Origin of the sequence: Pseudomonas sp. 7-41, from assembly GCF_021233075.1 — a bacterium.
Classification (GTDB): domain Bacteria; phylum Pseudomonadota; class Gammaproteobacteria; order Pseudomonadales; family Pseudomonadaceae; genus Aquipseudomonas; species Aquipseudomonas veronii.
This window is the reverse complement of sequence record NZ_CP089551.1, coordinates 632,989-690,659: the sequence shown is the minus strand read 5'-3', so window position 1 is coordinate 690,659 and position 57,671 is coordinate 632,989. Positions and strand designations below refer to the sequence as shown.

Here is a 57,671-nt window from a genome sequence, read left to right as displayed (position 1 = left end):
GTTTCGTTGGAGATGATCGCCACTTGCCGCCCGGCAATATGCGGTGCGAGCAACTCGGGCTGGTCGAGCAGACCTTCGCCAATATGGATCGGGTAGCTGCGCTCGCCTAGATCGACCTTAAGTGTCTGCATGTGTCCCCGCGTTGAAGATGTATTAACGACCGGCAACGTCGTGATCCGACGTCGCCTGATGGCTCTACGCCACACCCCACAGGGTGATGACGCGCCGCCGAGAATAGCGCATTTCGGGCCTGGCTTTAACGGGGTGGCAGCCGTTGCAGGCGCTCGAGAATGTCGAGCACCACCATCCGAGGTGGCCGCTCATCGGTTTCCACCACCAGATCGGCGATTTCCCGATACAGCGGATCGCGCAGCGCCAGCAGATCCCGCAGGGTCTTCGCCGGGTCGGCGGTGCGCAGCAGTGGGCGATTGCGATCACGCGCGGTGCGCCCCACCTGCTGCTCGACCGACGCATGCAGATAGACCACCCGACCACCGGCATGCAATGCCCGGCGGTTCTCCTCGCGCATCACGGCACCGCCGCCGGTCGCCAGGACCACGCCATCGCAAGCGCACAGCTCGGCAATCATCGCCTGCTCACGGTCACGAAAGCCCAGTTCGCCTTCCTTATCGAAGATCCACGGGATATTGGCACCCGAGCGCACTTCAATTTCCTTATCGGAGTCTTTGAATGGCAGGCGCAGCTCTTTGGCCAGCAAACGGCCGATGGTGCTTTTTCCAGCCCCCATCGGTCCTACAAGAATCAAATTTCGCACAGAATCAACGACTCACAGCAATCGCCTGGTTATTCATAATACGCGGAGTCAGGAATACCAGCAGCTCGGATTTTTTTTCTGCCAGCACATCGCGCCGGAAAAGGCGGCCAAGATACGGCACATCGCCCAAAAATGGCACTTTATCTAGCACTTTGCTTTGGGTATTGGAGAAAACTCCGCCGATGACGATGGTCTCGCCGTCCCTGACCAGCACCTTGGCGTTGACCTCGTTTTTCTTGATCGGCGGTACGTCGTTGAGCTTGTTCAGGTAATCCGGCTCATCCTTGGTGACTTTGACCTCCATGATCACGCGGTCGTCGGGGGTGATTTGCGGGGTGACTTCCAGGGACAGCGAAGCCTCCTTGAACGACACCGAGGTGGCGCCGCTGGAGCTGGACTCCTGGTAGGGAATCTCGGTGCCCTTGAGGATGCGCGCGGTCTCCTTGTCGGACGTGACCACCTTGGGCTGCGAGACAATCTCGCCGTTGCCGGTTTTTTCCATCGCGGTCAGTTCCAGGTCCAGCAGCAGGTTGTCGGTGATAAACGCGATCCCCAGCCCGGAGGTGTTAGTGAGCGCCCCCAAGTCGACAAAGGGCGAGCCGGACGGGTTTTCCACAGGCTCGGTGCCTGGCTCCGGAGGTTTCTCGACACCGCCGGCGCCCCAGTTACCGCGATTGATCCGCCCTCCCCAGCGCACGCCCAGGCGTTTGTCGTAGTCGACATTGGCCTCGACAATCCGCGCCTCGATCATCACCTGGCGCACCGGAATATCCAGCTGCGCCACGATGCGTCGCAGCTCTTCCAGGCGTTCGCCGGTCTGGTAGGCGATGATGTTGTTGGTGCGGTCATCCACCGCCACCGAGCCGCGTTCGTCGGTGGCGCCTTCCAGGCCGGTCACCGATTGGAACAACTTGGCCAGGTCCGCAGCCTTGGCGTAATTGACCTGCAACAGTTCGCGCCGCAATGGCGCCAGTTCAGCCATCTGCTTGCGCGACTCCAGCGTCAGCAGCTCGCGCGAGGCCAACTCGTCGGCGGGCGCCACCAACAGCACCCCGGCCTTTATCCGCTGGTCCAGCCCCTTGCTTTGCAACACCAGGTCCAGCGCCTGGTCCCAAGGCACGTCCTTAAGCCGCAGGGTGATCGAACCTTGCACATCGTCGCTGGCGACCAGATTCAGGCCCGCCACATCGGCAATCTGCTGCAACACGGCGCGCAGCTCGATGTTCTGGAAGTTGAGGTTCAGCTTGTCACCGGTATAGGTACCTGATGCCGCACCGCCGGGAGGCGGCAGCTGGATCAGATCCACACGATTGGGCACAGCAGCAGCCATCGGTGCCGTGAACGCTATCCATAGCGCCACACCGAAGGACGAGAAAGTCCTTTTCATTGTTTGATTCCGTTATGAGTTGACGTTCAGCACGAGGGTCCGCGGGCGTTCCAGCCACGCGCCCTGTTCATCGGGAAACAATTCGAGCAATTCCACATGGCCCTCATCAATAGCCGTGACCCGACCGTGGTCCGGCCCCAGGTAATCGCCGACCGCCAGCCTGTGGACGCTGGCAGCGGCACGCAGCAGAGCGAAGGTCTGCGCGCCTCGGGACAGCGTGCCGACCATTTCGAACTGGTCGACGGCGATACCTTCCAGGGCACCGCGGGCACGCCCGAGGTCCGGTGCGAGCGCGGGCCGGCCGGGTACGTGACCGACCTGCAAGGCGCGCGGCTGGAACGGATCACGCAAGGCCAGCGCGTCATAGACAAAGCGCGGCCCCGGCTCGACGGCCGGGGTCGACTGACCGCCCGACGACGGATTGCGATAGGTCTTGGCCACCAACTCCAGGCGCAACCCGGCCGCATCAGCCCGAAGCGCCACATCATGCACCGTGACGATGCGCGGTAAGCCGCCCAAAGCGCTCACAAACATCGCCAGGTCGTGATAAGCCCCGGTGACGCCCAGGCGTAACGGCTGCTCAATATAGAGTGGCCGGGGCTGCTCATCCAACACCACGATAGCGTCGACGAGCACCCCATTGACCGCCCCCAGCCGGGCGATATCTTCGAGCAATGCGGGTACCCCGAACGCACCGGGCAACTGCTGCATCAGCCCGGCAAAACGCGCCTGCATCGCCTGAAGCTGCTGGCTGCGCGCCTCCAGGCTGGCGGCAAGGCCAGCCTTCTGGGCCACCTGTCGCTGCAAGACGACGCCCTGCGCCTCGACCGCCTGCAACCGTTGCCGCGAGGGGCTCAGGTACGTCCCATCGCCCACCCACAGCACCAGGCCGGCGAGCGCGCAGCCGAGCACGACCTTGGCGGGCAAGGGCCATTTCGCAGCGTTGTGGGTGAGAGCGGAAAAGTCGAGCCTGGGCAGGCTCACGGTTGAGCCTCGGCGGACTCTCCCTGGCGCACCATCAATTGAAACTTGTTGCTGCCCTGGCCATCTTCCATCCGCACATGTTGCAGCCGAGTGGCATGGGCGCCTTCGGAGGCTTGCAGGCGGCGCATCAGTTGGGCGATGTCCTGGCTGGAATCGGCGCTGCCACGGATGCTGACCGTATCGCCCTTCGCCACGACCTCGTGCAAATGCACGCCGTCTGGCACCGCGCGGGCCAACTGATCCAAGAGCTGGGCACCGGCCGAGCGGGCTTCGTTCAAGTCCTGCACGACCTTCATGCGCTCCGCCAATTGCTGGCTTTGTTCCTGCAGGTCATCGATGGTCTTGATGCGCGAGTCGAGGACGGCAGCGTCCTTGTCCAGGTGGCTATTGCGCGTCACCTGTCGATCAATCGCCCGGTCGATCACCTGATCGGCCAACCACACGGTTGCGAACGCCACGCAGGCAAACGCCAGCAGCAACCCCAGAAAGAATTTGCGCCGCCGTTCCGCCAGCGCCTGGCGCCAGGGCAAAAGGTTGATTAGTGTCTTCAAGCGAAACTCCTCAGGGCCAACCCGCAAGCAATTCCCATCCCGCGGGCATCCGCGGCCCATTGTGCGCCATCGACTCGATGGCCCGGCGTGAAGCTGGCGAAATCCTGACTGCAAGCGCGTGCGAATGCAAATGCTTCCACATCCACCACCTTCGGCACCAGCCCAGCCAGGGTCAAAACCGCGACCCGAGCCTCTACCTGGGCCTTATGGCACGCCGCGAGCAATACATCAACCCGCGCCAGGTTCTGGGCCGATGGCCCGCGAACCTGGAAATCCAGGGCCATCTCATCCAGCGGATAAGGGATGTACTGGTCGGCCTCCATCTGGATCATCCAGGTCATTTCTTCCTCGCTGAGCCCCGCCTCCAACTCGATCACCCGGGTAATCACCGAAGCTCCCGCCACGGCCACGGCCGCGTGGCGGGCCGAGGTGCGCGAGCGGGCCAATGCCTGGGACAACGTCTGCCCCACGCCGTCGAGGTCGAGCACGCTGCTGTCGACCACCGCCTGGGGCGGTAGCGCCTGTGTGGCGTAGCTTTGCACGTTGTAGCCAGTGGGCGAGCGGCCGAGCTCGATCAACCGGATGCCGGTGTCCTGGATGTCGACGCCCAGGACGGTATCGACTTTTCGCCTGAAAAATCCCTTTTCCATAAAACTCCCTAAAACTTTCCCTGTCATACCGCCTGATTGGCGCGTGGCAGCGTGCATTCGGTCGCCTTGTTTGCGAGGCGCGAATGACGCCCCAAGCCGAAAATGCTTTAATGCCCAGCGTTTTTTCCCGCTTTTTATCTGCAGCCAGGGTCGATTCATCGTTTGCCATGCATGCCCCGGCGCCTAACCCATTCTTTTCTCTGGAAATCCAAAAGCCTTGATTCGTCTGCTGAAGTTTTTCGGGTACTCCATTGTCGCCATCGTTTGCGGGCTGCTGCTCGTCCTCAGCGGCGCCTACCTCTACCTTAGTCCGGGTTTGCCCTCCGTAGAGGCCCTGAGAAGCATCCAGTTGCAGATTCCTTTGCGGGTCTACAGCAGCGATGAAAAACTGATCGCGGAGTTCGGCGAAATGCGCCGTACCCCGATTCGTTTCGCGGATATTCCACCCAATTTCATCAACGCCCTGCTGTCGGCCGAGGACGATAATTTCGCCAACCACTACGGCGTCGACCCCAGCAGCCTGGTGCGGGCCGCCACGCAATTGGTAAAAAGCGGACACATTCAATCCGGCGGCAGCACGATCACCATGCAGGTGGCGAAGAACTTCTTCCTCACCAGCGAACGCAGCTTTTCACGCAAAGCCACCGAGATCCTGCTGGCACTGCAGATCGAGCGACAGCTGACCAAGGACGAGATCCTTGAGCTGTACGTCAATAAAATCTACCTGGGCAACCGCGCCTACGGCATCGAAGCCGCGTCCCAGGTCTACTACGGCAAGTCGATTCGCGACGCCAGCCTGGCGCAGATGGCCATGATTGCCGGCCTGCCCAAGGCACCCTCGCGCTTCAACCCGTTGGCCAACCCGGCACGCAGCAAAGAGCGGCGCGACTGGATTCTGGGGCGCATGTACAAGCTGGGCAAAATCAGCCAGAGCGCCTATGAAAGCGCAGTGGCCGAGCCGCTGAACGCCAGCTACCACGTACCGACCCCGGAAGTGAACGCCCCTTATATCGCGGAGATGGCACGGGCTGAGATGGTCGGCCGTTATGGCAGCGAGGCCTACACCGAAGGCTTCCGTGTGACCACGACCGTTCCGAGCGACTTGCAGGAAATCGCCAACAACGCGGTGCATGAAGGCCTGATCACCTACGACCAGCGCCACGGCTACCGCGGCCCCGAATCGCGCCTGCCGGGCAAGACCCTGAGCGCCTGGACCACCGAACTCGGCAAACAGCGCACGATCAGCGGCCTGGAACCGGCCATCGTCACCCAGGTGAAGAAGGACGGCGTACAGGTACTGACCCGCACCGGCGAAGCGCATGTGGCGTGGGACAGCATGAAATGGGCGCGCCCATTCCTGAACACCAACAGCATGGGGCCGATGCCCAAGCAGCCGTCGGACGTGGCGCAGGTGGGTGATTTGATCCGCGTGCAACGCCAGAAGGACGACAGCCTGAAATTCAGCCAGGTGCCGGTCGCCCAAGGCGCTCTGGTCTCCCTCGACCCGCAGAACGGCGCGATCCGTGCCCTGGTCGGCGGCTTCGCGTTCGAGCAGAGCAACTACAACCGTGCCACCCAGGCCAAGCGCCAGCCGGGTTCGAGCTTCAAGCCGTTCGTCTACAGTGCCGCCCTGGACAACGGCTACACCGCCGCCAGCCTGGTCAACGATGCACCGATCGTGTTTGTCGACGAGTACCTGGACAAGGTCTGGCGTCCGAAGAACGACACCAACACCTTCCTCGGCCCGATCCGCATCCGCGAGGCGCTGTACAAGTCGCGCAACCTGGTGTCGATCCGCTTGCTGCAGGCGATGGGCGTGGGCAAGACCATCGACTACATCACCCGCTTTGGCTTCAACAAGGCGGACCTGCCGCCGAACCTGTCCCTGGCCCTGGGGACGGCGACTCTCACGCCGATGGAAATCGCCACCGGCTGGAGCACGTTTGCCAACGGCGGCTACAAGATCACGCCGTACCTGATCGACAAGATCGAAAGCCGCAATGGCGACACCCTGTTCACCGCCAACCCGCCACGGGTGCCGGGTGATGTGGTCAACGGCGTGGCCGCCAGCGATGGGCTGGCCGCACCGAGCAACGGCGGTATCACCATCGAGCCGACCCCAGGCGTCACGCCGGCGGCGAACCCGAGCGCCGCGCCTGAACCGCAGGCGCCGGCAGTGGCCGAACGCGTGGTGGATGGCCGCACCACCTACATCCTCAACAGCATCCTGGAAGACGTGATCAAGAAAGGCACCGGCCGCCGTGCACTGGCCCTGGGCCGCGCGGACATCGCGGGCAAGACCGGTACCACCAACGAATCCAAGGACGCCTGGTTCTCCGGCTACAACGCCGACTACGTGACCACCGTATGGACCGGCTACGACCAGCCGGAAAGCCTCGGCCGCCGCGAGTTCGGCGGTACCGTCGCGCTGCCGATCTGGATGAGCTACATGGGCGCCGCCTTGAAGGACAAGCCGCTGCATACCCAGCCGGAACCGGAAGGCATCCTCAGCCTGCGGATCGACCCGGTCAGTGGCCGCGCAGCATCGCCGAGCACGCCGAATGCGTACTTCGAGCTGTTCAAGAGCGAGGACACTCCGCCGTCGATCAACGAGCTGGGCAATGGCGTGGCGCCGGGCAGCCCGCTGCCGGCGGATGAGGCGGCACCGATCGATCTGTTCTAAACCAATGCGGTCAACCCTGTGGGAGGGAGCTTGCTCCCGATGGCGGTGTGTCAGTCACCAGATTCATTGACTGACAGTCCGCCATCGGGGGCAAGCCCCCTCCCACATTTGGTTCTGCGCAGGCCTTGGGTTTATAGCCAGACAGCAAAAAGCCCCGACTCGCAAGAGCCGGGGCTTTTTGTTGGTGCGCTACAACGGCTTAGCCGTTGAACACATCATCCACGCTTTGCAGCGGGTAGTTTTTCGGATACGGCAGGGTGGCCACACCGGTCTCGATCGCAGCTTTGGCCACGGCGTCGGAGATCACGGTGATCAGGCGCTTGTCCATTGGTTTCGGAATGATGTACTCACGACCGAATTCCAGCTTGGCGCCACCGTAGGCATCGCACACGTCCTGAGGCACCGGCAGCTTGGCCAGTTCACGCAGGGCGTTGGCGGCCGCCACTTTCATTTCTTCGTTGATGCGCTTGGCACGAACGTCCAGGGCACCGCGGAAGATGAACGGGAAGCCCAGCACGTTGTTGACCTGGTTCGGGTAGTCCGAACGGCCGGTCGCCATGATCACGTCGTCGCGGGTGGCGTGTGCCAGTTCCGGCGCGATTTCTGGGTCCGGGTTGGAGCAGGCGAACACGATCGGGTTGGCTGCCATGGCCTTCAGGCCTTCAGCGCTCAGCAGGTTCGGGCCGGACAGGCCGACGAATACGTCGGCACCGTCGAGGGCCTCAGCCAGGGTGCGCTTGGAGGACGGATGCGCAAACATCGCCTTGTACTGGTTCAGGTCGGCACGCTCGGACTGGATCACGCCCTTGCTGTCGACCATGTAGATGTTTTCCAGCTTGGCGCCCATGCTGACGATCAGCTTCATGCACGAGATGGCCGCAGCGCCAGCGCCCAGGCAGACGATCTTGGCGTCAGCCAGGGTTTTGCCAGCGATTTCCAGGGCGTTGATCATGCCGGCCGCGGTAACGATCGCGGTGCCGTGCTGGTCATCGTGGAATACCGGAATGTCGCACTGTTCGATCAGAGCCTTTTCGATCTCGAAGCACTCAGGTGCCTTGATGTCTTCCAGGTTGATGCCACCGAAGGTGATGGAAATGCGCTTGACGGTGTCGATGAAAGCCTGCGGGCTCTCGGAATCGACTTCGATGTCGAACACATCGATGCCGGCAAAGCGCTTGAACAGCACGCCTTTACCTTCCATGACTGGCTTGGAAGCTAATGGGCCGAGGTTACCCAGGCCAAGAATCGCGGTGCCATCGGAAATCACTGCAACCAGGTTGCCTTTGCCGGTGTATTTGTACGCCAACTCAGGGTCACGGGCGATTTCACGGACGGGCTCGGCAACGCCAGGGCTGTAGGCCAGCGACAGGTCGCGAGCGGTGGCAGTGGCTTTGGTGAGCTCTACACTCAGCTTTCCTGGACGAGGAAGGGCATGATATTCGAGAGCGGCAGTTTTCAAATCAGACATATCGGCATTCCGCTTTTACTGTTGGTCGACGGACCGCCGAGGATACTCGTGTCGTAAAGCCCCTACAAGACTGGGCAGTCACCGGTGTCAAGCGCCGTACACTACGACTTTCGGCCAAGAGCCACGGGATACAAGGGCTCAACTGTTCACAATCTACTTGAAAAATGTCTACAATTTTTCCTCGAGTGTCGATTTCAACCACCGCAACTGCGCTGGAGTGCCTGCTTAGCCGAGCGAAGCCTGATGACCGAGGCGGGCCTGGGCCGCCGCCAGCCAAATCGCGGGCACAAAAAAGGCGCCCGCAAGGGACGCCTTTTTCAACAGCTGGCAAAAGCCCATAGGGCCTTTGAGCCTTACTCTGCTGGAGTAGCAGGCTTCTTGCCGAAAGCACCAAAGCGATCTGCGAAGCGCTGTACACGGCCGCCAGTGTCCAGAGTTTTCTGCTTACCGGTGTAGAACGGGTGGCACTCGTTGCATACGTCAGTGCCCAGTGGCTTGCACAGGTTCGAACGGGTTTCGAACTTGTTGCCGCAGCTGCAGGTGACTTCGATGGTTTCGTACGCTGGATGGATACCGGCTTTCATGGTGACTTCCTCAGGCTAGCGTGCCGCCACTCGACACCATTGTCGAATACCGCACGTAATTAGGCCGCGGATTCTACCAGACCTTTTTAAACGCGCAAGCGCCGCTCTGCATCGATTCAGCACACCAAAGCCCCTTTCATCCGAAAACCGCGGCATACCCAACGCATCCCTCGTCTGCTAGGCTCCCGCCCTTCGTCATCACCCTCCTTTATAGAGAACCCCTGCGTGCCCGACGCCATTTTGCGCCTAGCCCTGCCCTCGCCCCTGCGCCGCCTGTTCGACTACCGGGCCCCGGCCGGCGTGCTGCGGGCGCAGTTGCAGCCAGGCATGCGGGTGCGGGTGCCGTTCGGGCGCAGGGAAATGATCGGCATCCTGGTGGAGGTGGCCGATCACAGTGAAGTGCCGGCGGAAAAGCTCAAGCCGGCCGTGGCCATCCTCGACACCACGCCGCCGCTGCCGCCGGCGTTGTTCAAGCTGTGCCTGTGGACCGCCCAGTATTACCAGCACAGCCTGGGCGACACCTTGAGCTGGGCGCTGCCGGTGCTGCTGCGCCAGGGCGAGCTGGCCGAAGCGCGCCAGGAACGCTTCTGGTCGACGGTGCCCGGCGCGCGCCTCGACGACCCGCGCATCGCCCGCGCCCCGCGTCAGCGTGACGCCCTGGCGACACTGGCGCAGCATCCCCATGGCGTGGCCCACCAGCTCTTGAGCAAGCTGATGCTGAGCAAAGACAGCCTCGACCTGCTGCTCGCCAAAGGCCTGGTGCAGGTCGAGATCCGCAAGCACGCCCCGGACCCGCGCCATGAACACTGGCTGGCCCAACCGGAATTGCCGCTGAACCCCGAGCAACGTGCGGCCTATGAAGCCATTCGCGCAGGTTTTGACTGCTTTCACGCGTTCCTGCTGGCCGGCGTGACCGGCAGCGGCAAGACCGAAGTCTATCTGCAGTTGATCCGCGAAACCCTGCAAGCGGGCAAACAGGCGCTGGTGCTGATCCCCGAGATCAACCTCGGCCCGCAGACCCTGGCGCGTTTCGAGCAGCGTTTCAACGCACGCATCGCCCTGGTGCATTCGGCGGTCAACGACCGTGAACGCCTGGAATCGTGGCTGGCGGCGCGGGACGGCGAGGCCGACATTATTATCGGCACCCGCTCGGCGCTGTTCACCCCGATGAAAAACCCCGGGCTGATCATCATCGACGAAGAACACGACGGTTCGTACAAACAGCAGGAAGGCCTGCGCTACCACGCCCGCGACCTAGCCCTGGTGCGGGCGCGTCAGGAAGACATTCCGATCGTGCTGGGTTCGGCCACGCCGTCCCTGGAAAGCCTGCATAACGCCTACACCGGCCGCTATGGCCTGCTGCGCCTGAATGAGCGCGCAGGCGGCGCCAAGCAACCGCGCTTCCTACGCCTGGATGTAAAAAGCCGGCCATTGGACAGCGGTATTTCCGGGCCGATGCAACAAGCCATCGGCCAGACCCTCGCCGCCGGCCAGCAAGTACTGGTGTTTCTCAACCGTCGCGGCTTCGCGCCGACCTTGCTGTGCCATGACTGCGGCTGGATGTCCGAATGCGAACGCTGCGATGCGCGCATGACCGTACACCAGCGCCATGGCGAGTTGCGCTGCCATCACTGCGGCCATGTGGAACGAGTACCGCGCCATTGCCCGCAATGCGGCAAAGTCGACCTGCGACCGGTCGGCGCGGGCACCGAACGCGCCGAAGAACGCCTGGGCATCCTGTTCCCGGACTACCCGGTGCTGCGGGTCGATCGCGACAGCACCTCGCGCAAGGACGCGATGAACCAGCTGTTCGCCACCATCCAGAAGGGCCAGCCGTGCATCCTGGTAGGCACGCAGATGCTGGCCAAGGGGCATCACTTCCCACGGGTGACCCTGGTGTCGATCCTGGATGCCGACGGCGGCTTGTTCTCCGGCGACTTCCGCGCCAGCGAGCGCATGGCGCAGTTGATCGTGCAGGTCGCTGGCCGTGCCGGGCGCGCTGAGGAGCCGGGCAAGGTGATCATCCAGACCCACCTGGCCGACCATCCGCTGCTGATCCAACTGACCGAACAAGGTTATTTCGCGTTTGCCGAGCAGGCCTTGAGCGAACGCCGCGCCGCCGGCCTGCCGCCCTTTGCCCACCTCGCGCTGCTGCGCGCCGAGGCGCACAAGCCGGGGCAGGCGGAAGGTTTTCTCGATGAAGCCTGCAGCGCCGCCGAGCGCCTGCTCGGCGAGTTGGGCCTGAGCGGCATCGAATTGCTCGGCCCGGTGCCCGCGCCCATGGAACGCCGCGCCGGACGCTACCGCGCTCAGCTACTCTTGCAGGCAACGTCCCGCGCACCGCTGCACCGGCTGTTAAGTAGCTGGTTACTTGCGCTGGAGCAAATGCCCAGCGGTCGCCAGGTGCGATGGTCGTTGGATGTGGACCCGGTCGATTTGTACTAGCCCTGTAGGAGCGAGCTTGCTCGCGAAAACCCCGAGAGCGCCACGTAAACCCGAATATCCGCGTTATCGTTGACGATTTTCGCGAACAAGCTCGCTCCTACAGTGGGCAGGATGCCCTTAAAAAGCCCCGCAGGTCTGGAACGGTTGGCAAGCCCGCCCTCGCCACGGATAATGCCCAGTTTTTCCACCTGCGCATCGCGCGCCACCGCTTGCGGTCGAAAGAGAACACCATGAAAGACACCATTCGCCAGCTGATCCAACAAGCCCTCACCCAACTCGTCAACGAAGGTGTGTTGCCTGAAGGCCTGACGCCGGCGATCCAGGTGGAAAACACCCGCGACAAGACCCACGGTGACTTCGCCAGCAACATCGCGATGATGCTGGCCAAGCCGGCCGGCATGAAGCCGCGCGACCTGGCGGAGAAAATCATCGCCGCGCTGCCGGCCGACCCGCAGGTGAGCAAGGCCGAAATCGCCGGCCCGGGCTTTATCAATGTCTTCCAGAACACCGAGGCCCTGGCTTCGCGCCTGGACGCGGCGCTGGCCGATGCCAAAATCGGCGTGCGCAAGGCCGGCCCTGCCGAGCGCGTGGCCATCGACCTGTCGGCGCCCAACCTGGCCAAAGAGATGCACGTCGGCCACCTGCGCTCGACCATCATCGGCGACGGCGTGGCGCGGGTACTGGAGTTTCTCGGCGACACCGTGATCCGTCAGAACCACGTCGGTGACTGGGGCACCCAGTTCGGCATGCTGATGGCCTACCTGCAGGAAAACCCGATCACCAGCAACGAGCTGTCGGACCTGGAAAACTTCTACCGCGCCGCGAAGAAGCGTTTCGACGAATCCGAAGCGTTCGCCGACCGCGCCCGTGGCCTGGTGGTCAAGCTGCAAGCCGGCGACACGGAATGCCTGGAGCTGTGGTCGCGTTTCCGCGATATCTCGCTGGCCCACTGCCAGCACATCTACGAACTGCTCAACGTCAAGTTGACCATGGCCGACGTCATGGGCGAAAGCGCCTACAACGACGACCTGATCAACGTGGTCAACGACCTCAAGGCCAAAGGCCTGCTGGTAGAAAGCAACGGCGCGCAGTGCGTGTTCCTCGAAGAATTCAAGACCGCCGAGGGCGAGCCGCTGCCGGTGATCATCGTCAAGGCCGATGGCGGCTACCTCTACGCCACCACCGACCTGGCCGCCGTGCGCTACCGCAGCGGCGTGCTCAAGGCGGATCGCGCGTTGTATTTCGTCGACCAGCGCCAGGCCCTGCACTTCCAGCAGGTGTTCGAAGTGGCGCGCCGCGCCGGTTTCGTCACGCACCCGATGCACATGGAACACATGGGCTTCGGCACCATGAACGGCGCCGACGGCCGCCCGTTCAAGACCCGCGACGGCGGCACCGTGAAGCTGATCGACCTGCTGAACGAAGCCCAGGAACGTGCCTACAACCTGGTGAAGGAAAAGAACCCGGAGCTGGCGGACGCCGACCTGCGCAACATTGCCCGCGTGGTGGGCATTGGCGCGGTGAAATACGCCGACCTGTCCAAGCACCGCACCAGCGACTACAGCTTCAACTTCGAGCTGATGCTCAACTTCGAAGGCAACACCGCGCCGTACCTGCTGTACGCCTACACCCGCGTGGCCGGGGTGTTCCGCAAGCTGGGCAAGGACTTCAGCGAAGTGCAAGGGCAGATCGTATTGCAAGCGCCCCAGGAACAGGAACTGGGCGCCAAGCTGGCGCAATTCGGCGAAGTGCTGAACAGCGTCGGCGAGAAAGGCACGCCGCACATCCTCTGCACCTACCTGTACGAAGTCGCCGGGCTGTTCTCCAGCTTCTACGAGAACTGCCCGATCCTCACCGCCGACGACGAAGCCCACAAGCAGAGTCGCCTGCGCCTCGCCGCACTGGCTGGACGGACCCTCAAGCAAGGCCTGGAACTGTTGGGCCTGGAAACTCTGGAGCGTATGTAAGTTGGCTGCCAAGAAAAAACCTGCACCCAAGCGCGGCGCCAGCCGCTACCAGGCACCGGCGAAGAAGCCCATTCCGGGCTGGTTGTGGATGGCCATCGGCCTCACGGTCGGCGCGTTTATCGTATTCCTGATGAAGCTGGACCCCGGCCAGGGCGATGACGTCAAACGGGTCAAACAGGAGCAGCAAAAAGCCACGAAAATGGCCGAAGCCAACAAGACCGCGCCAAGCCCGACCGCGCCGGTGAAGCCCAAGTACGACTTCTACACCCTGCTGCCGGAATCGGAAGTGATCGTGCCGCCCGACGCCGTGCCGGAGAAAACCCTGCCGACGCCGCAAGTACCGACCACACCGGTCACCCCGGCGGAAGCGGCCAAAATCGACACGGCACGGGCCCAGGCCGCGCTGGCCGGGATCACCCCGCCGCCACCGCCGCCGGTTGCGACCACCAAGGCCGCGCCGGTGACCAAGTTCTTCCTGCAGGCGGGCTCGTTCCCGAAACAGGCGGACGCCGATCGCGTGCGTGCACAGATCATCCTGCTGGGCCAGGCGGTCACGGTGGAGTCCGGCACGGTGAAAGAGGCAACGTGGTATCGCGTGTTGGTGGGCCCGTTCAGCAACCGCGAGCAACTGACCGTGGCGCAGAAACAATTGGCCGGCGCGGGCTTTAGCAACCTGTTGTTACAACAGCGCCAGAGCCGCTGACCTAAAGCCAACACCAATCAAAATGTGGGAGGGGCGGTGCGACGATTCGACTTGCCCCCGATAGCGGTAGATCAGTCAATATTTTCGGCGACTGATACACCGCGATCGGGGGCAAGCCCCCTCCCACATTGGTTTTAGGCGGTTCTCGAAAGGGTGTCAGACCAATAGACACCATTCGTCCGTACCAACCTCCCAAGGTTGAAATCATCCCCGCTACCCCCATATCAGTTCCCACCAGGGCATTTTCGCCCCGCTGCGTGGAGACTCTCCCCTTGACCACCATCGTTTCAGTACGTCGCCACGGCAAAGTCGTCATGGGCGGCGACGGCCAGGTTTCCCTTGGCAATACCGTGATGAAAGGCAACGCGAAGAAAGTGCGTCGCCTGTACCACGGCCAGGTGCTCGCAGGCTTTGCCGGCGCCACCGCAGACGCCTTCACCCTGTTCGAACGTTTCGAAGGCCAACTGGAAAAACACCAGGGCCACCTGGTTCGCGCCGCCGTCGAACTCGCCAAAGAATGGCGTACCGACCGCTCCCTCAGCCGCCTCGAAGCCATGCTGGCCGTTGCCAACAAAGACGCGTCGCTGATCATCACCGGTAACGGCGATGTGGTTGAGCCTGAACACGGCCTGATCGCCATGGGCTCCGGCGGTGGCTATGCCCAAGCGGCAGCCAGCGCACTGTTGAAGAAAACCGACCTGTCGGCCCGCGAAATCGTCGAAACCGCCCTGGGTATCGCTGGCGATATCTGCGTGTTCACCAACCACAACTTCACCATTGAGGAGCAGGACCTCGCCGAGTAAGCCGTAGGCTTATTCCCGCTTGAGGACCGCCAAACATTATGTCCATGACTCCCCGCGAAATCGTCCATGAACTCAATCGCCATATCATCGGCCAGGACGATGCCAAGCGCGCCGTTGCCATCGCGCTGCGTAACCGCTGGCGCCGGATGCAACTGCCGGAAGAACTGCGCGTTGAAGTAACGCCCAAGAACATCCTGATGATCGGCCCGACCGGCGTCGGTAAAACCGAAATCGCCCGGCGCCTGGCCAAGTTGGCCAATGCCCCGTTCATCAAGGTCGAAGCGACCAAGTTCACCGAAGTCGGCTACGTGGGCCGCGACGTCGAGTCGATCATTCGTGACCTGGCCGACGCTGCCTTGAAGCTGCTGCGCGAACAGGAAATGACCAAGGTCAGCCACCGCGCCGAAGACGCCGCCGAAGAACGTATCCTCGACGCCCTGCTGCCACCGGCGCGCATGGGTTTCAACGAAGACGCCGCGCCAGCCTCGGACTCCAACACCCGTCAGCTGTTCCGCAAACGCCTGCGTGAAGGCCAGCTGGACGACAAGGAAATCGAGATCGAAGTCGCCGAAATGTCCGGCGTCGACATCTCCGCGCCGCCCGGCATGGAAGAAATGACCAGCCAGCTGCAGAACCTCTTCGCCAACATGGGCAAGGGCAAGAAGAAAAGCCGCAAGCTCAAGGTCAAGGAAGCGCTGAAACTGGTGCGCGACGAAGAAGCCGGGCGCCTGGTGAACGAGGAAGAACTCAAGGCCAAGGCCCTGGAAGCGGTCGAGCAGCATGGCATCGTGTTTATCGATGAGATCGACAAGGTGGCCAAGCGCGGTAACTCCGGTGGCGTCGACGTGTCCCGCGAGGGCGTACAGCGCGACCTGCTGCCGCTGATCGAAGGCTGCACCGTCAACACCAAGCTGGGCATGGTCAAGACCGACCACATCCTGTTTATCGCCTCCGGTGCGTTCCACCTGAGCAAGCCAAGCGACCTGGTGCCGGAGCTGCAAGGCCGCCTGCCGATTCGCGTGGAGCTCAAGGCGCTGACCCCGGGCGACTTCGAACGCATCCTCAGCGAGCCGCATGCCTCGCTCACCGAGCAATACCGCGAGCTGCTGAAAACCGAAGGCCTCGCCATCGAGTTCCTGCCGGACGGCATCAAGCGCCTGGCGGAAATCGCCTGGCAGGTCAACGAGAAGACCGAGAACATCGGCGCCCGTCGCCTGCACACCTTGCTGGAGCGCCTGCTCGAGGAAGTGTCGTTCAGCGCCGGCGACCTGGCCGGTGCGCAGAATGGCGAAGCGATCCAGATCGACGCCGCCTACGTCAACAGCCACTTGGGCGAATTGGCGCAGAACGAAGATCTGTCTCGCTATATCCTGTAAGCCTCACACAGCACTGCTTTGCTTCAATGTGGAGGGGGCTTGCCCCCGATAGCGGTCGGTCAGACAGATGTATGCTGACTGACACACCGCCATCGGGAGCAAGCCCCCTCCCACATTTTGAAGCCGGTTTATTCAGGATCTCATCAATGTCGAAATTTCCTACTGCTGTAAACCTGCACAAAACCTCCAACACCCTCGGCCTCACCTACGGGCCCGACGAGGCCTACCAGTTGCCCGCCGAATTCCTACGGGTACATTCGCCTTCCGCCGAAGTCCAGGGCCACGGCAAACCGATCCTGCAATTCGGCAAGCTCAACGTGCGCTTGAACAAGATCGAACCGGCCGGCCAATACGCACTGAAATTGATCTTCGACGACGGACACGACAGCGGATTGTTCACCTGGGACTACCTCTACCAACTGGCCGTGCGTCAGGACGCGCTGTGGGCCGATTACCTCGCCGAACTCAAAGCGGCCGGAAAAACCCGCGACCCGGATCAGTCAGTCGTGCGGCTGATGCTCTAGCCCAGGCTTCTTGCGCTTTAGAGGGCATTTTCTAATTCCATCTGCTTGAATGCCCACTCCTGTGGCCAACGATTGGCCCGCTTGCGAAAAAAATTAAACTCGGGTAACCAATGGAACTGGCAAGTTCCCTGCATTTGACGATGCGGTATCAACGGTCACCCGAGTCGCAGTACCTGGCTTGTGTTGTGTATCGAAACGTGGTGCGCAGCGGTACCCGGTACTCGTCTTTCGGACAATGGAGCGTCGTAGATGAGTAACAAGAATAACGATGACTTGAAACGCCAGGCCTCGGAAAACACCTTGGGGCTGAACCCGATCATCGCGTTACGTAAAAAGGACTTATTGGCCTCAGCGAAGATGGTGCTGAGCCAAGCCATCAGACAACCGTTGCACAGCGTCAAGCATGTCGCCCACTTTGGCGTCGAATTGAAAAATGTGATGTTCGGCAAATCCGCGCTGATGCCCGAAAGCGATGACCGTCGCTTTCACGACCCGGCCTGGAGCCAGAACCCACTCTACAAGCGTTACCTGCAAACCTACCTGGCGTGGCGCAAGGAACTGCACGACTGGATCGGTGACAGCAACCTGTCGGAACAGGACATCAGCCGCGGTCACTTCGTGATCAACCTGATGACCGAAGCCATGGCCCCCTCCAACACGGCGGCCAACCCGGCGGCGGTCAAGCGCTTCTTTGAAACCGGCGGCAAAAGCCTGCTCGACGGCCTGTCCCACCTGGCCAAGGACATGGTTCACAACGGCGGCATGCCGAGCCAGGTCAACATGGGCGCGTTTGAGGTCGGCAAGTCCCTGGGTACCAGCGAAGGTTCGGTGGTGTTTCGCAATGACGTGCTGGAGCTGATCCAGTACAAGCCGATCACCGAACAGGTCCACGAACGCCCGCTGCTGGTGGTGCCACCGCAGATCAACAAATTCTATGTCTTCGACCTGAGCCCGGATAAGAGCCTGGCGCGCTTCTGCCTGCGCAACGGCCAGCAGACGTTTATCGTCAGTTGGCGCAACCCGACCAAGGCCCAGCGCGAGTGGGGCCTGTCGACCTATATCGAGGCGCTCAAGGAAGCGGTCGATGTGGTCACCGCGATTACCGGCAGCCAAGACATCAACATGCTCGGCGCCTGCTCCGGCGGCATCACCTGCACCGCCCTGCTCGGCCACTACGCGGCGCTGGGGGAGAAGAAGGTCAACGCCCTGACCCTGCTGGTGAGCGTGCTGGACACCACCCTGGACACCCAGGTGGCGCTGTTCGTCGACGAGCAGACGCTGGAAGCGGCCAAGCGCCACTCCTACCAGGCCGGCGTGCTGGAAGGCCGCGACATGGCCAAAGTATTTGCCTGGATGCGCCCCAACGACCTGATCTGGAACTACTGGGTCAACAACTACCTGCTGGGCAACGAGCCGCCAGTGTTCGACATCCTGTTCTGGAACAACGACACCACGCGCTTGCCGGCGGCATTCCACGGCGACCTGATCGAACTGTTCAAGAACAACCCACTGGTGCGCGCCAACGCCCTGGAAGTGTGCGGCACGCCGATCGACCTCAAGCAGGTCACGGCCGATATCTACTCATTGGCCGGCACCAACGACCACATCACACCGTGGCAGTCCTGCTACAAGTCGGCGCAGCTGTTTGGCGGCAAGGTGGAGTTTGTGCTGTCGAGCAGCGGGCATATCCAGAGCATCCTCAACCCGCCGGGCAACCCCAAGGCGCGCTACCAGACCAGCGACGGCCTGGCGGGCAAGCCGCTGGAATGGCAGGAAAATGCGACCAAGCACACCGACTCGTGGTGGTTGCATTGGCAGGCGTGGCAGGCGGAGCGGGCGGGCAAGTTGAAGAAGGCACCGACGACATTAGGCAATAAAACCTACGCCGCAGCCGAAGCGGCACCGGGTACCTATGTGCATGAACGCTAGAGCACACTTTTTTGGGATTGAAATGAGATCAAATGTGGGAGGGAGCTTACTCCCGATAGCGGTGTATCAGTCGCCAGATCCATTGACTGACCGAACGTCATCGGGAGCAAGCCCCCTCCCACACTGACCTCACTCGGACTGCAATACTTCACAGGGCTTGAGCATGCCGCAACCGTTCATCTTCCGCACCATCGACCTGGATGGCCAGACCATCCGCACGGCGGTACGCCCGGGCAAGTCGCACTTGACGCCACTGCTGATCTTCAACGGCATCGGCGCCAACCTCGAGCTGGTGTTTCCGTTCGTCCAGGCCCTGGACCCGGACCTGGAAGTGATCGCCTTCGATGTGCCGGGCGTGGGCGGCTCGTCGACACCCAAGCGGCCGTATCGCTTTCCCGGCCTGGCCAAGCTCACCGCGCGCATGCTCGATTACCTGGACTACGGCCAGGTGAATGCGGTGGGCGTGTCCTGGGGCGGCGCGTTGGCGCAGCAGTTTGCCTACGACTACCCGGAGCGCTGCAAGAAGCTGATTCTCGCCGCGACCGCCGCCGGTGCGGTGATGGTGCCGGGCAAGCCGAAAGTGCTGTGGCTGATGGCGAGCCCGCGGCGCTATATCCAGCCGTCTCACGTGGTGCGTATTGCACCGATGATTTATGGCGGTTCGTTCCGCCGCGATTCGAACCTGGCCGCCGAACACGCGAGCAAAGTGCGCTCGGCCGGCAAGCTGGGTTACTACTGGCAACTGTTCGCCGGGCTGGGCTGGACCAGCATCCACTGGCTGCACAAGATCCGTCAGCCGACCCTGGTGCTGGCCGGGGACGACGACCCGCTGATCCCACTGATCAACATGCGGATGCTCGCCTGGCGCATTCCCAACGCACAGCTGCACATCATCGATGATGGCCACCTGTTCCTGATCACTCGCGCCGAAGCCGTGGCGCCGATCATCATGAAATTTCTCGAGGAGGAGCGCCTGCGCGCGGTGATTCATCCCCGTCCGGCGGTGTAAGGACCACACCGCCGCGCAACTTGCCGAGAACCGACTATGGTTCTGAATTGGCGTGCCTGTTGATGACTTGACGAAGGAGTGTTGGCTCATGCGAGAACGACCCGTGACGAACCCGGCGCCCACCCCTGCCGCGTTCATCAATGCGCAAAATGCGATCACCGGCCTGCGCGGCCGGGACTTGCTGTCGACCCTGCGCAGCGTCGCCGCCCACGGCTTGCGCAACCCGGTGCATACCGCTCGTCATGCCCTGGCCCTGGGCGGTCAACTGGGGCGCGTGCTGCTGGGCGAAACCGTGCATGAACCCAACCCCCACGACAGCCGCTTCATCGACCCGACCTGGGCCCTCAACCCGCTGTACCGACGCAGCCTGCAGGCGTACCTGAGCTGGCAGAAGCAAACCCGCAGCTGGATCGATGACAGCACCCTGAGCGCCGATGACCGCGCCCGCGCGCACTTCGCGTTCACCCTGATCAACGATGCGGTATCGCCCTCCAACACCTTGCTCAACCCGCTGGCCATCAAGGAACTGCTCAACTCCGGCGGTAACAGCGTGGTGCGCGGCGTGAGCAACCTGTTCGAAGACATGCTGCACAACAACGGCCTGCCGCGCCAGGTCAGCAAGCACGCCTTTGAAGTGGGCAAGACCGTCGCCACCACGCCAGGCTCGGTGGTGTTTCGCAATGAGCTGCTGGAGCTGATCCAGTACAAGCCCATGAGCGAAAAGCAGTACGCCAAGCCCCTGTTGATCGTGCCGCCGCAAATCAACAAGTACTACATCTTCGACCTGAGCCCGGCCAACAGCTTCGTGCAGTACGCCCTGAAAAACAGCCTGCAGACCTTCATCGTCAGCTGGCGCAACCCGGATGTGCGCCACCGCGAATGGGGCCTGTCCACCTACGTGGCCGCGCTGGAGGAAGCACTCAACATCTGCCGCGCAATCACCGGCGCCCGCGAGGTCAACCTGATGGGCGCCTGCGCCGGCGGCCTGACCATCGCCGCGCTGCAAGGCCACCTGCAAGCCAAGCGCCAGTTGCGCCGCGTCGCCAGCGCCAGCTATCTGGTGAGCCTGCTCGACAGCCAGATCGACAGCCCCGCCACCCTGTTCGCCGACGAGCAAACCCTGGAAGCCGCCAAGCGCCGTTCCTACCAACAGGGCGTGCTGGACGGTCGCGACATGGCCAAGGTATTTGCCTGGATGCGCCCCAACGACCTGATCTGGAACTACTGGATCAATAACTACCTGCTGGGCAAGGAACCGCCGGCCTTCGACATCCTGTACTGGAACAACGACAACACGCGCCTGCCCGCCGCCCTGCATGGCGACCTGCTGGACTTCTTCAAACACAACCCGCTGAGCCGTCCCGGTGGCCTGGAAGTGTGCGGCACGCCCATCGACTTGCAGAAGGTCACGGTGGACAGCTTCAGCGTGGCCGGGATCAACGACCACATCACGCCATGGGACGCGGTGTACCGCTCCACGCAGTTGCTGGGCGGCGAGCGGCGCTTCGTGCTGTCCAACAGCGGGCATATCCAGAGCATCCTCAACCCGCCGGGCAACCCCAAGGCCAACTACGTCGAGAACCTCAAGCTGAGCAGCGACCCACGCGCCTGGTACTACGACGCCAGCCACGTCGAAGGCAGTTGGTGGCCAGAGTGGCTGGCGTGGATTCAAGCGCGCTCGGGCGTACAACGCGAAACCCTCACCGCCCTGGGCAACCAGAATTACCCACCGATGGAAGCAGCGCCAGGCACTTACGTGCGGGTCCGCTGAGCTCAACGATCCTATTTAAGAAGACCGGATGAAAACCCGCGACCGTATCCTTGAATGTGCCCTGCTGTTGTTCAACCACAAGGGCGAACCGAACGTGTCGACCATGGAGGTGGCCAATGAAATGGGGATCAGCCCCGGCAATCTCTACTACCACTTCCATGGCAAGGAACCGCTGGTGCTCGGGCTGTTCGAGCGTTTCCAGAGTGAGCTGGCGCCCCTGCTCGACCCACCGCCAGGCGCGCAACTGGAGGCCCAGGATTACTGGCTGTTCCTGCACCTGATCGTCGAGCGCATGGCCCATTACCGGTTCCTGTTCCAGGACCTGTCGAACCTGGCGGGGCGCCTGCCGAAACTGGCAAGGGGCATTCGCCACCTGCTCACGGCGCTCAAGCGCACCCTGGCGTCATTACTCGCACGGCTGCAGGCGGCGGGGCAGTTGGTCAGCAGCACCCAGGCGCTGGGCCAATTGGTGGAGCAGATCACCATGACCCTGCTGTTTTCCCTGGACTACCAACGCATTCTCGACCGTGAAGGCGAGGTGCAGGTGGTGGTCTACCAGATCATGATGCTGGTCGCGCCGCACCTGTTGCCAGCGGCGCGGGAAACCACGGAGCGCCTGGCGCTGCGCTATATGGACGATCCGGGTTAAACGTGTGCCTTACAGGCACTGCGCGAGAACCGTGCGGCAATCGAATGGACTGACCGATCATAAAAACGCCCGACCTTCACAGGCCGGGCGCTTTTTCAGGTGCCCCGAAAAGATCAGGACTGACTGGATGGCGTCGGGGTTACCGATGCGGCAGTCGGTGCAGGCGCAGCGGTCGGTGCGGCTGCCGAGTTGGCGCTGGAAGCGGCGAGTGCCGCAGGCGCAGGCTTGGCGGCCACGGCCGGCTTCGCTGCTGCGGGCTTTTTCGCGGCGACCGGCTTCTTCGCGGCGGCAGGTTTGGCCGCAGCAGGTTTGGCGGCGACCGCTTTAGCGGCGGGTTTGGCAGCAGGCTTGGCAGCGGCTTTAGCGGCCACTGGTTTAGCCGCTGGCTTGGCCGCAGGTTTGGCCGCTGCAACTTTCGCCGCTGGCTTGGCCGCAGGTTTAGCCACGGCTTTGGCTGGCGCTTTGGCCGCAGGTTTGGCAGCCGGCTTGGCGGCGGCTTTGACCAGTGGCTTGGCGGCCGTTTTCGCAGCCGGCTTGGCGGCAGCGGTTTTAGCGGCAGGCTTGGACGCAGCAGCCTTCACCGGGGTGACTTTGGCACCGGTGAGTTTTTCGATTTGCTTGGTCAGGGTCTCGACCTTGCTGTGCAGTGCTTTCACTTCAGCACGGCTGGGTACGCCCAGTCGCGAAATCGCACTGTTAAGGCGCTTGTCGAAAGTTTCTTCCAACTTGTTCCAAGTCTCGGAAATGCTCGACTTGGCGGAACCGGCGCTGGCCTTGGCCGCATCGACTTTTTTACCCACGGTGCTTTTGGTCAACTTCTCGGCCTTCTCGCCGTCTTTAACCAACGTCTCGAAGAGTTTGCTGCCGTCACTGTCGATCTTCGAGTAAACGCCTAAACCAGCCAGCCAGATCTTGCGGGAATATTCTTCAACTTTCCCAACCCACGAGCTGCCTTCTTTCTGAGTAGTCTTTTTAACAGCCATCCCGATGTCTCCTTAGTGTTTACGCGCGACACGTTCGAGCAATGCCGTCAGCTCTTCGAGCTTAGCAGAGAGTGTCTCCACGTCATGTTTAGACGCAATGCCGATTCGATTCAAGGCACTTGCAACACGAGTGTCAAAAGCTTTTTCAACTTTATCCAGTTGAACTTCAACCCGGCCTTTGACGCTGGAGAGATTACTCTTTACTTGGTCAATCTGACTGTTGGCAGCATCAAGTTGTTCAACGGCAACTTTTTTACCTTTACTTTCAACATGTTGCCCAGTCTTTACCAGCTCTTTGAAGTACGCGCCGCCCTCGTTTCCGACCCTGGCATAGGCACCCAGGCCTGCCAGCCAGATCTTGCGGGCATAGGTTTTAACCTCGTCCAGGGCGTGGCTCGGGGCGTCGATTTTTTTCTTCAGGGTAACTTTGGCCATGGTGCACCTCACGCAAAAAGGGTGGAGGAACGGCCCGCAGAAGTTGAGGGCTTGGGCACAAAGTAGGCAGAAAAATTAGAATCGGCACCCTAACAACAGTCGGATCAGGCCAAGGCTTTATCCAGGGCTTTCTCGATTTCAGTCTTGATGGTGCCACTCATGGCCGACATCAGCAGGCCCAGTTCCACATCGATACGCAACAGATCAGCGGCGACCTGCACCGTGCCTTTAACCCCCGAACGCTTGAGGTTCAACGTATCGCCAGACCACGAAGGCTCCAGGCCATATTGATCCTGGAGTTTCTGTGCCAGCTTCTCGGCCTTCGCCCGTGCGCCTTCTTTACCCAGGGTGTGTGCACGTTCAACAGTGATACGGGCCATTGCAACGACTCCTCTTTATAACGACTTGAACACCTGCCATGCGGCAAAAGGTCTCGGTGAGCACCTATCTTACCTTCAGCCTTGCCAAGACAAAGCAGGCCTTGGGGATTATCATGTCCCGCATTCTCTTTTGGTGACAGCGATATGACTGATCAGCGCAAAGGCAGCGATGCCGAACCCACCACTCACTTCGGCTTCAAAAACGTCCCGGAAAGCCAGAAAGCGCAGAAAGTCGCTGAAGTGTTCCACTCCGTTGCGGCCAAGTACGACCTGATGAACGACGTGCTGTCCGGCGGCATGCACCGCCTGTGGAAGCGCTTCACCATCGAATTGTCGGGCGTGCGTACCGGCAACCGCGTGCTGGACATCGCCGGCGGCACGGGCGACCTGGCGGCCAAGTTCTCCAAGCTGGTCGGCCCGACCGGCCAGGTGGTGCTGGCGGATATCAACGGCTCGATGCTCAAGGTCGGCCGCGATCGCCTGCTCGACAAAGGCGTGGCCGGCAATATCGAATTCGTCCAGGCCGATGCGGAAAAGCTGCCGTTCCCCGACAACCATTTCGACTGCGTGACCATCGCCTTCGGCCTGCGCAACGTGACCCACAAGGAAGACGCGATCCGCTCGATGCTGCGCGTGCTCAAGCCCGGTGGCCGGCTGTTGGTGCTGGAGTTCTCCAAGCCGACCAACGCGCTGATGTCCAAGGTCTACGACACCTACTCGTTCGCCTTCATGCCGTTGATGGGCAAGCTGATCACCAACGACGCCGAGAGCTATCGCTACCTGGCCGAATCGATCCGCATGCACCCCGACCAGGAAACCCTGAAGTCGATGATGGTGGACGCCGGTTTCGACCGCGTGACCTACCACAACATGACCTCGGGCATCGTCGCCCTGCACCGCGGCATCAAGCCCTGATGCTGTTCCAAGGCCTGCTCGCCAGCGTCGAACACGGCGTCAACCGCGTGCTGCGCCTGGACAGCACCGCCCTGGCGCGGCTGGCGCACTTGAACGGCAAGATCATCGCCGTCGACTGCACGAGCCCCGCCTTGCAGCTGTTTATCCTGCCCAGCGACGAAGGCCTGTTGCTCGCGACCCATTGGGCCGCCGAGGCCGACTGCACCCTGCGTGCGCCGGCCTCGAGCCTGTTGCACCTGGCGCTGAGCCGCAACAAGACCGCCATCCTCCACGGCCCCGAAGTGGCGCTGGAAGGCGACAGCGCGGTGCTGATGGACCTGGCCGCCGTGCTGCAGGACCTGGAACTGGACTGGGAATACGAACTGTCGCGCTGGATCGGCCCCGTGCCCACCCAGTTGATCAGCGGCCACTTGCGCAGTCGCACGCACTGGTACCAGCAGGGGTTCGCCAGCCTCAACCAGAACCTCGCCGAATACCTGAGCGAAGAATCGCGCACCCTGGTCGGACAACGGGAAGCGCAAGCGCGCTTTCGTGAACTCGACAAGGCCAAAATCGACCTGGAACGCCTTGAGGCCCGCTTCGAGCGCCTGAGCCGTTCCCTTGATCCAAGCGATAACGCATGAAGCTGCTCGCCGTCCGCCGTTTGTTCCGTATCCAGCGCGTCGTAATCCGCTACCGCCTCGATGACCTGCTGTTCGCCCTGCCGTTGCCGTGGTTCCTGCTTGCCGTGCGCTATGTGCTGCCGTGGCGCTGGTTCCCGCGCAAGCCGCTGGACCTGAGCCGTGGCGCGCGCCTGCGCCTGGCCTTGCAGGATCTGGGGCCGATCTTTATCAAGTTCGGGCAGATCCTCTCGACCCGTCGCGACCTGCTGCCCGAAGACATCGCCGACGAACTGATGCTGCTGCAGGACCGCGTGCCGCCGTTCGATTCGCAGCAGTCGATGAAGCTGATCGAAGAGCAGTTGGGCCGCAAGATCAGCGACGTGTTCAGCCGTTTCGACGTCGAGCCCCTGGCCTCGGCCTCGGTGGCGCAAGTGCATGCGGCGCAGCTCAAGACCGGCGAAGAAGTGGTGGTGAAGGTGATTCGCCCGGGCCTCAAGCCGATCATCGGCCAAGACCTGGCGTGGCTGTTCATTCTCGCCCGCGCCGCCGAACGCTTCTCCGCCGACGCGCGCCTGTTGCACCCGGTGGACGTGGTCGCCGACTACGAAAAAACCATCTACGACGAACTCGACCTGCTGCGCGAAGCGGCCAACGCCAGCCAGCTCAAGCGCAACTTTGAAGGCTCACCGCTGCTGTATGTGCCGCAAGTGTATTGGGACTGGTGCCGCCCGAAAGTGTTGGTGATGGAGCGCATCTACGGCGTGCAGGTCACCGACCTCGCGACCCTGGCCGACCAGCGCACCAACATGAAGATGCTCGCCGAGCGCGGCGTGGAGATCTTCTTCACCCAGGTGTTCCGCGACAGTTTCTTCCATGCCGACATGCACCCCGGCAATATCTTCGTCAGCACCCTCAACCCGTGGAGCCCGCAGTACATTGCGATCGACTGCGGCATCGTCGGCAGCCTGACCCCGGAAGACCAGGACTACCTGGCGCGCAACCTGTTCGCCTTCTTCAAGCGCGATTACCGCCGCGTGGCGCAGTTGCACATCGACTCGGGTTGGGTGCCGGCGGAAACCAAGCTCAACGAATTCGAAGCGGCGATCCGCACCGTGTGCGAGCCGATCTTCGAAAAGCCGCTGAAAGACATTTCCTTCGGCCAGGTGCTGATGCGCCTGTTCCAGACCGCGCGGCGCTTCAATATGGAAGTGCAGCCGCAGTTGGTGCTGCTGCAGAAAACCCTGCTGAACATTGAAGGCCTGGGCCGCCAGCTGTACCCCGACCTCGACCTGTGGAACACCGCCCAGCCGTTCCTCGAACGCTGGATGCGCGAGCGGGTCAGCCCGAAAACCCTGCTGGGCAACCTGCAGAGCCAGGTGGAGCAACTGCCGCACCTGGCCAACATGACCCGCGACCTGCTGGAACGCATGTCCCAGCCCCACGCCAAAGACCCGACGCCGCCGTGGCACACGCGCAAGGACGACTGGTTCCTGCGCCTGCTGGGCGCCGCGCATCTGGTCGGCGGGGTGATGCTGGCCATCGGCGGGCCGCTGAATCAACTGGGCCACTGGCCGGCCGGCATCATGGTCGCCGTGGGTGTTTATCTGATCGTGCGTCGGTAGCCAATCCGGTTATACACTGTCGCAAATTGCCGGAGCCGAAGATGAAAGACTGGCTGGATGAGATCAAGTGGGACAGTGACGGCCTGGTGCCGGCCATTGCCCAGGACTACAAGACCGGGCGCGTGCTGATGATGGCCTGGATGAACCGCGAGGCCCTGAGCCTCACCGCCGCTGAGCAGCGCGCCATTTACTGGTCACGTTCACGTGGCAAACTGTGGCGCAAGGGCGAAGAGTCCGGGCACGTGCAAACCCTGCACGAGATACGCCTGGACTGCGACGCCGACGTGGTGATCCTCAAGGTCGAGCAGATCGGCGGCATCGCCTGCCACACCGGCCGCCACAGCTGCTTCTATCGCGTGTTCGAGAACGGCGAGTGGAAGGTTGTGGAGCCGGTACTCAAAGACCCGCACGCCATTTACTCGGCAGGACACTGAACATGAGCGATACCCTGAACCGTGTGGCCCAGGTGCTGGAAGAGCGCAAAGGCGCGGATGCCGAAAGCTCCTACGTCGCCAGCCTGTACCACAAGGGCCTGAACAAGATCCTGGAAAAACTCGGCGAAGAATCCGTCGAGACCATCATCGCCGCCAAGGATGCCGAGATCAGCGGCGACTGCAGCGATGTGATCTACGAAACCGCCGACCTATGGTTCCACAGCCTGGTCATGCTCGCCCAACTGGGGCAGCATCCGCAGGCCGTGCTGGATGAACTGGACCGTCGCTTCGGCTTGTCCGGGCATGCCGAAAAGGCCTCGCGCCCGTCCGCCTGAATAACTTTTACAGAGGAATTGCAGCATGGGCATTTTTGACTGGAAACATTGGATCGTCATCTTGGTGGTGGTCGTTCTGGTATTTGGCACCAAGAAACTGAAAAACCTCGGCACCGACGTGGGCGAGTCGATCAAGGGCTTTCGCAAGGCCATGAACGACGACGAAAAACCCGCCGAACCCGCCGCCAACCCGGTGCCGCCGGCCCAACCGGTCCACCCGCAGGCGACCCAGCCGATCACCGAGCGTCGCACCTTCGACGTGCAGGCTGAAAAAGTCGAAGAGCCGATCCGCAAAGACTCGTGAGCACTGACTAATGTTTGGTATCAGCTTCTCTGAACTGCTGCTCGTCGGCCTCGTGGCCTTGCTGGTACTCGGGCCGGAACGCCTGCCCGGTGCCGCGCGCACGGCAGGCTTGTGGATCGGGCGTCTGAAACGCAGTTTCAACGCCATCAAACAGGAAGTTGAACGGGAAATCGGCGCCGACGAAATCCGCCGCCAACTGCACAACGAACACATCCTGTCGTTGGAGCAGGAGGCGCGCAATATTCTGACGCCGGTGCAGGAGCAGGCCAAGCCGGTGACACCGGTGGCCGAACACAGCATTGCGCCCACGCCCGTTGTTGAAGCAGCGCCCGCTACCCCGACCGCTCCAACCGAGCCAGCGCCGACGCCAACCGCGCCGCCCGCTCCCCATGACCCTACATTGCCGCCGCGAGCCCCATGAGCGCTGATAAACCGGAAAACGACCAGCACATGCCACTGGTCTCGCACCTCACCGAGCTGCGTACCCGCCTGCTGCGTTGCGTGGCGGCGATCTTCGTGATCTTTGCCGGGCTGTTCGCCTTTACCCAGCAGATCTACACCTTCGTCTCCACGCCACTGCGCCATTACCTGCCGGCCGGCGCGACGATGATCGCCACCGACGTGTCGTCGCCGTTCCTGACGCCGTTGAAGCTGACCATGATGGTCTCGCTGTTCCTGGCGATCCCGGTGATCCTGCACCAGATCTGGGGCTTCATCGCCCCCGGCCTGTACAAGCATGAGAAGCGCATCGCGGTGCCGCTGCTGGTGTCGAGCATCCTGCTGTTCTACACCGGCATGGCGTTCGCTTACTTCCTGGTGTTCCCGCTGATCTTCAAGTTCTTCGCCGCCGCCACCCCGGCCGGCGTGGAGATGATGACCGACATCACCAGCTACCTCGACTTCGTGATGACGCTGTTCTTCGCCTTCGGCGTGGCCTTCGAAATTCCGGTGGCCGTGGTGTTGCTGGTGTGGATCGGCGTGGTCAACGTGCAGTACCTGAAGAAGATCCGTCCCTACGTGGTCATCGGCTGCTTCGTGGTCGGCATGATCCTGACCCCGCCGGACATTTTCTCCCAGACCCTGCTGGCCGTGCCGATGTGGATGCTGTTCGAGATCGGCATCCTGTTCAGCAGCCTGATCACCAAGCGTGGCGAACACCCCGACGACCAAGCCGCCGACGACAACGACCAGCCGCCAGCGACCCAGCCGTGAACCTGTTGCTGCTTGAAGAGGCCGACTTTATCGCGGCCGACCGGGTGGTCCTGCGTGACCGGCGCCTGGTGCATATGCAGGACGTCCACCGCGCGACGGTGGGCGACAACCTGCGGGTCGGGCGTATCGGCGGGCTGATGGGCAATGCCCAAGTGCTGCGCCTGGAAGCCCACGAAGCCGAGCTGCAAGTGGCCTTCGACCTGCCGCCGCCGGCCAAACTGCCGCTGACCCTGCTGCTGGCCCTGCCACGCCCGAAAATGCTGCGCCGCGTGCTGCAGACCGTCGCCGCCATGGGCGTGCCGAAGGTGGTGCTGGTCAACAGCTACCGCGTGGAAAAGAGCTTCTGGCAAACCCCCTTCCTGGAGCCCGAGGCGATTCGCGAGCAATTGATCCTCGGCCTGGAACAGGCGCGCGACACAGTGCTACCGGAAATCGTCATCGAAAAACGCTTCAAGCCCTTCGTCGAAGACCGCCTGCCCGCCATGACCGCAGGCACCCTCGGCCTGATCGGCCATCCCGGCGATTACCCGCCGTGCCCGCGCGGTCTGGACGAGCCGGTAACCCTGGCCATCGGCCCGGAAGGCGGCTGGATACCCTACGAGGTCGACCTGCTGAGCAAGGCCGGTTTGCAACCGGTGCAACTGGGTGCGCGCATCCTGCGCGTGGAAACCGCCGTCACCGCCCTGCTCGCCCGGCTGTTCTAGCCACCCATCCCTACAGATTCCTGCTGCGCTGCCGATAACCTTCGAATAAGTCCAAGCCTTGTTCCACGGGAGTTCGCAGCATGTATCGTTGGTTAGCCGAAAAGCTGGGGAATGTCAGCGTCAACCACAAGCTGGGCGTGGGCTTTGGCCTGGTGTTGCTCCTTACCTTGTTGATCACCTTCACCGGCTGGACCGGCCTGGGCGATGTGACCAGCCGCGGCGACAAACTGGGGTATATCTCCAGCCTGAGTGTCTTGACCAAAGACCTGCGTATCGCTCGCCTGGACTATGAAATGCGCCGTGGCGAACAAGGCACGGCGGCCGTCAGCGAGCTGCTGAACCGCCTGGACAGCGGCATGAAGACCGCCCGCACGCTGATCGAACAACCCGCCGACATCGCGCTGGTCGATGAACAATTGGCCGCCGTGGACCAATACAAACGCGCATTCAGCGATATGGCGCAAGCCGGGGCCAACCGTGAGGATGCGCGCAGCAAGCTGGGCAATACCGCCGACAATGCGGTGCTCAAGGTGACTGAAGTCGAGAAGTCCCTGCTGCAAGGCGACAGCGTCACCCAGTTCAATAGCGTGGTCGACCTGAGCAAGCTGATCCAGCAAGCGCGCTTCCAGGTCCGCGGTTACACCTACAGCGGCAAGGTCGAGGCTGAGCAACCCGCGCTCGACGCCATCGACAACGCGCTGAAGAAGATCACTGAACTGCAAGGCTCATTGCAGGAGCAATACCAGGCCAACCTGCAGCAGGCCAGTGTCTCGCTGCAAGCCTATCGCGCCGCCGTCAGCCAGTTCCGCGACTCCCAGGTGGCCACCGCCGTCGCACTCAAAACCATGAGCGAGCAAGGCGATATCCTGCTGAACCGCAGCGATAAACTGACGATTTCCCAGACCGCGGTGCGCGACACCGATGCCGCCCAGGCCAAGTACCTGCTCCTGCTGGCCACCGTGCTGGCATTGATCTTTGGCCTGGTGGCCGCCTGGGCGATCACGCGTCAGATCGTCATCCCGCTGAATCAGACCCTCAAGGTGGCCGAGCGCGTTGCCTCCGGCGACCTGAGCCACGACCTGACGTCCACGCGCCAGGACGAACTGGGCCAACTGCAACGCGCCATGCAAAGCATGACCGTAGGCCTGCGCGAATTGATCGGCGGCATCAGCGACGGCGTCACCCAAATCGCCAGCGCCGCCGAGCAATTGTCGTCGGTCACCGAGCAGACCAGCGCTGGGGTCAACAATCAGAAAATCGAGACCGACCAAGTCGCCACGGCCATGAATGAAATGGCCGCGACCGTGCAGGAAGTTGCGCGCAACGCCGAGGAAGCGTCCGAAGCCGCCGTGGCAGCGGACCAGCAGGCCCGCGAAGGCGACAAGGTGGTCGGTGAAGCCATCGCCCAGATCGAACGCCTGGCCACCGAAGTCGGCAACTCCACCGAGGCCATGGGCCATCTCAAGCGCGAAAGCGACAAGATCGGCAGCGTGCTCGACGTGATCAAGTCGGTGGCCCAGCAAACCAACCTGCTGGCGCTGAACGCCGCGATTGAAGCAGCGCGTGCCGGTGAAGCCGGGCGCGGCTTCGCGGTGGTGGCCGATGAAGTGCGCAGCCTGGCCCAGCGCACGCAAAAATCCACGGAAGAGATCGAAGAGCTGATCGTCGGCCTGCAAACGGGCACCCAGCAAGTGGCGACCATCATGGACAACAGCCGTGGGCTGACCGACAGCAGCGTCGAATTGACGCGCCGCGCCGGCAGCGCCCTGGCGAACATCACCCGTACCGTATCGACGATCCAGGCGATGAACTCGCAGATCGCCACCGCCGCCGAGCAACAAAGCGCCGTGGCCGAAGAGATCAACCGCAGCGTGCTGAACGTGCGCGATGTGTCAGAACAGACGTCCTCGGCCAGTGAAGAGACCGCCGCTTCCAGCGCCGAACTGGCGCGCCTGGGCATCTACCTGCAAACCCTGGTCGGACGTTTCCGCATCTGACCGGGCTGGGCGGCGACCCATCCGGGTCGCCGCACTTCAGCATCTTGTGAAATTTCCTACACGCTTATCAGCCCGCCCTCACCCCAAATCGTTTTAGCGTTTGCCTTGTTGCGCAGCGCTTTTTCAGATTTGGAGGTTCATCATGTTTCCTCGGCTGACCCGCTTGCTGGTCAACGCCAGCGTCCGACTCAAACTCGCCCTGGGTTTTGGCCAGGTGCTGGTCCTCAGTTTCATCATCGCCATGACAGGCTGGCAGGCCTTGAATGCCGCACTGTTCCGCTCCAGCAACCTGACGGTGCTGGGCCAACTGGCCGCCGACGCGGAGGCCATGCGCGCCGACCGCATCGTGTACCGAACGCTCACCGACACGGCCAGCCTGGGCAAAATGACGCGGCAGATCGAAAAAATCGACCAGCACCTCGACTACCTGTCAAAACACATGAAAGACCCGACCGACCTGCAACGTCTCGAGGAAGCTGAACGCCTGGTGGCCGCCTTCAAAGCGGTGCTGGTGGAATTGCCGCCGTTGATCGAACAGCGGGAAAACGCCCGGCCACCGCTGCAAAAAGCCGCCCTGCAAGCCAGCGACACCCTCGCGCAACTGTCCAGCGAACTGCCTGACCAGCAAGACCAGCAGGCGCTCGACGCCATCGAAGATCTGCGCCAGGCCATGGAACAGGCCGAAGATCGCGCGCGCAGCCCCGCCTGGGCCGCCGAGTCGTTGCAGGCCTATGCCGAAGCGGTGGGCAAGGCCCTCGACGCCCTGGACGTCGCTCAAGTCGCCGTCACCAGCCTGCCCGTGGACGCCACCCTGCTCAAAACCGACCTCGCGCAATACCGTGCGCTGCTGACCACGCTCAAGCAGGCACAACTCGACACCGAGACCGTGCAAAACCGCTTTGAACAACAACTCAATCAGTTGCTGGCGCAAAGCGATCTGGTCAGCCAGGGCCAGGTGTTCAAACGCGACCGGGAAGCGCAGCACACCCGAACCCTGCTGATCAGCGTCACCCTTGCCGCCCTGCTGCTGGGGGCCTTGGCGGCCTGGTGGATCGCCCGGCAAATCGCCGTGCCGTTGCGCGAGGCCTTGGCCGTCGCCAACCGCATTGCCGCGGGCGACTTAAGCGAAAACCCCGCCGTGGAGCGCCGCGACGAACTGGGCCAGTTGCAGCAGAGCATGGCGCGGATGATCCGCAACCTGCGCGGCCTGATCAGCGGCATCGGCGACAGCGCCCGGCAAATCGCCAGCGCGGCTACGCAGCTATCCACCGTCACCGAGCAAACCCGCGCGGGGGTCAACAATCAAAAGGACGAAACCGACCAGGTGGCCACGGCCATGAATGAAATGCTCGCCACCGCCCAGGAGGTCGCCCGGCATGCCGAGCAAGCGTCGATCGCGGCGAGCGAAGCCGACCAACAGACCCACCTCGGCGACAAAGTGGTTGCGCAGGCGGTGGAGCAGATCGGCCACCTGGCCAGTGAAATGGAACTGTCCAGCCGGGCGATGCTGGCGTTGCAGCAGGAGAGCCAACAGATCGGCAGCGTGCTCGACGTGATCAAGTCAGTCTCCCAGCAGACCAACCTGCTGGCCTTGAACGCCGCCATCGAAGCGGCGCGCGCGGGCAGTGCCGGGGAAGGTTTCGCGGTGGTCGCCGATGAAGTGCGCAGCCTGGCCCTACGCACGCAGGAATCGGCCGAGGAAATTGAAGGACTGATCTTGCGTCTGCATACCGGCACCCAGCAGGTGGCGGACATCATGGACAGCAGTCGCAGCCTCACGGACAACAGCGTCAGCCTGACCCGCGACGCCGGCGACGCCCTGGCGGCCATTGCGCGCACGGTGTCGGTCATCCAGGAAATGAACCCGCAGATTGCCGCCGCCGCCGAGGAACAAAGCGCTGTGGCCGAGGAGATCAATCGCAGTGTGTTGAAGGTGCGCGATGTGTCCGAGCAAACCGCCGCCGCCAGTGAAGAAACGGCGGCGGCGAGCGCTCAGTTGAGCCAGTTGAGCCTGGATTTGCAGACACTGGTCGGCAAGTTCAGGCTCTGAGGCTCACAGCACCTGGCGCAGGAAGGCCTGGGCTCGCGGGTCTTTCGGCGCATCGAAGAACTCGGCGGGGGACGCGTCTTCGAGCAGCTTGCCGTGATCGAAGAACAGCACCCGGTCCGCCACTTCACGGGCGAAGCCCATTTCGTGGGTGACGCAGACCATGGTCATGCCTTCCAGGGCCAGGGTTTTCATGACGTCGAGCACTTCGCCGACCATCTCCGGGTCGAGGGCCGAGGTGGGCTCGTCGAACAGCATCACCTTGGGTTCCATCGCCAGCGCGCGGGCTATTGCCACCCGCTGCTGCTGGCCGCCGGACAGACGCGAGGGAAACTCGTTGGCCTTTTGCGCGATGCCGACCTTTTCCAGCAACGCCAGGGCCTTGGCTTCACGCTCTTTTTTGCCGCGCTTGCGCACGACTTTCTGCGCCAGGCACAGGTTCTCCAGCACGGTCATGTGGGGGAACAGGTTGAAGTGCTGGAACACCATGCCGACTTCGCGGCGATAGGCGTTCACGTCGGTTTTCGGATCGGCCAGTTGCAGGCCGTCGATGCTCACCGACCCCGAATCGAACTCTTCCAGGCCGTTGAGGCAGCGCAGGAAGGTCGACTTGCCGGAGCCGGACGGGCCGATCACCACCAGCACTTCGCCCTTGGCGACCTGGGTGGTGACGTGGTCCACCGCGCGCACCACATGGCCACGGGTGTCGAAGACTTTTACCAGATCGCGGACTTCAATCACTTTGCGCGAGCCTCCGCTCAAGCCGGCTGGCCATTTTCGACAGCGGCAGGTTGATCAACAGGTACAGGCCTGCCACGCAGAACAGGATTTCAAACGGCGAAAACGAAGTGGTGATGACTTCGCGGCCGCTCTTGAGCAACTCGGTGATCGCGATCACCGACACCAGCGAAGTGTCTTTCACCAGGCTGATAAATTGCCCGGCCAGGGGCGGCAGCACGCGCTTGAACGCCTGCGGCAGCACCACATGGCGCATCGACTGGCTGGCACTCAAGCCCAACGAGCGCGCGGCTTCGTTCTGGCCACGGGTGATCGACTGCACACCAGCGCGGACGATTTCCGCCACATAGGCCCCGGTGAACAGCGACAGCGCGGCGATCCCGGCAAACTCCCGGGACAGGTTGAGCACCGTGCCGATAAAGAAATAGAAGATGAAGATCTGCACCAACAGCGGCGTGCCGCGCACCAGTTCGACGTAGATCGTCGACAGATCGCGCAAGGTCGGGTTGCTGGACAGCCGGCACAGGCCCGTCGCCAGACCAATCGCCAAGCCCAGCACGCCGGACACGAAGGACAGCCACAAGGTGGTCCACAAGCCCCACATCAACGGGCCCAGCGCCCACTGCCGGGTCACGCCCACTACATCGCCTTCCGCCACGTCATCGCCGCGCGCCACTTTCAGGCTGTTGTCGGCCACGCTGAGCTTTTGCTCCGTGCCCGCGTCGTTGCGCAGGGTGACTTCGGCCACATCGCCTTTGCGCACCAGCTCGACAACGGTGGAGATATCCGCCGCGCGCTGCGATGTTTCGGCCTGATAGGCGAAATATTGCGGTACGCGGTTCCAGCGCCATTCGTAGGACATCAGCGACGTGGCGTAGTACAAGGCGCCCGCCAGGCCGACGAGCACGACCACGGTCAGCAGGTGCCAGGGCCATTGGGCTTTTTTCTGTTTCATTACTCAACATCCAAAAGGGTCGGGTAAGCCCCCACCTTTGTGGCGGGCGGGCTTGCCCTAATGCCATTCAGTCAAGGCATTTTGTAGGAGCGAGCTTGCTCGCGAAAAACTCAAAGACACCGCGTTTATTCAGTAAGCCAGCGTTATCGTTGACGGCCTTCGCGAGCAAGCTCGCTCCTACAGAAAGCAGGAGCCACAGGAGCCGGCGTTATTCCATGTCCTTGAGCCACTCGGAGCTCTTGAACCACTTGTCATGGATGCGATCGTAGGTGCCGTCGTTCTTGATCTGGTGCAGGAAGTTGTTGATGAAGTTGATGCTGTCGTAATCGCCTTTCTTCAGACCGAAGGCCAGCGGTTCAAAGGTGAAGGGTTCTTCGAGGAACACCAGCTTGCCGTTACCGACTTTCTTCTCGGCGACGACGTTGTACGGTGCGTCATACACAAAGGCATCGGCCTTGCCGTTGACCACGTCCAGCACGCCTTCCTGTTCGTTGTCGTAGCCGTGGTACTTGGCCTTGGAGATCAGCTTCTTGGCGACCATCTCGCCGGTGGTGCCGAGCTTGGAGGTCAGGCGGTATTTCTCGTCGTTCAGGTCTTTGTAGGACTTGATGGTGCCTTCCAGGTCCTTGCGGATCAGCAGGGTCTGGCCAACCACGATGAACGGCTCGCTGAAGTTCAGGCGCAGGTTGCGTTCCTGGGTCAGGGTCATGCCGCTGCCGATCATGTCGAACTTGCCGGTGAGGAAGGCCGGGATGATGCCGTCGTAGCCGGTGGACACCAGCTCCAGCTTGACGCCCATGGACTTGGCCATGGCCTTGAGGATGTCGACTTCGAAGCCGATGATTTCACCACGCTTGTCGGTCATTTCGAATGGCATGTAGGTCGGGTCCATGCCGACTTTCAGCGTGCCGCGCTTGACCGCATCATCGATGGCCCCGGCCTGAGCCACATTGGCCGCGACCAGCGCGGTGACGCCGAGCAGCAGCATCGAAAGATACTTTTTCATCATCAAGTCCCCTGAACGATTCTTATGAAGTCGGCGCGCAAAAAGGGCTGCACCATTTCGGGGTGCGATCCTAACCCACTCGCTGCCCGGTACAAAGGTTTCACCGGTAATAGTTGTCGAGGTATGTCGGAATAGCCCTACAGCACTGCGGCAAAGCGCAGACGTAGACACTTCATTGTCGGGCGAGGGCAATTGATTGATGTGTAAGTAGGTATGACTTTCAGTCGACCTCGGCCATCCAGTCGGTGTCCTTGAACCACTTGTCGTACAGCCGATCGTAGGTGCCGTCCTGGGCCACTTGGTTGAGGAAATGGTTGATCCAGTTCAGGCTGTCGTAATCGCCTTTTTTCAGGCCGAACGCCAGGGGCTCGTAGGTGAAGGGTTGCTCCAGCGCCAGCAATGCCTGGTTTTCCGGCCGGGTCATGGCGATCAGGTTATAAGGCGCATCATGAATAAACGCATCGGCTACACCGCTCACCACCTGGCGCACCCCTTCCTCCGGCGTGGCGAAACTGCTGAGCCGAGCCGCCCCCAGAAACCGCTGCGCCGCCGCCTGCGCGGTAGTGCCTTCGGTGGTGGCGATGCGGTAGCCGGCCTCGTCCAGGTCTTCAATGCTGGCGACCTTGCCGGCCAGGCGCGGGTGCAGCAACACCGTTTGGCCGACCACGATAAACGAGTCGCTGAAATTCAGCTTGAGGTTGCGCTCCTGCGTGACGGTCATGCCGCTGCCGATCAGATCGAATTTCCTCGCCATCAGCCCCGACAGCAACTCGGTGTACGGCACCGCCACCAGTTCAAGCTCGACCCCCAGGGCGCGGCTCATCGCGTGCAGCAAGTCGACTTCAAAACCGACGATACGCCCCTGTTTATCGGTCATCTCGAACGGCACGTAGGTGGGCGTGGTGCCGACTTTCAGCACGCCACGCCGAACGGCGTCGTCCAGCGCGCCGGCCTGCACCAGAGCACCGTGAATCAATGCGACAGCGCCCATCAGCAATGCCGAACAATACCTTTTGATCATGAATCCCCCTGTGCTCGAGTCAAATTTCGGGGGGCGATGCTAACTCAGACACAGGCACGGCAATACGCCTTGAACCAGGGACTTTTGTTTCGAAATAACAAGGAGTTAGAGCTCAAAGGAAGAGACGGGAAACGCTGTAGGACCAGCGTTTCAAGCGCCCCCGAGGAGAACCCTCGGGGGCGTCTGAATCAGGCCGGTTGAGCCTGGGACGACAACGGTTGCAACGGCAGCAATGGCGCGTGCGGGTCGGACTTGAAGGACTGACGCCAGGCGCCCAGCCACTCGGCATGCCCTTCGCTCCAGACCTGCTCGTGCAGGCGGGCCAGGGCCACCGGGTCACTGAGCAGGGCCAGGCGTTCGGCGTTGTTGAGGCCGGTCGGGCCGACTTTCAACGCATAGCGCACGCGCTCGCCACGCAGGTACTCGATCGGCTCCGCCTCGCGGTGACGCGAGGTCGCCAGGGCGCAGGCCAGGGCGTTCTGCTGCGGGTCGACCACCGAACGCACGAACCCATCATTGAGGGCGTGCCAGCGGTTTTCGTGGGTGTACTTCTCGGTCGACAGCAGCGCCTGCGGCGGATTGTATTCCTCAGGGATCAGGAACAGGCTCTCGTCACGGGACTTGAGGCCCAGCTTGACCCGGCTGGAAATCACCGACACCGGGATCGACAGCATCAACGAACCGACGATCGGGACCAGCCACCACAGGAAGCTCGGGTTCAACCACACCACCAACAGCGCCCAGAGGAAGCCGAGCAAGGTTTGCGGACCGTGGCGCTTGACCGCTTCACCCCAGGGGGTGGAGTCGTCGTCACGCTGCGGCGAATTCCAGGTCGCGGCCCAGCCGAGGAACGCGGCGAGGACGAAGCGGGTGTGGAAGATCATCCGCACCGGCGCCAGCAGCATGGAGAACAGCATCTCCAGCAGCATCGACATTGTCACCTTGAACTTGCCACCGAACTCTTTCGCGCCCTTGGCCCAGATCAGGATGACGCTCAGCAACTTCGGCAGGAACAGCAGCACGACGGTGGTGGAGAACAGCGCCACCGCCTTGTCCGGATGCCATTGCGGCCACAGCGGGTACAACTGGCGCGGCGCCATGAAGTACTGCGGCTCCATCAAGGTGTTCACCGCCAGCAACGCCGTCGACAGCACCAGGAAGAAGAACCACAACGGGGCCGACAGGTAGGACATCACACCAGTGAGGAACACCGCACGGTGAACCGGGTGCATGCCCTTGACCAGGAACAGGCGGAAGTTCATCAGGTTGCCGTGGCACCAGCGACGGTCGCGCTTGAGTTCGTCCAGCAGGTTCGGCGGCAGTTCTTCGTAGCTGCCCGGCAGGTCGTAGGCAATCCACACGCCCCAGCCGGCACGGCGCATCAGCGCGGCTTCGACGAAGTCGTGGGAGAGGATCGCACCGGCGAACGCGCCTTTACCCGGCAACGGCGCGAGGGCGCAGTGCTCGATAAACGGCTTCATACGGATGATTGCGTTGTGACCCCAATAGTGGGACTCACCCAGCTGCCAGAAGTGCAGGCCGGCGGTGAACAGCGGGCCGTACACGCGGGTGGCGAACTGCTGCATGCGCGCATACAGGGTGTCCATGCCCGACGCCCGTGGCGCGGTCTGGATAATCCCGGCATCCGGCGTGGCTTCCATCAGGCGCACCAGGCTGGTCAGGCATTCGCCGCTCATCACGCTGTCGGCGTCGAGAACGACCATGTACTTGTAGTCACCGCCCCAGCGACGGCAGAAGTCGTCGAGGTTGCCGCTCTTGCGTTTGACGCGACGGCGACGGCGGCGATAGAAGATCTTGCCGAAGCCACCGGCTTCGCGGCACACGTCGAGCCAGGCTTGCTGTTCGGCGATGCAGATGTCGGCGTCGTTACTGTCGCTGAGCACGAAGAAGTCGAAGCGGTCCAGGTCACCGGTCGCCGCGACCGACTCGAACGTCGCGCGCAGGCCAGCGAATACGCGGGGCACGTCTTCGTTGCAGATCGGCATCACCAGCGCGGTGCGCGCATTCTTCGGAATCGGCTCGTGACCGGCACTTTTACCGGAGATCCGGTACTTATCGTGGCCGGTCAGCAGCTCAAGGAAGCCCATCAACGCGGTCCAGAAACCGGCCGACACCCAGCAGAACAAGATCCCGAACATGATCAGGATGCTGGTTTGCAGGGCGTATGGCAGCACTTGGGTCGCGGTCTGCAGCAAGGTCTGGTTGCGGATCTCGTCGAAGTCGACCAGCGACCAGCCCTGGTACGGCATGATGCCTTTCATGTACCAGCCGGCCACGATGGTCTGGCCGAGCATCAACACCAGCAGGATATAGCGACGGATCGAACCAACCGTGCGCCAGCGCGCCGCCGGCAGCACGCGCTCGTCTTTCGGCGGCTTCGGCGGGTTGGTCCGGCCGGTCAGCCGGCGCCAGCCGCGCACCAGGATATTGGTGCGCCACGGCTCCGGTACCACCTTGGTCCGACGAATCGGCGGCGTCGCCTTGAGGCACACCCGGCCGCTGGCGTCGAGCGCCAGCATTTCGGCGTCCTCCAGCTCTTCGGCCGTGCTGAGGGTCAACCGGCGGCCAACCGACGCCTGGGCGGCGTCGACCGGCGCATCGAACGCCTTGGACGACAAACGTTCGTGCAGTTCGCTGAAGGATGTGCAGCCCGCCAGTTCGGCGCGCTGCTCTGCGGTCATCGGCAGATGCGCCAGGTACTCGGACAGAGTCTCTGGCTGGACTTGAGAATTACTCATCGGCAGGCAACTGATAGCTCCAGGTTTCGGTCAGGACTTGCTCGGTCTTGATCGGCTCCGGTGTGGCTGGGGCAGCTTCTGGCTGCTTGGCTTCCTTGTCTTTGGCGTCTTTCTTGGCTTGTTTCTCGTGCTGCTTGGCCAAAACCTTGTCAGCCTTGAGCACTTGGGTCGAGACCTTCTCGGGCTCAGGCTGCACGATGTCCTGGACCAGGGCCGCACGCATTTCGGTCGGCTTGCTTGGGTCCTTGATCTTCATGCGCAGGGTCAGGCGCCAGCCTTTGGTGTGCTCGTTGTAACGCACGCTGTTTTCCACCAGCTCGGCGTTGTCACCCACGCTCACCTGGCTGCGCACCGGGGCGTCCGGCAGCAGTTTCTTCAGGGCCGGGCCTTCGAAGTCCACCAGGTACGCGACGCTGCCATCCGGCTGACGGATCAGGTTGGACTGTTTCACGTCGCCGGTGGAACGCAGGGTCTGCTTGACCCAGGCGCTGTCCGGCGAATGGAACGCGGCGTCGTCCAGGGTCCAGTGCAGGCGGTAGGCAACATCCAGCGGCTGGCCGACTTCCGGCAGTTTTTCCGGGCTCCAGAAGGCAACGATGTTGTCGTTGGTTTCGTCGGCGGTCGGGATCTCTACCAGGTCGACGGAACCCTTGCCCCAGTCGCCTTCAGGCTCGATCCAGGCGCTTGGGCGCTTGTCGTAGTTGTCGTCCAGGTCTTCGTAGTGGCTGAAGTTGCGACCGCGTTGCAGCAGGCCGAAACCACGTGGGTTTTCCACGGTGAAGTTGCTGACCGACAAGTGTTTAGGGTTGTTCAGCGGGCGCCAGATCCACTCGCCATTGCCGGCATGGATCGACAGGCCGCTGGAATCATGCAGCTCGCGACGGTAGTTGAGGACCTTGGACGGCTGGTTCGCGCCGAACAGGAACATCGAGGTCAACGGGGCAACGCCCAGCTTGCTGACCTTGTCGCGCAGGAACATCTGGGACTTGACGTCGACCACGGTGTCGGTGCCAGGGCGCAGGATCAGGCGATAGGCGCCGGTGGCGCGCGGCGAATCGAGCAGGGCGAAGATCACCAGATGCTTGTCACCCGGCTTCGGACGCTCGATCCAGAACTCGGTGAAACGCGGGAATTCTTCGCCGGACGGCAGCGCGGTATCGATCGCCATGCCACGGGCGGACAGGCCATACACTTGGTCCTTGCCCACGACGCGGAAATAGCTGGCGCCGAGCATGGTCATGATTTCGTCTTGCTTGTCGCCCTTGTTGATGGGGAACAGCACGCGGAAACCGGCATAACCCAGCTGCTCAGTGGCCTTGGGATCAAATTTGACGTCGCCGAAATCGAAGCGCGTCGGGTCGTATTTGATTTCCTGGACGCTGTCGGCGGTGACTTCGTTGATCTTCACCGGTGTATCGAAGTGCATACCCTGGTGATAGAAGGACAGCTTGAACGGGGTGTTCTGATCAGCCCACTCGGCTTTTTCGTTGCGGAAACGAATCTTCTGGTAGTCAGCGAACTTCATTTCGCGGAATTCGTTCGGCAGATTGCTGCGCGGAGCTTCGTATTTCTGCCCGGCCAGCTCTTTCGCCTTGGCCGACACATCATCCAGACTGAATGCCCACAGTTGACCCGCGCCGAACAGGCAAAACAGGGCGGAGCCCGTCACCAGTGCGTTTCGTAACCGTTTGGCAGACAATTTTGGTGCATTACAGGGACTAACAATCACGAGCAACCCTCGCCGAAAACAGATCAAAAAACCAACGGCCAGCTATCTATATGCCAGGTTGGCGAGCATTGTTCCGACTCCCCTGGGGCAAAATGATTCCCCTGAGGCTGTCGGACAAGTCTCTACCTAAGTCAAAAATGGACCAATCAACGCTGATCCCCGTAGCGCGCGATTATCTAGTAGCCCGCGAGACAACGCATCAGGGACAACGAAGTATTTGTAGCGAAACCCTGCGTTTTTAGGCATTAACGTCGTTTTTAATACATTCATGTCTGTAAGAGGAAGGTCACAGGGCCATCATTGACCAAATGAACCTGCATATCCGCACCAAAACGCCCTGACGCCACCTTGCCATGCAATTGTTGCGCTTGTAACAGCAAGTGCGCAAAAAGTGCCGCCCCCAGGGCCGGCGGCGCGGCGGTAGAGAAACTTGGCCGCAGCCCGCTTTTGGTATCCGCCGCCAGGGTGAATTGCGACACCAGCAGCAAACCGCCGTCGATATCCTTGAGCGACAAGTTCATCTTGCCATCGTCGTCGCTGAACACCCGATAGTTAAGCAGTTTGTGCAGCAGTTTGTCGGCGCTCTCGACAGTATCCCCCGGTTCGACGGCCACCAGCACCAGCAAACCCTGGTCGACCGCCCCCACGATTTCGCCCGCGACCTCAACCCGGGCGCCACGCACCCGTTGTAACAGGCCCTTCATGCTTCTTCAGGCGGCAGGTCCAGCAGGCGGCGCGCCATCTCGCCGGTCGCGCGCACCAAGGCATCGGTGATGCCGGGCTCGGACGCCGCATGGCCCGCCTCGCGGATCACCTGCAGTTCACTGTTCGGCCAGGCTTGATGCAGCTCCCACGCGTTATCCAGCGGACAGATCATATCGTAGCGGCCGTGGATGATTACGCCAGGCAGATGGGCGATCTTGTGCATGTCGCGAATCAGCTGGTTGGGTTCCAGGAAGGAATTATTGGTGAAGTAGTGGCACTCGATGCGGGCAATCGACAGCGCACGCTGGGGCTCGGCGAAACGCTCGATCAACTGCGGGTTCGGGCACAGGCCCAACATGCGCCCTTCCCAGGTGGACCAGGCCTTGGCGGCGTGCATCTGGGCAATCTGGTCGTTGCCGGTCAGGCGCTTGTGGTATGCGGTGAGCAGGTCGTGGCGCTCGTCCTGGGGGATCGGTGCGAGGTAATCCTGCCAGTAATCCGGGAACAGGCGGCTGGCGCCTTCCTGGTAAAACCAGCGGATGTCCTGGGGCCTGGCCAGGAAAATCCCGCGCACGATCAAACCATGCACGCGCTCGGGATGGGTTTGCGCGTAGGCCAGCGCCAGGGTCGAACCCCAGGAGCCACCGAACAACACCCATTTTTCGATGCCCAGGTGCTCGCGAATGCGCTCAAGGTCGGCGACCAGGTCCCAGGTGGTGTTGTTTTCCAGGCTGGCGCGGGGGGTGGAACGCCCGCAGCCACGCTGGTCAAAGGTGATGATGTGGTACAGGTTCGGATCGAAATAGCAGCGGCTATTGGCGTCGCAACCGGAGCCAGGGCCACCATGGATGAATACGACGGGCAAGCCTTCGGGGGAGCCACTTTCATCGACGTACAGGGTGTGGGTGTCGTCGACAGCCAGATCGTGCCGGGCGTAGGGTTTGATCTGCGGGTACCAAGTCTGCATTGCGCGCTCCGTAGGGGGTCGAGTTCATCCCAGGGGGGACGTCTTTTATTCTGCCGTCTGGCACTATAAACCCGAATTGTGCAATGAGCATGTCCTTGAGCACTTAGACCTGTGTCAGCAGTTCGCTACCCAGGTGAGCCAACAGGCAGCTATCAAAGCCGGTCGCCCTCCTCCACCTCGCTCTGCGCCCGCAAACAGCCATGGACCAGACTTTGGCCGCAGTACAGCAGCGCGTTCACGCCCGCCGCGTGCAGGTGCTTGGCATACAAGTGGAGAGTTTGGCCGATCAACCTCAGGAGCATTCCTACAAGCGCATCGGAAAGTCTCACCTGAGCAATACCGCCACTGCGTGATTTGATCCGGGTCTTTTTCAGACACGGATCGTTACGCATGACCGACACGCCTTGGGCCGCCCGCGAGGGCGATGCGCTTCTGCACAGTTCCATGCTGGCCGACGTTTTAGGCGGAGTCCTGGAGATTGCCGCCAACGTGGCCGTGACCGCATTGGCGACAGCGGCGGTGGTTGCCGCGGCGGGTGTAACCGTGGCGACTGGCGGTCTCGGCTGCGTGGTACTCGGCGCCGTGGTGGGTGCGGTGGTCGGCGTCGGCATGAGCAAAACCGGCGCGGATAAAGGCCTCTCACGATTATGTGAGTATTTCGCCAATGCCCTGTTTCCTCCCGTCATCGACGCCTTCATCAGCAGCGGTTCGCCCAACGTATTCATCAACGGTAAACCCGCTGCGCGGGCGGCTGGCAAAATCTCGGATGTGATCGCAGCGCCAGGTGGTGAGCCTTCTTATCTGGATATCGCTGAAGGGTTTTTCTCTCAGCTATGGCGCCCAACGGTGGCCTCTCCGGTGGCGGGCGCTGCGCCTTGTCCTGGCGATAAAGTCGACTGCCATAAACACGCGCCGATGCCAGAGCAATACATGGCCGAGGGTTCCAGTCGCGTATTTATCAACGGCCAGCCCGCCGTGCGCAGTGGTGATCGGAGCACCTGCGAGGCCAAGGTTGGGACGGTACAGATTTCGCCGAATGTGATCATCGGCGGAGCGCCCGTGGTGGTTCGCGAGATTCGCAGCGGCAAGACGCCCGGTGTCGGGCTGGCGGTGACGGCGCTGCTGACGTTGCGCGGCGGTGGCGCGAAGTTCTTCAGCACGTTGCCGTGCATGGTCGTGGGCGGGCTGGTGTCGTGGGGCAGCAGTCAGGTGAGCAATGCCATCACCTCGGCGGTCGTGGGTTCGCCCAACCCGGTACACAGCGCCACGGGCGCGAAAGTTCTCGACGGTGAAGACGACTTGGACTTCGCCCTGCCAGGCCTGTTGCCTATCGAGTGGCAGCGCTACTACAGCAGCCGGGATGAACGCCGCGATGGCCTGTTCGGCGCCGGTTGGAGTGTGATCTACGAAGTCTTCGTCGAGATGGGTGGGCTTCCTGAGGGCGGCGAGCGCCTGGTCTACACCGACGAGCAGGCCCGGCAGATCGACATGGGCGTGATCCCCTTGGGCGGCGCGGTGTTCAGCGCGGGCGAAGGCCTGAGCGTGCGGCGCCATGCCGACGGGCAGTTGCTGATCGAGAGCGTCGATGGGCTCTACAGGTTGTTTGAGCCGACGCCAGGCAACCCGTCGCACCTGCGCCTGAGCCAGTTGGGGGACCGCAATGACAACCGCATCCTCCTCGACTATGACGCCCAAGGTCGCTTGAGCCAGTTACGCGATTCCTTCAATGATGTACGAATTGAACTCGGCTACAAACTCGGCCGAGTCGAGCAGATTGAACGGTTGTTCCCGGATCAAAGCCGCGAAGTGTTAGCCAGCTACCACTACGATGCCGCTGGCGACCTGGCCGAAGTTCGCGATGCTGCCGGGCATGTGCAGCGCCGCTTTGCCTACGACAGCGGCCAGCGCATGGTCGAGCACCAACGGCCCGCCGGACTGCGTTGCTATTACCAGTGGGCCTGTGTGGAAGACGCCGAATGGCGCGTGGTCCGACACTGGACCGACGAAGGCGATGACTACCAGTTCGACTATGACCTACACGCCGGAACCACGCGGATTACCGATGGCTTGCAACGGGTCAGCACCCGTCGGTGGAATGCCCAGTACCAGATCACCGAGTACACCGACAACCTCGGCCAAACCTGGCAATTCGACTGGAATGACGAGCGCCAGTTGCTCGGCGCCACCGACCCTCAGGGCGGTCAGTGGACGTTCGGTTACGACGAGTCCGGCAACCTGTGCGAGACGCAAGATCCGCTGGGGCGTATCGAATCCACCGTGTGGCTGGAGCATTGGTCGCTGCCATTGGTGGAAACCGATGCCGCCGGACAGGTTTGGCAATACCGGTACGACCCGCGTGGCAACTGCGTCAGCGAAATCGATCCCCTTGGTCAGACAACGCGCTATCGATACGACCGCTTTGGCCAAGCAGTGGAAATCATCGATGCCACCGGCAAGAGCCAAACCTTGCGTTGGAATGAGTTCGGCCAGCTCACACACCACGCCGATTGCTCCGGCTACCCGACGGGTTTCGAATATGACCGGCGCGGGCACTTACGCACTGTCATCGATGCCTTCGGCGAACATGTTCGGTATACCCACGACCCCCAAGGGCGCCTACTGCTCGTCGAAATGCCCGAAGACCGCACCGAACGCTACGTGCGTGATCCCCGCGGACAACTGGTCGCCTTCACGGATGCCGCCGGCAGCACCACCCGCTACCAGTACTGTCGTCGCGGGCAGGTGCGCCAGCGTATTGATGTCCATGGTCGGCAGATCGAATTCCGCTACGACGCCTACGGCCGATTGCACACCCTGACCAACGAAAACGGCGAAAAATACCGTTTCGCCTGGGACCAGGGCGATCGTCTCACACAACAGCAAGACCTCGATGGCAGTGCACGGCGCTACACCTATGACGTCCTGGATAACCTGACCGCCGTCGAATACGTGCCCTTGAATGATGTGTCTTCCATAGTGCATCGCCTGGAGCGCGATGCCGTCGGGCGCTTGCTGGCGAAAGTAACCGACGACGGCCGTACCGAATACGCCTACGACCCGTTGGACCAACTCACCGCCGTCACTTTCACCGGCAACGATGAGACTACGCAGGCGCTGGCCTTCGCCTACGACCCGCTAGGCCAACTGCTTACCGAACAAAGCGCCGCTGGCAGCCTGAACCATCACTACGACGAACTCGGCAACCTGATCCAAACCCAACTGCCCGACGGCCGCTGGCTCAATCGCCTTTACTATGGCAGCGGCCACCTGCACCAGATCAACCTCGACGGCCAGGTCATCAGCGACTTCGAACGCGACCGCCTGCACCGCGAAGTGCTGCGCACCCAAGGCCAACTCAGCACCCGCAGCGAATACGACCGCAGCGGCCGCCTGCGCCAGCGTAAACGCAGCCCCACCGGCCAGCCCTGGCAACTGCCGCCGACCCACCAAAAGAACTTCGAATACGACCCGGCCGACAACCTGATCGGCCGCCGGGAAGGGAGCCAGCACCAGTTACTGCATTACGACGCGACCGCTCGAATCATCGCCAGCCAGGACAACGTAAAAGGCCAGCGCGAAACCTTCGCCTACGACGCCGCCGCCAACCTACTCGACGGTCCGCAAGTAAGGGGCGGATGGGTACGGCATAACAAACTGCTGACCTATCAGGACAAGCGTTACCGCTATGACGGCTTTGGCCGACTGATCGAAAAACGCAGCGCCGCACGAGGTTTGCAGCGCTTTGCCTACGACGCTGAACACCGCTTGATCGAAGTACGCAGCCAGAAGAACGGGCGCGAAACGCTGGTGAACATGACCTACGACCCGCTCGGTCGACGCATCACCAAAACCGAACACGACAGCCGGGGTTATGCGCTGGGAGAAACCCGATTCACTTGGGATGGTCTGCGTCTGTTGCAGGAGCATCGGCACAGTCAAACCAGCCTGTATCTCTATGAGGACGATGGCTATACGCCGCTGGCCCGGGTTGATGGCGTGGGCGAACACCAGAGCGTGCGCTACTACCACAACGACTTGAATGGGTTGCCGGAGCAACTGACGGAAGCTGATGGGAAAACGGTGTGGCGGGCGACTTATCGGGTGTGGGGGAACACGGTAGAAGAGGTGCGTGAGCCTTACTACATTGAAGAGCAGAACCTGCGGTTTCAGGGGCAGTATCTGGATCGGGAAATCGGGCTGCACTACAACACGTTTCGGTTTTACGATCCGGATGTGGGGCGGTTTACGACGCCTGATCCGATTGGCTTGGCGGCGGGGCTCAATCTTTACCAATACGGCCCCAACCCAATTGGATGGGCCGATCCATGGGGCTGGGCGTGTTCAACGACACAGCGGCGCCAGAATAAAGCTAATGGTAAAGCGGCGGAAAACCTTCTGCATCAAAAGCTATTAAATAACCCCAATCTGACTGTTCTCGGCACGCAGGTTTATGTCAAAACACCGGGTGCCGGGCGGGGGCGTTATATCGATATCTTGATACAAAACAACAAAACAGGAAGAATTATCGCCGTGGAAGTCAAGTCAGGTGCAGCAGTACGCTCTAAAGCCCAACTAGCTAAAGACAAATTAATTGCAGAAGGGAGAGGCATATTTGGACATTCCAAAGAGCTTACGGAAGGTGTAACTATCAGCGAAGCTAGAGTTCCTTTATGGAGATTGCCGTAATGAATGCAAGCAAAGATTTATTGAGCGTTCTAACGGGAGCTATCATCGATCGCTTCACTGATGAAGGTTTCTTACTCAAAAAAGATCGATATTTCGAAAAAGTTAGCGAGACCGGGCGAGTCTATCGTTACACCCTGAAACTTTCAAAAACCAAAAGCTGGTTCTCCCTTCACCTAACACTTCATCTACTCGACAAATCCTTGATGACGGAAGTGAATAAAGTTCTCGAAAAAACACTCAGGGATAAAACGCTAAAATATCCAGAGAGCTTTTCCTGCGCCATGATCGAGGATGTCATAAAAGCGCGGACATCTAACAATGTCGTAGCAGAGCTAACGGACTGGCGAGCTTTAAAAAAACCAGATGAAAAGCTCGAAAAATTCAATGCCAGATTTTCAATCTGGCTCTACTCATTCGATACACTTGAGGAAAAATTCGACTGGAAGGAACAACTTTTAGAGAGTGTAAGACTTGCGCACGCCTGGTTCGCAAAAGTTGACTCACCACATTGGATTGAAGAAAATTCTGGATATCCTTCTTTATACTTGTTAAGTAAACAGCCAGCGCCAGAAAGGCTGAGTGCTCGATATGCATATTTATTGAAAAAAGCCACAAATCCACGAGAGTTAGAACTTTTCTATAGGCATCTTAGTTGAAGACGCGCCACTGCCTATGGGCAGCGCTGAGGCTGCCGAGTACGCACGGGGACGACGCATCACTAAAACCGAACACGACAGCCGGGGTTATGCGCTGGGAGAAACCCGCTTCACCTGGGATGGCCTGCGCCTGCTGCAGGAGCATCGGCATAGTCAAACCAGCCTGTATCTCTATGAGGACGATGGCTATACACCACTGGCCCGGGTTGATGGGACTGGCAAACACCAGAGCGTGCGCTACTACCGCAGCGACTTGAATGGGTTGCCGGAGCAACTGACGGAAGCTGATGGGGAAACGGTGTGGCGGGCAACTTATCGGGTGTGGGGGAACACGGTAGAAGAGGTACGTGAGCCTTACTTTATCGAAGAGCAGAACCTGCGGTTTCAGGGGCAGTATCTGGATCGGGAAATCGGGCTGCACTACAACACGTTTCGGTTTTACGATCCGGATGTGGGGCGGTTTACGACGCCGGATCCGATTGGATTGGCGGGAGGGCTGAATTTATATGCTTACGGTATAAACCCGATTGCCTGGATCGACCCACTGGGATTCGCAGGCTGTCCGGTATCCAAAATCATCGGTAACGCAAAAAACGGAAAAGTCAGACGCGGAAAGGATTATCACGGGCGACTGGATAGCGGCCTGGAGCGACACGTCCTAAGTAGTCCTCAAGGGATCTATCAAGCCAAAAATGGCAACCTGATATTCCATAATGAGGGCAACATTGTGGTAACTCATGGTAAAGGTGGGGCCCAAGGAAATGTCATTACGAGTTATGGACCTGGTGGCCCCCGTGGCGAAAGCGGTGCCGCCATTTACGGCGGAAAATCCACTGACCCTGGTCTGCCGATAACGTCTGATATGATTCTGAAAGGGACGATTCCGAGACCCAATGGCGGTCTCATTCCTCCCGCAATAAAAATGGAAGGTTTTTAATAATGTTCATCATCCCTGACCTTGAACTCATAGAAACCTCGCTGATCTATTATGGAGACGCTTCTGTCAGATGGGTTTTCGACACCAACTCTTCCGTCGTCTGCCTCGAAGCATCAAATAAGCAGCATGTGAGTTCAGAGCATTGGATTTCAGAAAACTCGGACATTTTTTCATTCACTGAACAGGGTGACCTCGCCTGTCTAAGGTTCTCTGTCCCGGGTGAGAACTACACGGCACAAATCAATATAGAAAAAACTATTGCGGGTCGAATCAAACTTCACAAATCGCTCTATAGTGTTCCACAAACCACACTCAGGTTATTTGACCCCAAAAAAAGACGGATCTCATGCTTCATGGCCGCGCCGATGGGGGGGAGAATCCTCACCCGCGTCAACTTTGCAAACGATCTCACGATACTCCTGTCGGGCGACGAGTATTTTGGCTTCGAACTGTCCAACCCGTTGGACTATCTGGCAACCAAGCCTGACGATCCCATTGATCATGAAAATCGGGCCAACGATGACGAATATCTATTGATGAGCGCTTTGCTTGAGATCATCTCGGACAACACAGTCGAAGCATTGGATAACGACATGACCGAAGTAGCTAACGAGCTGAAAACACGAATATTGCCGCAAATAGAAGTCATTAAAAGCCCCTTCAGAAAGGCTATAATCGAGTCGTCTCTGGAAGACTTCATTGATTATTACGCTTAATGACAATATTAATAGGGACCTGACCCTGAGGACTCCAACAGCCCGTCTTCGCGCAGCGGGCGAAGTCTGACCTTAGAAGCAGCAAGACCATCAACGTGGCATCTCAGCGCCATTTCAAAAAACGTTTTACGTTTCGCCACTTAGTGCGCTTGAGATTTACATCAAGTAACTGAGAGACCTGCTGCAAAAACTGCTGATTACTACAGCCAAAATATTGCTCGGAAAAACAAAGTTCATAGTCAAACGGAGCGGCGTTTTTCAGGCCCGTAGCGGTGAGGTTTGCTTTCAGGTAGCGTCCGATATCTCTTTTGAGCATAAAAGATGCGAAGCGTGATCGGTTATCAACATACCCCTTCACAATATCCGAAAGCGCCGTAGGCGCGACGTTTGATTCGGCGTCGACAAGCCATGCGCCTACGCCCTCTGCCACCTCACCATACATGAAGCTCTCTAGATACCCGTAAGTCATTGACTGCCTCAAAGGATTGGAAACGCCGTCAACATATACATAGGCATATTGTTGAACTCTGCATATTTGATGACCACTCGCACCTTAGTCATCTCAATGACGGTTGCAGGCGATCGTGGGCGAATGCCCAACTGACCACCTGCTTCAGCAGTAACGCTTCTGCCCCCACCCCAGAAAACCGTCCAACAACTGCTTCAACACCCCCCGCGTCGGCCCCGCCAGATCCTCGCGATAACGAAACGGCTCGAACTCTTCCATATACGTGCTCTGGCACAACTCCAACTGCACGGCATGAATGTTCTGCGCCGGGTTGCCGTAATGCCGGGTGATATGCCCGCCCTTGAAGCGTCCGTTGAGCACATGGGTGTACTGCGGATGCGCGGCGCAGATGGCTTCCAGTTGGCTGGCCAGCCCAGGGTCGCAGGCGGCGTTGTTGAAGGTGCCGAGGTTGAAGTCCGGCAGTTTGCCGTCGAACAGGTGCGGGATCACCGAGCGGATCGAATGTGCGTCGAACAACAGTGCGTAGCCGAATTCGGCCTTGAGCCGCGCCAGTTCGTCTTGCAGGGTGCGGTGATACGGCATCCAGATCTGCTCGAGGTAGGTGGCGCGCTCTTCCCTGGATGGCGCCAGGCCTTCGCGGAACAATGGCACACCATCGAACAGGATCGACGGGTACAAACCAGTGGTGGCGCCGGCGTACAGCGGCGTGTCGTCGGAGGGCCGGTTCAGGTCGATGACAAACCGCGAGTACTCCGCCGCCAGGGTGCTGGCGCCGAGTTCTTCGGCAAAGTCATACAGCGTGGGGATATGCCAATCGGTGTCCGGCAGGCTTTGCGCCTCGGGGATCAGCCCGGCCTGCACGGCAGGCGTCAGGCGCAGGCCGGCGTGGGGCATGCTGATCAGCAGCGGCACGCGGCCTTGTTTGAAGTTCAGAACGTTATCCACAGTGCGACTCCTTAAACAGTGACATCGACGCCGTGGCGCACGACGCGTTTTTCAAGCTCGCCGCCCAGCCAGTAGGCCAGGTCGGCGGGACGATCGATCTGCCAGGCGACAAAGTCGGCGACCTTGCCCACTTCCAGCGAGCCATGGGTATCGCCCATGCCCAGCGCGGTGGCGGCATGTTGGGTGGCGCCGGCCAGGGCTTCTTCCGGGGTCATGCGGAACAGGGTGCAGGCCATGTTCAGCATCAGGCGCACCGACAAGGCCGGTGAAGTACCGGGGTTGAGGTCGCTGGCGATGGCGATCTTCACCCCGTGCTTGCGCAGGGCGTCCATCGGCGGCAGTTGGGTTTCGCGCAGGAAGTAGAACGCGCCCGGCAGCAGCACCGCGACGGTACCGGCAGCGGCCATGGCGATGGCGTCGTCTTCGGTCATGAACTCCAGGTGATCCGCCGACAGCGCCTGGTAACGCGCGGCCAGGCTGGAACCGTGCAGCGACGACAGTTGCTCGGCGTGCAGCTTCACCGGCAGGCCGAGTTGCCGCGCGACCTTGAACACACGCTCCACCTGCGCCGGCGAGAACGCCAGGTATTCGCAAAACGCATCCACCGCGTCCACCAGCCCTTCCGCGGCCAGGGCCGGGAGCATTTCGCTGCAGATGTGATCGATGTAGGCGTCGGCGCGGTCCTCGTACTCCGGCGGCAACGCATGGGCGGCCAGGCAGGTGGCGCGCACGCTGACCGGCAGCGCATCGCCGAGGCGCCGAATCACCCGCAGCAACTTGCGCTCGTTGGCCAGGTCGAGGCCGTAGCCGGATTTGATCTCCACCGTGGTCACGCCGTCGCGCAGCAAACTGCGCAGGCGCTTGTGGGCGCTTTCGAACAGTTCATCCTCGCTGGCGGCGCGGGTGGCGCGCACGGTGCTGGCAATACCGCCGCCCTGGGCGGCGATGTCGGCGTAGCTGACGCCTTGAAGGCGTTGCTCGAATTCACCACTGCGGTTACCGCCGAACACCGTGTGGGTGTGACAGTCGATCAGCCCGGGGGTGACCCACGCGCCGTGCAGGTCATGCACCTGGGCGTAATCCGCAGCCGGCATTTCGCTGCGCGGGCCGATCCACTCGATCAGCGAACCGGCAGTGACCAGGGCGGCATCCTCGATGATCGAGTAATTGCCGTGGGCCATGGTTGCGATGTGGCAGTGTTGCCAAAGGACTTTCATCAATGCCTCCCAAGGTGGTCGCTGTTGCCTGTAGGAGCGAGCTTGCTCGCGAAAAACCTCAACGATAACGCGTGCTACTTGATAGCTCGCGGCGCCTGGGGGTTCTTCGCGAGCAAGCTCGCTCCTACAGGGGCGGAGGGTTTTTCAAAGGCTCGGCAGCAACTTGGCCGGCACCAGTTCATTCAGGCAGCGGCTGGCGAGCAGTTCAGTGGCGGCGATGATGTCCGGGGCGAAGAAGCGGTCTTTGTCGTAGAACGCCACTTTGCCACGCAGGGTAGCGCGCGCTTTTTCCAGCTTCGGCGAGGTCTTCAGGCCTTCGCGCAGGTCCAGGCCCTGGCACGCCGCCAGCCATTCCACCGCCAGGATGCCGCGAACGTTTTCAGCCATTTCCCACAAGCGCTTGCCCGCAGCCGGAGCCATCGACACATGGTCTTCCTGGTTGGCCGAGGTCGGCAGGCTGTCGACGCTGTGGGGATGGGCGAGTGCCTTGTTTTCGCTGGCGAGTGCCGCGGCGGTCACCTGGGCGATCATGAAACCGGAGTTCACCCCGCCATTGCCCACCAGGAACGGCGGCAGTTGCGACATGTGCTTGTCCATCATCAACGAAATACGCCGCTCGCTCAGCGAGCCGATTTCAGCGATGGCCAGCGCCATGTTGTCGGCGGCCATGGCCACCGGTTCGGCGTGGAAGTTGCCGCCGGAGATCACGTCGCCTTCGGCGGCGAATACCAGCGGGTTATCCGACACCGCGTTGGCCTCGATCACCAGCACCTCGGCGGCCTGGCGGAACTGGGTCAGGCAGGCGCCCATGACTTGTGGCTGGCAGCGCAGGGAATAAGGGTCTTGCACCTTGTCGCAGTTCTGGTGCGACTGCGACACCTGGCTGCTTTCGCCCAGCAGGTCGCGGTAAGCCGCCGCCGAATCGATCTGCCCACGCTGGCCGCGCGCGGCGTGAATGCGCGCATCGAACGGCGAGCGCGAACCCAGCACCGCTTCCACGGTGAGGCTGCCGCACGCGAGGGCACCGGCGAACAGATCCTCGCCCTCGAACAAGCCCCGCAGCGCATACGCTGTGGACACCTGGGTGCCGTTGAGCAGCGCCAGGCCTTCCTTGGCGGCCAGGGTCAGCGGGGTGAGACCGGCGATTTTCAGCGCAGCAGTCGCCTCCAGCCATTCGCCTTGGTAGCGCGCCTTGCCTTCGCCGAGCAGCACCAGGGACATATGGGCCAAGGGCGCCAAGTCACCGGAGGCACCGACCGAGCCTTTGAGCGGGATGTGCGGGTACACCTCGGCGTTGATCAGCGCGATCAGCGCGTCGATCACCTGGCGGCGAATCCCGGAAAACCCACGGCTCAGGCTGTTGACCTTGAGCACCATGACCAGCCGCACCAGCGCATCGCTGATCGGCTCACCGACGCCGGCGGCGTGGGACAGCACCAGGGAACGCTGGAGGTTTTCCAGGTCTTCGCTGGCGATGCGGGTCGAGGCCAGCAGGCCGAAACCGGTGTTGATGCCGTAGGCGGTGCGGTTCTCGGCAAGAATCTGCTCCACGCAGGCCACACTGGCGTCGATCTGCGCAGTGGCGCTGTCATCCAGATTGATCGTTACCGGCTGCTGGTAGATGGCCCGCAGTTGGGCAAGGCTCAGTTGGCCCGGAATCAGAGTTAGCGCAGTCACATTCATGCTCCTTGGAAATTATTGTTCAGTGCAATTCGGGAAAAGTCTGCTGCAGCAAAGCGCTCTGCTTGAGCAACGCGGCGGCGGTCGCGATGTCTGGCGCCAGCCAGCGGTCTTGCGCGTAAGGCGCGACCTGTTCACGCAACAAGCGCCAGGCGCGGTCGGTGCCCGCGCCGAAACGCTGGTCCTTGAGAAACTCGAAGGCCTGGGCCGCCAGCAGGTACTCGATGGCGAGGATCTGGGTGACGTTGGCCAACAGTTGGTGCAGCTTGAGCGCGGCGTTGGTGCCCATGCTCAGGTGATCTTCCTGCAGGCCCGAGGTGACGAAATTGTCGAGTACCGCCGGCTGCGCCAACTGACGGTTCTGCGCGCACAGGGAAGCGGCGACGTACTGCACGATCATCATCCCGGAGTTGACCCCCGGGTCGCTCACCAAAAACGCCGGCAAGCCGCTGACGTGGGGGTTGATCAGGCGGTCCAGACGACGTTCGGCGACCGAGCCGATCTCGGCCATGGCAATCGCCAGCATATCAGCGGCCAGCGCCACGGACTGCCCGTGCGGGTTGGCCTGGGACACCACGCGGTAGCTGTGTGGCGTGCCGAGCAGCAGCGGGTTGTCGGTGGCGCTGTTGAGTTCGGTCTCGATCTGGCGGGTCGCGTGTTCCACCTGGTCGCGCGCCGCGCCGTGGATCTGCGGGATCGAGCGGATGCTCAGCGCGTCCTGGGTGCGGATGCCCTGGCTGCTGGCGATCACTTCACTGCCGTCGAGCAACGCACGCAGGTTGATACCGACCTGCTGCATGCCGGGGTGCGGTTTGAGGGCGATGATTTCGGCGTCGAAGGCATCGATCTGGCCGCGCTGGGCCTCGAAACTCATGGCGCCGATCACGTCGGCCCATTGCAACAGTTGATGGGCGTCGGCCAGGGCCAGGCAGCTCAGGCCGGTCATGCACGGCGTGCCGTTGACCAGGCACAGGCCGTCCTTGGCGCCGAGCACCACCGGCTGCAAGCCTTCTGCGCTCAGGGCCTGTTGCGCCGGGACGATCCGGCCGCGGTAGCTCACGTCGCCAATCCCCAGCAACGCCACGCCGACATGGGCCATATGGGTCAGGTAACCCACCGAACCCTGGGACGGCACCTGCGGCGTGATGCCGTGGTTGAGCAGCGCCAGCAGCGCATGCACCACCTGCGGATGCAGGCCGGATTTGCCGTGGCTGTAGTTGATGATCGCCGCGCAGATGATCGCGCGGGTCTGTTCGTCGCTGAGCACCGGGCCGACGCCACAGGCGTGGCTCAACAGCGTGTTGCGCGACAGTTGGCTCAGTTGCGCGCCCTCCAGCGGCACATTGCACAACGCGCCCAGGCCGGTGTTCACGCCGTAGGCGCGCTCACCGCTGGCGACGATGCGCTGCACAATGGCCTGGGCATTGTCGATGCGCGCCCAGGCCTGGCCCGAGAGTTCGAGCACCGCGCCGAAGCGGGCCACGACGACCACGTCCTGCCAGCGCAGGGGGGTGTCGGCGATGATGATTTTTGCTGCCTGGGACATCTTCATACCTTCTTGAGTTCTTGTGCAGCTTTACTGGCCCTATCGGGAGCAAGCCCCCTCCCACCTTTGGAATGCATCCCCCTGTGGGAGGGAGCTTGCTCCCGATGAGGCCAGCAGCCTCCCCACATAATCCGGATCAGACCACCGCCGCCCGCCGCTGAACGAACCGATCCACATACTCATCCGCCGGCGAATGCAAAATCTCCCGCGGCGTGCCGACCTGGATCAGCTTGCCGTCCTTGAGGATCGCAATGCGGTTGCCGATACGCACCGCCTCGTCGAGGTCGTGAGTGATGAACACGATGGTCTTGTGCAGGGTCTTTTGCAGTTCGAGCAACTGGTCCTGCATCTCGGCGCGGATCAGCGGGTCGAGGGCGCTGAAGGCTTCGTCCATCAGGATGATGTCGGTGTCCGCCGCGAGGGCGCGGGCCAGGCCGACCCGTTGGCGCATGCCGCCGGAGAGCTGGTGCGGGTATTTGTTTTCGTAACCTTTGAGGCCCACGGTTTCGATCCAGTGCAGCGCGCGCTCGGCGCAGACCTGCTTGGTTTCGCCGCGCACTTTCAGGCCGTAGGCGACGTTGTCGAGCACGTTCTTGTGGGGCAGCAGGCCGAAGCTCTGGAACACCATGCTGATCTTGTGTCGACGGAATTCGCGCAGGGCTTGCATGTCCAGTTGCAGGATGTCTTCGCCGTCCACCAGGATCGCGCCGC

Annotated in this window: 50 protein-coding genes and 5 pseudogenes (2 of these 55 only partly in view); 27 read left to right on the top strand and 28 right to left on the bottom strand. The window is 61.5% G+C overall.

What is annotated here, in order from left to right; all coding sequences use genetic code 11:
* The 6 genes and pseudogenes from aroB to pilM all read right to left on the bottom strand — a co-directional run.
* Positions 1-131, bottom strand: the 5' portion of a protein-coding gene (gene aroB, locus LQ249_RS02980; protein ID WP_017849857.1) for a 3-dehydroquinate synthase. 970 nt of this gene lie to the left of the window's left edge; only the first 131 of its 1,101 coding nucleotides appear in the window; its start codon is at positions 129-131; its stop codon lies off the left edge, out of view.
* A gap of 125 nt (positions 132-256) precedes the next feature.
* Positions 257-775 (bottom strand): shikimate kinase AroK, encoded by a 519-nt coding sequence (gene aroK, locus LQ249_RS02975; protein WP_026140392.1) that lies wholly within the window; start codon positions 773-775, stop codon positions 257-259.
* Between the two features lie 4 nt (positions 776-779).
* Positions 780-2,033 (bottom strand): annotated as a pseudogene (locus tag LQ249_RS02970) (type IV pilus secretin PilQ); the annotation flags it as partial.
* A 141-nt stretch (positions 2,034-2,174) separates the two neighbouring features.
* Positions 2,175-3,146, bottom strand: a complete 972-nt coding sequence (locus LQ249_RS02965) for a pilus assembly protein PilP (protein ID WP_057003634.1) — start codon at positions 3,144-3,146, stop codon at positions 2,175-2,177.
* Positions 3,143-3,697: a PilN domain-containing protein gene (locus LQ249_RS02960; RefSeq protein ID WP_232566180.1), complete on the bottom strand. Its 555-nt coding sequence runs from the start codon at positions 3,695-3,697 to the stop codon at positions 3,143-3,145. The genes LQ249_RS02965 and LQ249_RS02960 overlap by 4 nt, the downstream gene beginning before the upstream one ends.
* Positions 3,694-4,347, bottom strand: a complete 654-nt coding sequence (pilM, locus tag LQ249_RS02955; protein WP_046385359.1) for a type IV pilus biogenesis protein PilM — start codon at positions 4,345-4,347, stop codon at positions 3,694-3,696. The genes LQ249_RS02960 and pilM overlap by 4 nt, the downstream gene beginning before the upstream one ends.
* Before the next feature lie 220 nt (positions 4,348-4,567).
* On the opposite strand from pilM, the gene LQ249_RS02950 reads away from it, so the two are divergent.
* Complete coding sequence (locus LQ249_RS02950) at positions 4,568-7,030, top strand: penicillin-binding protein 1A (protein WP_371920078.1); 2,463 nt, start codon at positions 4,568-4,570, stop codon at positions 7,028-7,030.
* 199 nt (positions 7,031-7,229) lie between these two features.
* On the opposite strand, the gene LQ249_RS02945 is transcribed toward LQ249_RS02950, so the two are convergent.
* The 3 genes and pseudogenes from LQ249_RS02945 to rpmE all read right to left on the bottom strand — a co-directional run bounded on the left by LQ249_RS02945 (position 7,230) and on the right by rpmE (position 9,082).
* Complete coding sequence (locus tag LQ249_RS02945; RefSeq protein ID WP_232566179.1) at positions 7,230-8,498, bottom strand: malic enzyme-like NAD(P)-binding protein; 1,269 nt, start codon at positions 8,496-8,498, stop codon at positions 7,230-7,232.
* A 255-nt stretch (positions 8,499-8,753) separates the two neighbouring features.
* Positions 8,754-8,837: pseudogene (locus LQ249_RS02940) on the bottom strand (thermonuclease family protein); the annotation flags it as partial.
* Between the two features lie 14 nt (positions 8,838-8,851).
* Positions 8,852-9,082, bottom strand: coding sequence for a 50S ribosomal protein L31 (rpmE, locus tag LQ249_RS02935; RefSeq protein WP_017849866.1), 231 nt, complete (start codon positions 9,080-9,082; stop codon positions 8,852-8,854).
* Between the two features lie 225 nt (positions 9,083-9,307).
* Here rpmE and LQ249_RS02930 point away from each other — a divergent pair, with 225 nt between their 5' ends.
* Entirely contained in the window at positions 9,308-11,527 is a 2,220-nt protein-coding gene (locus LQ249_RS02930; protein ID WP_017849867.1) for a primosomal protein N', read from the top strand.
* Here the strand turns inward: LQ249_RS02930 and LQ249_RS02925 are convergent.
* A complete protein-coding gene (locus tag LQ249_RS02925) occupies positions 11,524-11,787 on the bottom strand; it encodes a hypothetical protein (protein WP_177029559.1) in 264 nt (87 codons plus the stop codon). The two genes, LQ249_RS02930 and LQ249_RS02925, sit on opposite strands and share 4 nt — an antisense overlap.
* Here LQ249_RS02925 and argS point away from each other — a divergent pair.
* From argS to LQ249_RS02880, 9 genes are all read left to right on the top strand, one after another.
* Complete coding sequence (gene argS / locus LQ249_RS02920; protein WP_057003632.1) at positions 11,758-13,494, top strand: arginine--tRNA ligase; 1,737 nt, start codon at positions 11,758-11,760, stop codon at positions 13,492-13,494. The genes LQ249_RS02925 and argS overlap by 30 nt on opposite strands.
* A gap of 1 nt (position 13,495) precedes the next feature.
* Positions 13,496-14,197, top strand: coding sequence for an SPOR domain-containing protein (locus LQ249_RS02915; protein WP_017849870.1), 702 nt, complete (start codon positions 13,496-13,498; stop codon positions 14,195-14,197).
* A gap of 272 nt (positions 14,198-14,469) precedes the next feature.
* Entirely contained in the window at positions 14,470-15,000 is a 531-nt protein-coding gene (hslV, locus tag LQ249_RS02910) for an ATP-dependent protease subunit HslV (protein ID WP_010563201.1), read from the top strand.
* A 38-nt stretch (positions 15,001-15,038) separates the two neighbouring features.
* Positions 15,039-16,376 carry an ATP-dependent protease ATPase subunit HslU gene (hslU, locus tag LQ249_RS02905; RefSeq protein WP_046384972.1) on the top strand — a complete coding sequence of 446 codons (1,338 nt, stop codon included), beginning with the start codon at positions 15,039-15,041 and terminating at the stop codon, positions 16,374-16,376.
* Between the two features lie 146 nt (positions 16,377-16,522).
* Complete coding sequence (locus LQ249_RS02900) at positions 16,523-16,900, top strand: gamma-butyrobetaine hydroxylase-like domain-containing protein (protein WP_057003631.1); 378 nt, start codon at positions 16,523-16,525, stop codon at positions 16,898-16,900.
* 249 nt (positions 16,901-17,149) lie between these two features.
* Entirely contained in the window at positions 17,150-18,829 is a 1,680-nt protein-coding gene (gene phaC, locus LQ249_RS02895) for a class II poly(R)-hydroxyalkanoic acid synthase (RefSeq protein ID WP_046384973.1), read from the top strand.
* A gap of 163 nt (positions 18,830-18,992) precedes the next feature.
* The gene (gene phaZ / locus LQ249_RS02890) at positions 18,993-19,838 is read left to right on the top strand and encodes a poly(3-hydroxyalkanoate) depolymerase (RefSeq protein WP_017849874.1); all 846 of its coding nucleotides are present in this window, start codon (positions 18,993-18,995) and stop codon (positions 19,836-19,838) included.
* An 88-nt stretch (positions 19,839-19,926) separates the two neighbouring features.
* Positions 19,927-21,609 carry a class II poly(R)-hydroxyalkanoic acid synthase gene (gene phaC, locus LQ249_RS02885; protein ID WP_232566178.1) on the top strand — a complete coding sequence of 561 codons (1,683 nt, stop codon included), beginning with the start codon at positions 19,927-19,929 and terminating at the stop codon, positions 21,607-21,609.
* Between the two features lie 28 nt (positions 21,610-21,637).
* Positions 21,638-22,258 carry a TetR/AcrR family transcriptional regulator gene (locus LQ249_RS02880; RefSeq protein ID WP_017849876.1) on the top strand — a complete coding sequence of 207 codons (621 nt, stop codon included), beginning with the start codon at positions 21,638-21,640 and terminating at the stop codon, positions 22,256-22,258.
* A 113-nt stretch (positions 22,259-22,371) separates the two neighbouring features.
* Here the strand turns inward: LQ249_RS02880 and LQ249_RS02875 are convergent, their stop codons facing one another.
* From LQ249_RS02875 to LQ249_RS02865, 3 genes are all read right to left on the bottom strand, one after another.
* A complete protein-coding gene (locus tag LQ249_RS02875) occupies positions 22,372-23,241 on the bottom strand; it encodes a phasin family protein (RefSeq protein ID WP_057003629.1) in 870 nt (289 codons plus the stop codon).
* A 12-nt stretch (positions 23,242-23,253) separates the two neighbouring features.
* Entirely contained in the window at positions 23,254-23,676 is a 423-nt protein-coding gene (locus LQ249_RS02870) for a phasin family protein (protein WP_046384976.1), read from the bottom strand.
* Positions 23,677-23,780: 104 nt separating this feature from the next.
* Entirely contained in the window at positions 23,781-24,056 is a 276-nt protein-coding gene (locus LQ249_RS02865) for a polyhydroxyalkanoic acid system family protein (protein WP_017849879.1), read from the bottom strand.
* A gap of 144 nt (positions 24,057-24,200) precedes the next feature.
* Here LQ249_RS02865 and ubiE point away from each other — a divergent pair, with 144 nt between their 5' ends.
* From ubiE to LQ249_RS02810, 12 genes and pseudogenes are all read left to right on the top strand, one after another.
* On the top strand, positions 24,201-24,971 hold the full coding sequence (ubiE, locus tag LQ249_RS02860) for a bifunctional demethylmenaquinone methyltransferase/2-methoxy-6-polyprenyl-1,4-benzoquinol methylase UbiE (RefSeq protein ID WP_017849881.1): 771 nt from the start codon (positions 24,201-24,203) through the stop codon (positions 24,969-24,971).
* Entirely contained in the window at positions 24,971-25,594 is a 624-nt protein-coding gene (locus LQ249_RS02855) for a ubiquinone biosynthesis accessory factor UbiJ (protein WP_057003628.1), read from the top strand. The genes ubiE and LQ249_RS02855 overlap by 1 nt, the downstream gene beginning before the upstream one ends.
* Positions 25,591-27,195 carry a ubiquinone biosynthesis regulatory protein kinase UbiB gene (gene ubiB, locus LQ249_RS02850; protein WP_017849883.1) on the top strand — a complete coding sequence of 535 codons (1,605 nt, stop codon included), beginning with the start codon at positions 25,591-25,593 and terminating at the stop codon, positions 27,193-27,195. The genes LQ249_RS02855 and ubiB overlap by 4 nt, the downstream gene beginning before the upstream one ends.
* 41 nt (positions 27,196-27,236) lie before the next feature.
* Positions 27,237-27,629 carry a phosphoribosyl-AMP cyclohydrolase gene (hisI, locus tag LQ249_RS02845; protein WP_017849884.1) on the top strand — a complete coding sequence of 131 codons (393 nt, stop codon included), beginning with the start codon at positions 27,237-27,239 and terminating at the stop codon, positions 27,627-27,629.
* A 2-nt stretch (positions 27,630-27,631) separates the two neighbouring features.
* Positions 27,632-27,964, top strand: coding sequence for a phosphoribosyl-ATP diphosphatase (locus LQ249_RS02840; RefSeq protein ID WP_017849885.1), 333 nt, complete (start codon positions 27,632-27,634; stop codon positions 27,962-27,964).
* 25 nt (positions 27,965-27,989) lie between these two features.
* Positions 27,990-28,268 carry a twin-arginine translocase TatA/TatE family subunit gene (locus LQ249_RS02835; RefSeq protein WP_017849886.1) on the top strand — a complete coding sequence of 93 codons (279 nt, stop codon included), beginning with the start codon at positions 27,990-27,992 and terminating at the stop codon, positions 28,266-28,268.
* A gap of 10 nt (positions 28,269-28,278) precedes the next feature.
* Complete coding sequence (tatB, locus tag LQ249_RS02830) at positions 28,279-28,689, top strand: Sec-independent protein translocase protein TatB (protein WP_017849887.1); 411 nt, start codon at positions 28,279-28,281, stop codon at positions 28,687-28,689.
* Entirely contained in the window at positions 28,686-29,480 is a 795-nt protein-coding gene (gene tatC / locus LQ249_RS02825; protein ID WP_017849888.1) for a twin-arginine translocase subunit TatC, read from the top strand. Before tatB ends, tatC begins: the two co-directional genes overlap by 4 nt.
* Complete coding sequence (locus LQ249_RS02820) at positions 29,477-30,184, top strand: 16S rRNA (uracil(1498)-N(3))-methyltransferase (RefSeq protein ID WP_057003627.1); 708 nt, start codon at positions 29,477-29,479, stop codon at positions 30,182-30,184. The genes tatC and LQ249_RS02820 overlap by 4 nt, the downstream gene beginning before the upstream one ends.
* Positions 30,185-30,264: 80 nt before the next feature.
* Positions 30,265-31,323: pseudogene (locus LQ249_RS31660) on the top strand (methyl-accepting chemotaxis protein); the annotation flags it as partial.
* Positions 31,309-32,181, top strand: a complete 873-nt coding sequence (locus tag LQ249_RS31655; RefSeq protein ID WP_371928175.1) for a methyl-accepting chemotaxis protein — start codon at positions 31,309-31,311, stop codon at positions 32,179-32,181. The pseudogene LQ249_RS31660 and the gene LQ249_RS31655, both read left to right, overlap by 15 nt.
* Positions 32,182-32,323: 142 nt before the next feature.
* A complete protein-coding gene (locus LQ249_RS02810) occupies positions 32,324-34,231 on the top strand; it encodes a methyl-accepting chemotaxis protein (RefSeq protein WP_169881397.1) in 1,908 nt (635 codons plus the stop codon).
* Positions 34,232-34,234: 3 nt separating this feature from the next.
* On the opposite strand, the gene LQ249_RS02805 is transcribed toward LQ249_RS02810, so the two are convergent.
* From LQ249_RS02805 to LQ249_RS31650, 9 genes and pseudogenes are all read right to left on the bottom strand, one after another.
* Positions 34,235-34,969, bottom strand: a complete 735-nt coding sequence (locus LQ249_RS02805) for an amino acid ABC transporter ATP-binding protein (protein ID WP_017849892.1) — start codon at positions 34,967-34,969, stop codon at positions 34,235-34,237.
* On the bottom strand, positions 34,962-35,921 hold the full coding sequence (locus LQ249_RS02800; protein WP_017849893.1) for an amino acid ABC transporter permease: 960 nt from the start codon (positions 35,919-35,921) through the stop codon (positions 34,962-34,964). The genes LQ249_RS02805 and LQ249_RS02800 overlap by 8 nt, the downstream gene beginning before the upstream one ends.
* A 208-nt stretch (positions 35,922-36,129) precedes the next feature.
* Positions 36,130-36,927, bottom strand: a complete 798-nt coding sequence (locus tag LQ249_RS02795; protein ID WP_046384982.1) for a transporter substrate-binding domain-containing protein — start codon at positions 36,925-36,927, stop codon at positions 36,130-36,132.
* A gap of 220 nt (positions 36,928-37,147) precedes the next feature.
* Positions 37,148-37,948 (bottom strand): transporter substrate-binding domain-containing protein, encoded by an 801-nt coding sequence (locus LQ249_RS02790; RefSeq protein ID WP_046384983.1) that lies wholly within the window; start codon positions 37,946-37,948, stop codon positions 37,148-37,150.
* A 150-nt stretch (positions 37,949-38,098) separates the two neighbouring features.
* Positions 38,099-40,707: pseudogene (gene mdoH / locus LQ249_RS02785) on the bottom strand (glucans biosynthesis glucosyltransferase MdoH).
* Positions 40,700-42,379 (bottom strand): glucan biosynthesis protein G, encoded by a 1,680-nt coding sequence (locus tag LQ249_RS02780; protein ID WP_186357264.1) that lies wholly within the window; start codon positions 42,377-42,379, stop codon positions 40,700-40,702. The pseudogene mdoH and the gene LQ249_RS02780 overlap by 8 nt, the downstream one beginning before the upstream one ends.
* A 323-nt stretch (positions 42,380-42,702) precedes the next feature.
* The gene (gene dtd, locus LQ249_RS02775) at positions 42,703-43,140 is read right to left on the bottom strand and encodes a D-aminoacyl-tRNA deacylase (protein WP_017849898.1); all 438 of its coding nucleotides are present in this window, start codon (positions 43,138-43,140) and stop codon (positions 42,703-42,705) included.
* Positions 43,137-44,108 (bottom strand): prolyl aminopeptidase, encoded by a 972-nt coding sequence (gene pip / locus LQ249_RS02770; RefSeq protein ID WP_232566177.1) that lies wholly within the window; start codon positions 44,106-44,108, stop codon positions 43,137-43,139. The genes dtd and pip overlap by 4 nt, the downstream gene beginning before the upstream one ends.
* 152 nt (positions 44,109-44,260) lie before the next feature.
* Complete coding sequence (locus LQ249_RS31650) at positions 44,261-44,500, bottom strand: hypothetical protein (RefSeq protein ID WP_057003622.1); 240 nt, start codon at positions 44,498-44,500, stop codon at positions 44,261-44,263.
* On the opposite strand from LQ249_RS31650, the gene LQ249_RS02760 reads away from it, so the two are divergent.
* The 4 genes and pseudogenes from LQ249_RS02760 to LQ249_RS02745 all read left to right on the top strand — a co-directional run bounded on the left by LQ249_RS02760 (position 44,499) and on the right by LQ249_RS02745 (position 51,103).
* On the top strand, positions 44,499-48,794 hold the full coding sequence (locus tag LQ249_RS02760; protein WP_232566176.1) for an RHS repeat-associated core domain-containing protein: 4,296 nt from the start codon (positions 44,499-44,501) through the stop codon (positions 48,792-48,794). The two genes, LQ249_RS31650 and LQ249_RS02760, sit on opposite strands and share 2 nt — an antisense overlap.
* Positions 48,794-49,450 (top strand): hypothetical protein, encoded by a 657-nt coding sequence (locus tag LQ249_RS02755; protein ID WP_126587841.1) that lies wholly within the window; start codon positions 48,794-48,796, stop codon positions 49,448-49,450. Before LQ249_RS02760 ends, LQ249_RS02755 begins: the two co-directional genes overlap by 1 nt.
* Before the next feature lie 49 nt (positions 49,451-49,499).
* Positions 49,500-50,051, top strand: a pseudogene (locus LQ249_RS02750) (RHS repeat-associated core domain-containing protein); the annotation flags it as partial.
* A 338-nt stretch (positions 50,052-50,389) separates the two neighbouring features.
* Positions 50,390-51,103: a hypothetical protein gene (locus LQ249_RS02745; protein ID WP_126587839.1), complete on the top strand. Its 714-nt coding sequence runs from the start codon at positions 50,390-50,392 to the stop codon at positions 51,101-51,103.
* Between the two features lie 103 nt (positions 51,104-51,206).
* Here the strand turns inward: LQ249_RS02745 and LQ249_RS02740 are convergent, their stop codons facing one another.
* The 6 genes from LQ249_RS02740 to LQ249_RS02715 all read right to left on the bottom strand — a co-directional run.
* Positions 51,207-51,572 (bottom strand): hypothetical protein, encoded by a 366-nt coding sequence (locus LQ249_RS02740; RefSeq protein ID WP_046384987.1) that lies wholly within the window; start codon positions 51,570-51,572, stop codon positions 51,207-51,209.
* A 144-nt stretch (positions 51,573-51,716) separates the two neighbouring features.
* Positions 51,717-52,517 (bottom strand): N-formylglutamate deformylase, encoded by an 801-nt coding sequence (hutG, locus tag LQ249_RS02735; protein ID WP_108526621.1) that lies wholly within the window; start codon positions 52,515-52,517, stop codon positions 51,717-51,719.
* Between the two features lie 11 nt (positions 52,518-52,528).
* Positions 52,529-53,734 carry an imidazolonepropionase gene (gene hutI / locus LQ249_RS02730; RefSeq protein ID WP_169881400.1) on the bottom strand — a complete coding sequence of 402 codons (1,206 nt, stop codon included), beginning with the start codon at positions 53,732-53,734 and terminating at the stop codon, positions 52,529-52,531.
* 144 nt (positions 53,735-53,878) lie between these two features.
* Positions 53,879-55,417, bottom strand: a complete 1,539-nt coding sequence (gene hutH / locus LQ249_RS02725; protein WP_017849903.1) for a histidine ammonia-lyase — start codon at positions 55,415-55,417, stop codon at positions 53,879-53,881.
* Positions 55,418-55,436: 19 nt separating this feature from the next.
* A complete protein-coding gene (locus tag LQ249_RS02720) occupies positions 55,437-56,960 on the bottom strand; it encodes an HAL/PAL/TAL family ammonia-lyase (protein WP_232566175.1) in 1,524 nt (507 codons plus the stop codon).
* A gap of 136 nt (positions 56,961-57,096) precedes the next feature.
* Positions 57,097-57,671, bottom strand: the 3' portion of a protein-coding gene (locus LQ249_RS02715) for a quaternary amine ABC transporter ATP-binding protein (protein WP_046385362.1). The gene runs 250 nt beyond the window's last position; 575 of the gene's 825 nt are visible here — the last part of the coding sequence; its start codon lies beyond the right edge, outside the window; the stop codon is at positions 57,097-57,099.

What these genes read in the sequence shown, in the direction of transcription:
- LQ249_RS02945 (WP_232566179.1), bottom strand. Translation starts at nt 8,498, where the DNA reads ATGTCTGATTTGAAAACTGCCGCTCTCGAATATCATGCCCTTCCTCGT.
- phaC (WP_232566178.1), top strand. Translation starts at nt 19,927, where the DNA reads ATGCGAGAACGACCCGTGACGAACCCGGCGCCCACCCCTGCCGCGTTC.
- LQ249_RS02755 (WP_126587841.1), top strand. Translation starts at nt 48,794, where the DNA reads ATGAATGCAAGCAAAGATTTATTGAGCGTTCTAACGGGAGCTATCATC.
- LQ249_RS02740 (WP_046384987.1), bottom strand. Translation starts at nt 51,572, where the DNA reads ATGACTTACGGGTATCTAGAGAGCTTCATGTATGGTGAGGTGGCAGAG.
- LQ249_RS02870 (WP_046384976.1), bottom strand. Translation starts at nt 23,676, where the DNA reads ATGGCCAAAGTTACCCTGAAGAAAAAAATCGACGCCCCGAGCCACGCC.
- ubiB (WP_017849883.1), top strand. Translation starts at nt 25,591, where the DNA reads ATGAAGCTGCTCGCCGTCCGCCGTTTGTTCCGTATCCAGCGCGTCGTA.
- LQ249_RS02795 (WP_046384982.1), bottom strand. Translation starts at nt 36,927, where the DNA reads ATGAAAAAGTATCTTTCGATGCTGCTGCTCGGCGTCACCGCGCTGGTC.
- LQ249_RS02835 (WP_017849886.1), top strand. Translation starts at nt 27,990, where the DNA reads ATGGGCATTTTTGACTGGAAACATTGGATCGTCATCTTGGTGGTGGTC.
- hslU (WP_046384972.1), top strand. Translation starts at nt 15,039, where the DNA reads ATGTCCATGACTCCCCGCGAAATCGTCCATGAACTCAATCGCCATATC.
- dtd (WP_017849898.1), bottom strand. Translation starts at nt 43,140, where the DNA reads ATGAAGGGCCTGTTACAACGGGTGCGTGGCGCCCGGGTTGAGGTCGCG.
- argS (WP_057003632.1), top strand. Translation starts at nt 11,758, where the DNA reads ATGAAAGACACCATTCGCCAGCTGATCCAACAAGCCCTCACCCAACTC.
- LQ249_RS02875 (WP_057003629.1), bottom strand. Translation starts at nt 23,241, where the DNA reads ATGGCTGTTAAAAAGACTACTCAGAAAGAAGGCAGCTCGTGGGTTGGG.
- rpmE (WP_017849866.1), bottom strand. Translation starts at nt 9,082, where the DNA reads ATGAAAGCCGGTATCCATCCAGCGTACGAAACCATCGAAGTCACCTGC.
- LQ249_RS02855 (WP_057003628.1), top strand. Translation starts at nt 24,971, where the DNA reads ATGCTGTTCCAAGGCCTGCTCGCCAGCGTCGAACACGGCGTCAACCGC.
- LQ249_RS02900 (WP_057003631.1), top strand. Translation starts at nt 16,523, where the DNA reads ATGTCGAAATTTCCTACTGCTGTAAACCTGCACAAAACCTCCAACACC.
- pip (WP_232566177.1), bottom strand. Translation starts at nt 44,108, where the DNA reads ATGCAGACTTGGTACCCGCAGATCAAACCCTACGCCCGGCACGATCTG.
- LQ249_RS31650 (WP_057003622.1), bottom strand. Translation starts at nt 44,500, where the DNA reads ATGCGTAACGATCCGTGTCTGAAAAAGACCCGGATCAAATCACGCAGT.
- LQ249_RS02790 (WP_046384983.1), bottom strand. Translation starts at nt 37,948, where the DNA reads ATGATCAAAAGGTATTGTTCGGCATTGCTGATGGGCGCTGTCGCATTG.
- hisI (WP_017849884.1), top strand. Translation starts at nt 27,237, where the DNA reads ATGAAAGACTGGCTGGATGAGATCAAGTGGGACAGTGACGGCCTGGTG.
- LQ249_RS02720 (WP_232566175.1), bottom strand. Translation starts at nt 56,960, where the DNA reads ATGTCCCAGGCAGCAAAAATCATCATCGCCGACACCCCCCTGCGCTGG.
- hutH (WP_017849903.1), bottom strand. Translation starts at nt 55,417, where the DNA reads ATGAATGTGACTGCGCTAACTCTGATTCCGGGCCAACTGAGCCTTGCC.
- tatB (WP_017849887.1), top strand. Translation starts at nt 28,279, where the DNA reads ATGTTTGGTATCAGCTTCTCTGAACTGCTGCTCGTCGGCCTCGTGGCC.
- pilM (WP_046385359.1), bottom strand. Translation starts at nt 4,347, where the DNA reads ATGGAAAAGGGATTTTTCAGGCGAAAAGTCGATACCGTCCTGGGCGTC.
- LQ249_RS02760 (WP_232566176.1), top strand. Translation starts at nt 44,499, where the DNA reads ATGACCGACACGCCTTGGGCCGCCCGCGAGGGCGATGCGCTTCTGCAC.
- phaC (WP_046384973.1), top strand. Translation starts at nt 17,150, where the DNA reads ATGAGTAACAAGAATAACGATGACTTGAAACGCCAGGCCTCGGAAAAC.
- LQ249_RS02745 (WP_126587839.1), top strand. Translation starts at nt 50,390, where the DNA reads ATGTTCATCATCCCTGACCTTGAACTCATAGAAACCTCGCTGATCTAT.
- LQ249_RS02880 (WP_017849876.1), top strand. Translation starts at nt 21,638, where the DNA reads ATGAAAACCCGCGACCGTATCCTTGAATGTGCCCTGCTGTTGTTCAAC.
- tatC (WP_017849888.1), top strand. Translation starts at nt 28,686, where the DNA reads ATGAGCGCTGATAAACCGGAAAACGACCAGCACATGCCACTGGTCTCG.
- LQ249_RS02810 (WP_169881397.1), top strand. Translation starts at nt 32,324, where the DNA reads ATGTTTCCTCGGCTGACCCGCTTGCTGGTCAACGCCAGCGTCCGACTC.
- LQ249_RS02865 (WP_017849879.1), bottom strand. Translation starts at nt 24,056, where the DNA reads ATGGCCCGTATCACTGTTGAACGTGCACACACCCTGGGTAAAGAAGGC.
- LQ249_RS02800 (WP_017849893.1), bottom strand. Translation starts at nt 35,921, where the DNA reads ATGAAACAGAAAAAAGCCCAATGGCCCTGGCACCTGCTGACCGTGGTC.
- ubiE (WP_017849881.1), top strand. Translation starts at nt 24,201, where the DNA reads ATGACTGATCAGCGCAAAGGCAGCGATGCCGAACCCACCACTCACTTC.
- phaZ (WP_017849874.1), top strand. Translation starts at nt 18,993, where the DNA reads ATGCCGCAACCGTTCATCTTCCGCACCATCGACCTGGATGGCCAGACC.
- LQ249_RS02840 (WP_017849885.1), top strand. Translation starts at nt 27,632, where the DNA reads ATGAGCGATACCCTGAACCGTGTGGCCCAGGTGCTGGAAGAGCGCAAA.
- hutI (WP_169881400.1), bottom strand. Translation starts at nt 53,734, where the DNA reads ATGAAAGTCCTTTGGCAACACTGCCACATCGCAACCATGGCCCACGGC.
- LQ249_RS31655 (WP_371928175.1), top strand. Translation starts at nt 31,309, where the DNA reads ATGCAAAGCATGACCGTAGGCCTGCGCGAATTGATCGGCGGCATCAGC.